General features: G+C 58.3%; 56 protein-coding genes and 1 riboswitch (2 of these 57 cut by a window edge). Of the genes, 27 read left to right on the plus strand and 29 right to left on the minus strand.

Going from position 1 to position 56,269, the window contains the following annotated elements:
* Both ACR0DK_RS13245 and lipB read left to right on the plus strand, forming a co-directional pair.
* Positions 1-389, plus strand: partial view of a DsbA family oxidoreductase gene (locus ACR0DK_RS13245; protein WP_480736516.1) — the 3' portion only. 271 nt of this gene lie to the left of the window's left edge; the window shows 389 of its 660 coding nt (coding positions 272-660); its start codon lies beyond the left edge, outside the window; the stop codon is at positions 387-389.
* A 39-nt stretch (positions 390-428) separates the two neighbouring features.
* Complete coding sequence (gene lipB, locus ACR0DK_RS13250) at positions 429-1,085, plus strand: lipoyl(octanoyl) transferase LipB (protein WP_480736518.1); 657 nt, start codon at positions 429-431, stop codon at positions 1,083-1,085.
* Positions 1,086-1,399: 314 nt separating this feature from the next.
* Here the strand turns inward: lipB and ACR0DK_RS13255 are convergent, their stop codons facing one another.
* Together ACR0DK_RS13255 and ACR0DK_RS13260 are read right to left on the minus strand one after the other, a co-directional pair.
* Positions 1,400-2,335 carry a cation diffusion facilitator family transporter gene (locus tag ACR0DK_RS13255; protein ID WP_170393456.1) on the minus strand — a complete coding sequence of 312 codons (936 nt, stop codon included), beginning with the start codon at positions 2,333-2,335 and terminating at the stop codon, positions 1,400-1,402.
* Positions 2,336-2,821: 486 nt separating this feature from the next.
* On the minus strand, positions 2,822-3,241 hold the full coding sequence (locus ACR0DK_RS13260) for an HIT family protein (protein WP_170610159.1): 420 nt from the start codon (positions 3,239-3,241) through the stop codon (positions 2,822-2,824).
* A 278-nt stretch (positions 3,242-3,519) separates the two neighbouring features.
* On the opposite strand from ACR0DK_RS13260, the gene ctaD reads away from it, so the two are divergent.
* The 4 genes from ctaD to ACR0DK_RS13280 all read left to right on the plus strand — a co-directional run bounded on the left by ctaD (position 3,520) and on the right by ACR0DK_RS13280 (position 7,584).
* The gene (ctaD, locus tag ACR0DK_RS13265) at positions 3,520-5,178 is read left to right on the plus strand and encodes a cytochrome c oxidase subunit I (RefSeq protein ID WP_170393460.1); all 1,659 of its coding nucleotides are present in this window, start codon (positions 3,520-3,522) and stop codon (positions 5,176-5,178) included.
* Between the two features lie 231 nt (positions 5,179-5,409).
* Positions 5,410-6,369, plus strand: coding sequence for a bestrophin family protein (locus tag ACR0DK_RS13270; protein WP_480736520.1), 960 nt, complete (start codon positions 5,410-5,412; stop codon positions 6,367-6,369).
* An 83-nt stretch (positions 6,370-6,452) separates the two neighbouring features.
* Positions 6,453-7,052 carry a 2-hydroxychromene-2-carboxylate isomerase gene (locus ACR0DK_RS13275; protein WP_170393465.1) on the plus strand — a complete coding sequence of 200 codons (600 nt, stop codon included), beginning with the start codon at positions 6,453-6,455 and terminating at the stop codon, positions 7,050-7,052.
* Between the two features lie 46 nt (positions 7,053-7,098).
* On the plus strand, positions 7,099-7,584 hold the full coding sequence (locus tag ACR0DK_RS13280; RefSeq protein ID WP_170465483.1) for a DUF2244 domain-containing protein: 486 nt from the start codon (positions 7,099-7,101) through the stop codon (positions 7,582-7,584).
* Here the strand turns inward: ACR0DK_RS13280 and ACR0DK_RS13285 are convergent, their stop codons facing one another.
* Positions 7,585-8,067 carry a GatB/YqeY domain-containing protein gene (locus ACR0DK_RS13285; protein WP_170393469.1) on the minus strand — a complete coding sequence of 161 codons (483 nt, stop codon included), beginning with the start codon at positions 8,065-8,067 and terminating at the stop codon, positions 7,585-7,587. It abuts the gene before it with no gap.
* A gap of 182 nt (positions 8,068-8,249) precedes the next feature.
* Between ACR0DK_RS13285 and carA the strand changes: the two genes are divergently transcribed.
* Together carA and ACR0DK_RS13295 are read left to right on the plus strand one after the other, a co-directional pair.
* On the plus strand, positions 8,250-9,416 hold the full coding sequence (gene carA, locus ACR0DK_RS13290; RefSeq protein WP_170510981.1) for a glutamine-hydrolyzing carbamoyl-phosphate synthase small subunit: 1,167 nt from the start codon (positions 8,250-8,252) through the stop codon (positions 9,414-9,416).
* Positions 9,417-9,478: 62 nt separating this feature from the next.
* The gene (locus tag ACR0DK_RS13295; protein WP_480590743.1) at positions 9,479-11,407 is read left to right on the plus strand and encodes a glycosyltransferase family 2 protein; all 1,929 of its coding nucleotides are present in this window, start codon (positions 9,479-9,481) and stop codon (positions 11,405-11,407) included.
* Here the strand turns inward: ACR0DK_RS13295 and ACR0DK_RS13300 are convergent.
* Entirely contained in the window at positions 11,364-12,011 is a 648-nt protein-coding gene (locus ACR0DK_RS13300) for a GntR family transcriptional regulator (RefSeq protein WP_170393473.1), read from the minus strand. The two genes, ACR0DK_RS13295 and ACR0DK_RS13300, sit on opposite strands and share 44 nt — an antisense overlap.
* A 100-nt stretch (positions 12,012-12,111) precedes the next feature.
* Here ACR0DK_RS13300 and ACR0DK_RS13305 point away from each other — a divergent pair, with 100 nt between their 5' ends.
* The 3 genes from ACR0DK_RS13305 (at position 12,112) to ACR0DK_RS13315 (ending at position 14,361) form a co-directional block, all read left to right on the plus strand.
* On the plus strand, positions 12,112-12,756 hold the full coding sequence (locus ACR0DK_RS13305) for a pyrimidine 5'-nucleotidase (RefSeq protein ID WP_170635565.1): 645 nt from the start codon (positions 12,112-12,114) through the stop codon (positions 12,754-12,756).
* An 87-nt stretch (positions 12,757-12,843) separates the two neighbouring features.
* Positions 12,844-13,092 carry a hypothetical protein gene (locus ACR0DK_RS13310; protein WP_170405023.1) on the plus strand — a complete coding sequence of 83 codons (249 nt, stop codon included), beginning with the start codon at positions 12,844-12,846 and terminating at the stop codon, positions 13,090-13,092.
* A 72-nt stretch (positions 13,093-13,164) separates the two neighbouring features.
* The gene (locus ACR0DK_RS13315; protein ID WP_480736525.1) at positions 13,165-14,361 is read left to right on the plus strand and encodes a UbiH/UbiF family hydroxylase; all 1,197 of its coding nucleotides are present in this window, start codon (positions 13,165-13,167) and stop codon (positions 14,359-14,361) included.
* Positions 14,362-14,392: 31 nt separating this feature from the next.
* On the opposite strand, the gene ACR0DK_RS13320 is transcribed toward ACR0DK_RS13315, so the two are convergent.
* Positions 14,393-15,520, minus strand: coding sequence for an aminotransferase class V-fold PLP-dependent enzyme (locus tag ACR0DK_RS13320; protein ID WP_480736526.1), 1,128 nt, complete (start codon positions 15,518-15,520; stop codon positions 14,393-14,395).
* A 232-nt stretch (positions 15,521-15,752) separates the two neighbouring features.
* Between ACR0DK_RS13320 and ACR0DK_RS13325 the strand changes: the two genes are divergently transcribed.
* Entirely contained in the window at positions 15,753-16,454 is a 702-nt protein-coding gene (locus ACR0DK_RS13325; RefSeq protein WP_170393483.1) for a GntR family transcriptional regulator, read from the plus strand.
* Here ACR0DK_RS13325 and ACR0DK_RS13330 read toward each other — a convergent pair.
* Positions 16,451-16,909 (minus strand): Lrp/AsnC family transcriptional regulator, encoded by a 459-nt coding sequence (locus ACR0DK_RS13330; protein WP_170393485.1) that lies wholly within the window; start codon positions 16,907-16,909, stop codon positions 16,451-16,453. The genes ACR0DK_RS13325 and ACR0DK_RS13330 overlap by 4 nt on opposite strands.
* Entirely contained in the window at positions 16,906-17,361 is a 456-nt protein-coding gene (locus ACR0DK_RS13335; protein WP_170393487.1) for an Lrp/AsnC family transcriptional regulator, read from the minus strand. Before ACR0DK_RS13335 ends, ACR0DK_RS13330 begins: the two co-directional genes overlap by 4 nt.
* A gap of 131 nt (positions 17,362-17,492) precedes the next feature.
* On the opposite strand from ACR0DK_RS13335, the gene ilvC reads away from it, so the two are divergent.
* Positions 17,493-18,515 (plus strand): ketol-acid reductoisomerase, encoded by a 1,023-nt coding sequence (ilvC, locus tag ACR0DK_RS13340; protein WP_170393489.1) that lies wholly within the window; start codon positions 17,493-17,495, stop codon positions 18,513-18,515.
* Positions 18,516-18,560: 45 nt separating this feature from the next.
* On the opposite strand, the gene ACR0DK_RS13345 is transcribed toward ilvC, so the two are convergent.
* A complete protein-coding gene (locus tag ACR0DK_RS13345; protein ID WP_480736530.1) occupies positions 18,561-19,016 on the minus strand; it encodes an SRPBCC family protein in 456 nt (151 codons plus the stop codon).
* Positions 19,013-19,321 carry an ArsR/SmtB family transcription factor gene (locus ACR0DK_RS13350; protein ID WP_480736532.1) on the minus strand — a complete coding sequence of 103 codons (309 nt, stop codon included), beginning with the start codon at positions 19,319-19,321 and terminating at the stop codon, positions 19,013-19,015. Before ACR0DK_RS13350 ends, ACR0DK_RS13345 begins: the two co-directional genes overlap by 4 nt.
* Positions 19,322-19,399: 78 nt before the next feature.
* On the opposite strand from ACR0DK_RS13350, the gene ACR0DK_RS13355 reads away from it, so the two are divergent.
* Positions 19,400-20,302 carry a DMT family transporter gene (locus ACR0DK_RS13355; RefSeq protein WP_223118217.1) on the plus strand — a complete coding sequence of 301 codons (903 nt, stop codon included), beginning with the start codon at positions 19,400-19,402 and terminating at the stop codon, positions 20,300-20,302.
* Here ACR0DK_RS13355 and glmM read toward each other — a convergent pair.
* The 9 genes from glmM to ACR0DK_RS13400 all read right to left on the minus strand — a co-directional run bounded on the left by glmM (position 20,299) and on the right by ACR0DK_RS13400 (position 32,531).
* On the minus strand, positions 20,299-21,642 hold the full coding sequence (gene glmM / locus ACR0DK_RS13360) for a phosphoglucosamine mutase (RefSeq protein ID WP_170393497.1): 1,344 nt from the start codon (positions 21,640-21,642) through the stop codon (positions 20,299-20,301). The two genes, ACR0DK_RS13355 and glmM, sit on opposite strands and share 4 nt — an antisense overlap.
* Positions 21,643-21,675: 33 nt before the next feature.
* On the minus strand, positions 21,676-22,674 hold the full coding sequence (folP, locus tag ACR0DK_RS13365) for a dihydropteroate synthase (protein ID WP_170405004.1): 999 nt from the start codon (positions 22,672-22,674) through the stop codon (positions 21,676-21,678).
* Positions 22,671-23,591, minus strand: coding sequence for a dihydroneopterin aldolase (locus tag ACR0DK_RS13370; protein WP_170393501.1), 921 nt, complete (start codon positions 23,589-23,591; stop codon positions 22,671-22,673). Before ACR0DK_RS13370 ends, folP begins: the two co-directional genes overlap by 4 nt.
* Positions 23,592-23,696: 105 nt before the next feature.
* On the minus strand, positions 23,697-25,070 hold the full coding sequence (locus ACR0DK_RS13375) for a multicopper oxidase family protein (protein WP_480736535.1): 1,374 nt from the start codon (positions 25,068-25,070) through the stop codon (positions 23,697-23,699).
* A gap of 73 nt (positions 25,071-25,143) precedes the next feature.
* Positions 25,144-25,782: a cell wall hydrolase gene (locus tag ACR0DK_RS13380; RefSeq protein WP_170393504.1), complete on the minus strand. Its 639-nt coding sequence runs from the start codon at positions 25,780-25,782 to the stop codon at positions 25,144-25,146.
* Between the two features lie 186 nt (positions 25,783-25,968).
* Positions 25,969-28,530 (minus strand): putative PEP-binding protein, encoded by a 2,562-nt coding sequence (locus ACR0DK_RS13385; protein WP_480736537.1) that lies wholly within the window; start codon positions 28,528-28,530, stop codon positions 25,969-25,971.
* Positions 28,531-28,566: 36 nt separating this feature from the next.
* Entirely contained in the window at positions 28,567-30,786 is a 2,220-nt protein-coding gene (gene glyS / locus ACR0DK_RS13390; protein WP_480736540.1) for a glycine--tRNA ligase subunit beta, read from the minus strand.
* Positions 30,787-30,795: 9 nt separating this feature from the next.
* The gene (gene gltS / locus ACR0DK_RS13395; protein ID WP_170596125.1) at positions 30,796-32,004 is read right to left on the minus strand and encodes a sodium/glutamate symporter; all 1,209 of its coding nucleotides are present in this window, start codon (positions 32,002-32,004) and stop codon (positions 30,796-30,798) included.
* Between the two features lie 5 nt (positions 32,005-32,009).
* Positions 32,010-32,531, minus strand: a complete 522-nt coding sequence (locus tag ACR0DK_RS13400; RefSeq protein WP_170465487.1) for a DUF6446 family protein — start codon at positions 32,529-32,531, stop codon at positions 32,010-32,012.
* A gap of 78 nt (positions 32,532-32,609) precedes the next feature.
* On the opposite strand from ACR0DK_RS13400, the gene ACR0DK_RS13405 reads away from it, so the two are divergent.
* Entirely contained in the window at positions 32,610-33,242 is a 633-nt protein-coding gene (locus ACR0DK_RS13405) for a MarC family protein (protein ID WP_170404988.1), read from the plus strand.
* A gap of 8 nt (positions 33,243-33,250) precedes the next feature.
* Here the strand turns inward: ACR0DK_RS13405 and ACR0DK_RS13410 are convergent, their stop codons facing one another.
* The gene (locus ACR0DK_RS13410; protein WP_170817619.1) at positions 33,251-34,180 is read right to left on the minus strand and encodes a glycine--tRNA ligase subunit alpha; all 930 of its coding nucleotides are present in this window, start codon (positions 34,178-34,180) and stop codon (positions 33,251-33,253) included.
* 205 nt (positions 34,181-34,385) lie between these two features.
* Between ACR0DK_RS13410 and ACR0DK_RS13415 the strand changes: the two genes are divergently transcribed.
* Positions 34,386-36,125, plus strand: a complete 1,740-nt coding sequence (locus tag ACR0DK_RS13415) for a serine protease (RefSeq protein ID WP_170662185.1) — start codon at positions 34,386-34,388, stop codon at positions 36,123-36,125.
* Between the two features lie 56 nt (positions 36,126-36,181).
* Here the strand turns inward: ACR0DK_RS13415 and ACR0DK_RS13420 are convergent, their stop codons facing one another.
* From ACR0DK_RS13420 to metZ, 5 genes are all read right to left on the minus strand, one after another.
* A complete protein-coding gene (locus ACR0DK_RS13420; protein ID WP_170510601.1) occupies positions 36,182-37,756 on the minus strand; it encodes a thiamine pyrophosphate-binding protein in 1,575 nt (524 codons plus the stop codon).
* Entirely contained in the window at positions 37,756-39,204 is a 1,449-nt protein-coding gene (locus tag ACR0DK_RS13425) for a TrkH family potassium uptake protein (protein ID WP_170393516.1), read from the minus strand. The genes ACR0DK_RS13420 and ACR0DK_RS13425 overlap by 1 nt, the downstream gene beginning before the upstream one ends.
* A 51-nt stretch (positions 39,205-39,255) precedes the next feature.
* Entirely contained in the window at positions 39,256-40,023 is a 768-nt protein-coding gene (locus tag ACR0DK_RS13430; RefSeq protein ID WP_480736543.1) for a hypothetical protein, read from the minus strand.
* Positions 40,024-40,304: 281 nt separating this feature from the next.
* On the minus strand, positions 40,305-41,408 hold the full coding sequence (gene folE2 / locus ACR0DK_RS13435; RefSeq protein WP_170421073.1) for a GTP cyclohydrolase FolE2: 1,104 nt from the start codon (positions 41,406-41,408) through the stop codon (positions 40,305-40,307).
* A 181-nt stretch (positions 41,409-41,589) separates the two neighbouring features.
* Positions 41,590-42,780: an O-succinylhomoserine sulfhydrylase gene (gene metZ, locus ACR0DK_RS13440; RefSeq protein WP_480736545.1), complete on the minus strand. Its 1,191-nt coding sequence runs from the start codon at positions 42,778-42,780 to the stop codon at positions 41,590-41,592.
* A gap of 62 nt (positions 42,781-42,842) precedes the next feature.
* A riboswitch (SAM riboswitch) is annotated at positions 42,843-42,920 on the minus strand.
* 130 nt (positions 42,921-43,050) lie between these two features.
* On the opposite strand from metZ, the gene ACR0DK_RS13445 reads away from it, so the two are divergent.
* The 4 genes from ACR0DK_RS13445 to ACR0DK_RS13460 all read left to right on the plus strand — a co-directional run bounded on the left by ACR0DK_RS13445 (position 43,051) and on the right by ACR0DK_RS13460 (position 45,678).
* On the plus strand, positions 43,051-43,740 hold the full coding sequence (locus tag ACR0DK_RS13445) for a glutathione S-transferase N-terminal domain-containing protein (RefSeq protein ID WP_170596014.1): 690 nt from the start codon (positions 43,051-43,053) through the stop codon (positions 43,738-43,740).
* A gap of 60 nt (positions 43,741-43,800) precedes the next feature.
* Positions 43,801-44,427 carry a GNAT family N-acetyltransferase gene (locus ACR0DK_RS13450; protein ID WP_480736547.1) on the plus strand — a complete coding sequence of 209 codons (627 nt, stop codon included), beginning with the start codon at positions 43,801-43,803 and terminating at the stop codon, positions 44,425-44,427.
* Between the two features lie 136 nt (positions 44,428-44,563).
* The gene (locus ACR0DK_RS13455) at positions 44,564-44,887 is read left to right on the plus strand and encodes a 2Fe-2S iron-sulfur cluster-binding protein (protein ID WP_170393530.1); all 324 of its coding nucleotides are present in this window, start codon (positions 44,564-44,566) and stop codon (positions 44,885-44,887) included.
* A gap of 92 nt (positions 44,888-44,979) precedes the next feature.
* Complete coding sequence (locus ACR0DK_RS13460) at positions 44,980-45,678, plus strand: FG-GAP repeat domain-containing protein (protein ID WP_480736549.1); 699 nt, start codon at positions 44,980-44,982, stop codon at positions 45,676-45,678.
* Between the two features lie 94 nt (positions 45,679-45,772).
* On the opposite strand, the gene purD is transcribed toward ACR0DK_RS13460, so the two are convergent.
* Positions 45,773-47,035 (minus strand): phosphoribosylamine--glycine ligase, encoded by a 1,263-nt coding sequence (purD, locus tag ACR0DK_RS13465; RefSeq protein ID WP_480736552.1) that lies wholly within the window; start codon positions 47,033-47,035, stop codon positions 45,773-45,775.
* Positions 47,036-47,109: 74 nt separating this feature from the next.
* Between purD and xseA the strand changes: the two genes are divergently transcribed.
* Together xseA and ACR0DK_RS13475 are read left to right on the plus strand one after the other, a co-directional pair.
* The gene (gene xseA / locus ACR0DK_RS13470; protein WP_170465496.1) at positions 47,110-48,594 is read left to right on the plus strand and encodes an exodeoxyribonuclease VII large subunit; all 1,485 of its coding nucleotides are present in this window, start codon (positions 47,110-47,112) and stop codon (positions 48,592-48,594) included.
* A gap of 3 nt (positions 48,595-48,597) precedes the next feature.
* Positions 48,598-49,260, plus strand: a complete 663-nt coding sequence (locus ACR0DK_RS13475; protein WP_170465498.1) for a glutathione S-transferase family protein — start codon at positions 48,598-48,600, stop codon at positions 49,258-49,260.
* Here ACR0DK_RS13475 and ACR0DK_RS13480 read toward each other — a convergent pair.
* Entirely contained in the window at positions 49,236-49,631 is a 396-nt protein-coding gene (locus ACR0DK_RS13480; protein ID WP_170393540.1) for a hypothetical protein, read from the minus strand. The genes ACR0DK_RS13475 and ACR0DK_RS13480 overlap by 25 nt on opposite strands.
* Positions 49,632-49,772: 141 nt before the next feature.
* Between ACR0DK_RS13480 and ACR0DK_RS13485 the strand changes: the two genes are divergently transcribed.
* From ACR0DK_RS13485 to ACR0DK_RS13505, 5 genes are all read left to right on the plus strand, one after another.
* Complete coding sequence (locus tag ACR0DK_RS13485; protein ID WP_480590768.1) at positions 49,773-50,411, plus strand: lysoplasmalogenase family protein; 639 nt, start codon at positions 49,773-49,775, stop codon at positions 50,409-50,411.
* A gap of 58 nt (positions 50,412-50,469) precedes the next feature.
* Positions 50,470-51,609, plus strand: coding sequence for a signal recognition particle-docking protein FtsY (gene ftsY / locus ACR0DK_RS13490; RefSeq protein WP_170645841.1), 1,140 nt, complete (start codon positions 50,470-50,472; stop codon positions 51,607-51,609).
* 88 nt (positions 51,610-51,697) lie between these two features.
* Positions 51,698-52,600: a DMT family transporter gene (locus ACR0DK_RS13495; protein WP_170393546.1), complete on the plus strand. Its 903-nt coding sequence runs from the start codon at positions 51,698-51,700 to the stop codon at positions 52,598-52,600.
* A 16-nt stretch (positions 52,601-52,616) separates the two neighbouring features.
* Entirely contained in the window at positions 52,617-53,222 is a 606-nt protein-coding gene (locus tag ACR0DK_RS13500; RefSeq protein ID WP_170393548.1) for an inner membrane-spanning protein YciB, read from the plus strand.
* A 109-nt stretch (positions 53,223-53,331) separates the two neighbouring features.
* Entirely contained in the window at positions 53,332-54,000 is a 669-nt protein-coding gene (locus ACR0DK_RS13505) for a Crp/Fnr family transcriptional regulator (protein ID WP_170393550.1), read from the plus strand.
* A gap of 229 nt (positions 54,001-54,229) precedes the next feature.
* Here the strand turns inward: ACR0DK_RS13505 and ACR0DK_RS13510 are convergent, their stop codons facing one another.
* From ACR0DK_RS13510 to hflC, 3 genes are all read right to left on the minus strand, one after another.
* Positions 54,230-55,672 carry a Do family serine endopeptidase gene (locus ACR0DK_RS13510; RefSeq protein ID WP_480736634.1) on the minus strand — a complete coding sequence of 481 codons (1,443 nt, stop codon included), beginning with the start codon at positions 55,670-55,672 and terminating at the stop codon, positions 54,230-54,232.
* A gap of 179 nt (positions 55,673-55,851) precedes the next feature.
* Positions 55,852-56,046 (minus strand): DUF2065 domain-containing protein, encoded by a 195-nt coding sequence (locus ACR0DK_RS13515; RefSeq protein ID WP_170393554.1) that lies wholly within the window; start codon positions 56,044-56,046, stop codon positions 55,852-55,854.
* A protein-coding gene (hflC, locus tag ACR0DK_RS13520) for a protease modulator HflC (RefSeq protein ID WP_170393556.1) crosses the window boundary here: on the minus strand, positions 56,046-56,269 show its 3' portion. The gene runs 673 nt beyond the window's last position; only the last 224 of its 897 coding nucleotides appear in the window; its start codon lies off the right edge, out of view; the stop codon is at positions 56,046-56,048. Before hflC ends, ACR0DK_RS13515 begins: the two co-directional genes overlap by 1 nt.

The raw sequence follows: 56,269 nt of genomic DNA on the forward strand, positions 1-56,269 counted from the left end.
GGTTCACTTTCAATTTCACTGATGACAGCAGAATCGTGAACACCTTTGCCGCGCATCAACTGCTTGACTGGGCGGAAACACAGGGGCGTCAGCATCCGCTGAAACTGACCCTGTTCGAAACCTATTTCACCAAGCAACAGGATGTCTCTGACGTCGAAGTGTTGATGGGCGCGGTCGAGACGGCCGGGCTCAACCCGGAGGCGGCGCGAACCGCACTTGAATCAGGTGCGCATGCCCAACCGGTGCGTGAAAAACAAGATTTCTGGACCAGCCGGGGTATCTCGGGCGTGCCTTCGATGGTGTTTGGAGGGAAATATCTGCTGACCGGCGCACAGGGCACGGACACTTATGAGCAGGTCCTGCAACGCTGCCTGGCCGAGGCCGCCTGACCCCTTCCCCCTGCCCCGCAGACGGTCTAAGGAACGAGCATGGAATGGAAGACTACCGACGGGCTGATCGACTACGACGAGGCCAATGCCTTCATGGAGGCGCGCGTTGCCGCGATTGCAGCGGGTGAAGCGGACGAATGCATTTGGCTGTTGGAACACCCGCCGCTTTATACCGCTGGGACTTCTGCCAAGCGAGAAGATCTGACCGATCCGGATCGCTTTCCGGTCTATGAAAGCAAGCGCGGTGGACAGTACACCTATCACGGCCCCGGTCAGCGCGTTGTTTACGTCATGCTTGATGTGGGCAAACGCGGTCATGATGTGCGCCGCTTTGTGCAGCAGCTTGAGGCATGGGTGATTGCGGCTCTGGCCGAGTTCAATGTCACCGGTGAGATCCGCGACGGCCGCGTGGGCGTCTGGGTGCAACGGCAAGACAAGCCGCTGACGATCACCGGCCAGCCAGCCGAGGACAAGATCGCGGCCATCGGCATTCGCCTGCGGAAATGGATCAGCTTTCACGGCATCTCAATCAATGTCGAGCCGGACCTGTCACATTTCACCGGTATCGTGCCCTGCGGAATTCAGGAACACGGGGTGACCTCACTGGTCGATCTTGGGTTGCCGGTGACCATGGATGACGTCGATGTTGCGCTAAAAAAGACCTTTGATGAGGTCTTCGCCACCGAAGGCGCCTAGTTTATAGGTGATTCCACGTATTCGGACAGATCTGGCCAGAATATGCAAAAGACAATGCTAGTATTTGGGGCACTCTGTTTCGAAAATCATTCAGAAAATTCCTTTGAATGGTCTCAATTCGCCTCAAATTCAGGGATTCTTCACATCCTCTCCTTACAAACGCCATCTGACCACATAGTATGTAATGACCGTTCATGAGTGAGTGGTGTGTTAACCGGTGATCTCAGGGCTGCCCTGCGAAATCCGTGAAAGTGTTTGGTTACGAGTCTGCCGTTCCGACCCCATATCGGAACGGCAATTCTCGTTTTAGGCCCCTAAATCTGTTGATGCCCAAATCGGGTTGATCCGACGCAAGCGTGCCCGCTGGCTTCGATTTCAAGCGTAACATGACCAAGCCCAAACTTGTTCTGCAGAACCTGCTTGACCATCACCCGGATATCCTCGGCACTATCTTGTGCGTCGGGTTTAATGACCAGATGCGCCGACAGCGCGGGCTCACGCTCCTGCATGCTCCACAGATGGATGTGGTGAACTCCTGCCACGCCCGATACGCCTTCAATGGCTGTGGCGACCTCTTCCGGATCCAATTCTGTTGGCGCGCCCAACATCAGAACGCGTATGGTTTCACCGATCTCGGATTTGACGTGCCAAAGGATGTAAAGTGAGATCATGATGGTGACCGCTGGGTCGACCCAAGTCCAGTTGAAGACAATTACAGCGGTACCTGCGACAATCACGGCGACGGACCCCAATGCATCGGCCACATTGTGCAGGAATGCCGCACGAATATTCATGCTGTCCTTGGACATGGAATAGGTCAGCATAGCGGTGACAAGGTCGACGACCAATGCGATCCCAGCGATCCAGACAACGATCCAGCCATTAACCGGCTCGGGCTCGACAAACCGCATTACGCCTTCGTACAGCAGATAGACCGACAGAACGATCAGTGTTGTGTAGTTAACCAGCGCCGCTACAACCTCGGCCCGGCCATACCCGAAACTCATACGCGCGTTCGCGGGTCGACGAGCGATCTTGCGGGCAAAGAATGCGATGACCAGCGCAATCGCATCTGACAGGTTGTGCAAGGCGTCCGCAATCAAGGCAAGCGACCCTGAAATAACCCCGCCCACAATCTGTGCCAGCGTCAAGAACATATTGACCGCGATGGCCCAGGCAACGCGCGCATCGCCGGCCTGCGGATCAACATGCGCGTGGCTGTGCCCTTTGTGGGAATGCTGATGAGCCATTTTAGTGTGTCCTATTTACTGAATCACCATGCTACATAATTCCTCTAGTGACTAGAGGTTCAAGGGGGTGTTTTCGAAAATGAATGCAATCGGGGCTCCCTCATTTCGCACTGGATTCAAAGCACCTACGATCCGGTTCTGGACTTCTACCGCCGTTCGAACCTACTGCGGGTAATCGGCGCCGCTATGACGAAACCGCGCTGCGGCGGTTGCAATGCGTACGCCATGGCCAAGATCTGGCCACCCGTTGGCCCAATTAGAGGCTTTGCTCACACTCGAAAGTGCAAATGGAAAAACTTGAACCGGGCTAATGAAATCGCCGGACAGCAGCCTGATGTTTTACGAGTCCGGATCGCACGCATGAAATGAATGGAACAAGACTGATCCGTATTCCTCAGGTCTGCGACGGGCAGCGCGATTACGCAAGTGTCGTGCTCCATGCGTTTGGTGATCACGACGCCTGCGACAGCTCGCTTCGAAGGTGGATCAGGTCAGTGCCGCGCGGATCTTGTCGGCGTGTTGAGCAATCAGGTCAAAATCGCCCATTTTTCCGGGCGGGCGTATCGAGACGCCCTCGTGGCGCGGCAATACATGCACATGAAGGTGAAATACCTCTTGCCCGCCTGCGGCCTCATTGAATTGCTGAACGGTGACGCCATCAGCGTCAAACGCTTCTTTCACAGCGTGAGCCATCTTCTGTACCGTCGCCATCACCGCTGCCAGTTGCTCGGGCGTTGCATCCAGCATGTTGCGACAGGAGGTTTTGGGGATCACCAACAAGTGCCCGTCCGCCCGGGGCATGATATCCATCAGCGCGACGGTGTCGTCGTCTTCATACACACGGTTTGACGGGATTTCTCCGCGCAGGATCTTGGCAAAGACATTTTCGGGATCATAAGCGGTCATTACAGGCCTCCGGTGTTGGACTTACCCGTTGTTCTGAGGCGCCGCTTGATGCGGGTCAAGCGGGTTTCCCCGTCACCACTTGTAATCGCGGACTGAATCCCCAAATCCCTCGCATCCGAGGTCAGATTATCGCGCAGCACAGTCTGCCCGCGACAATTAATCTTGATCCAGATCAAACTCGACCATTGAAGGTCGCCCCTTCGCAATCTAAAACCAGCAGGAATCCCGCGCGTTGGAGAGGTCCGACTGCGCGGTACAGTTGCAACAGGAGGCACCTAATGGCAGACGCAGCCATTCATGGTCACGAGCATGAAGATCAGCGCGGCTTTTTCACCCGCTGGTTCATGTCGACCAACCACAAGGACATCGGGATTCTCTACCTGGTCTTTTCGGCCCTTGCCGGTCTGATCTCGGTTCTGATGACTGTCTATATGCGGCTCGAACTGATGCACCCCGGTGTTCAGTATATGTGCCTCGAAGGTTTCATGGCCGATCCATGTACCCCCAACGGTCACCTCTGGAACGTAATGATCACCTATCACGGTGTTCTGATGATGTTCTTCGTGGTCATCCCTGCCCTGTTCGGCGGTTTTGGCAACTATTTCATGCCGTTGCAGATCGGCGCGCCGGACATGGCGTTCCCGCGGATGAACAACCTGTCCTTCTGGCTGTATGTCGCTGGCACCTCGCTGGGCGTCGCCTCGCTGCTCAGCCCCGGTGGTAATGACCAGCTTGGTTCAGGTGTTGGCTGGGTTCTGTATCCACCGCTGTCGACGACCGAAGGCGGCATGTCCATGGACCTTGCGATCTTCGCCGTGCACGTATCGGGCGCCTCCTCGATCCTCGGCGCGATCAACATGATCACCACCTTCCTGAATATGCGTGCCCCGGGCATGACACTGTTCAAGGTGCCTCTGTTCAGCTGGTCGATCTTCGTCACTTCGTGGCTGATTCTGCTGTCGCTGCCGGTTCTGGCAGGCGCGATCACCATGCTGCTGATGGACCGCAACTTCGGCTTCACCTTCTTTGATCCGGCCGGTGGCGGCGATCCGATCCTGTATCAGCACATCCTTTGGTTCTTTGGCCACCCGGAAGTGTACATTGTGATCCTGCCCGGCTTTGGCATCATCAGCCACGTGATCGCGACCTTCGCGCGTAAACCAATCTTCGGCTACCTGCCGATGGTATGGGCGATCATCGCGATTGGTGTTCTGGGCTTTGTCGTGTGGGCGCACCACATGTACACCGTTGGCATGTCGCTGCGTCAGCAAGCGTACTTCATGCTGGCCACGATGGTCATCGCGGTTCCGACCGGCGTTAAGGTCTTCTCGTGGATCGCGACCATGTGGGGCGGCTCGATCGAGTTCAAAACCCCGATGCTGTTCGCCTTCGGCTTCCTGTTCCTGTTCACCGTTGGTGGTGTGACCGGCGTTGTGCTGTCGCAGGCCGGCGTGGACCGTGCCTATCACGACACCTACTACGTCGTTGCGCACTTCCACTACGTGATGAGCTTGGGTGCCGTCTTCGCGATCTTCGCTGGCGTGTACTTCTACTTCTCGAAGATGACGGGCCGTCAGTATTCCGAGTTCTGGGGCAAGGTTCACTTCTGGCTGTTCTTCATCGGCGCCAACCTGACCTTCTTCCCGCAGCACTTCCTGGGCCGTCAGGGCATGCCACGCCGCTATATCGACTACCCTGAAGCGTTTGCTCAGTGGAACTTCGTTTCGTCGATTGGTGCGTTCATCTCGTTCGCCTCGTTCCTGCTGTTCTTCGGCATCGTGATCTACGCCCTGCTGCGTGGTGCGAAAGAGACACGCCCGAACCCGTGGAACGAATACGCGGATACGTTGGAATGGACCCTGCCCACGCCGCCGCCTGAACACACGTTCGAGCAGCTGCCCAAGCAGGAAGACTGGGATAAGGGCCACGCGCACTAATCCCGCCATATGAACCAAACTCAGCAAAGCCCCGCCCCGCGCGGGGCTTTGTGTTTTTTATGCCCCCAGTCCGCAACTTGCTGCACCCAACACGTAGACGCACCAAAGATCAGGCCGCTAGTATTTGCGAAAACAGCATAATCTAAGACGGGTGCGCGCCACATGATTCTCCATCACGGCATCACACTTCGGCAACTGGTCAAAGGCTCTGCCGGGTTCATTTGCATCGTCATGGCCTGGATACTCCTGCTTGAACTAGTGGATGAAGTTACTCCGCTTGAGTTGATCTCGAACTCCAGCCCACCGGTGACGATGCTGGGTTTGGCAGTGGCATTTTTTCTGGGTTTCAAGAACACCTCGGCCTATGGCCGCTGGGTCGAGGCCCGCAAGATCTGGGGGGACATCGTCAACGCCAGTCGCGATTGGGGCAACACGATCAGCAATCTGGTTCAGGCTGACGGCACGCCGCTTGCGCCCGAGATACGGCGTGAATTGCTGGAACGTCATATCGCTTGGCTCAACATGCTGGCATTTCAGCTGCGCCAGCCCGCAACGCATGGACGTGCCCGCCGCCCGTGGATGTTCGGACACAAACCGGTCGTGGACAAAATCGCGCTGCATCAGGAACCCGAATGCTGGCGCGATACCCAACTGGCGGCTGATTTGCCTCTGCTCGAAGGGAAATCCAACCGTGCCGCGTACCTGTTGTTTCTTCAGGGTAAGCGGCTTTCATCACTGGCGCAATCCGGCAAGATCGACCCCTATTGGCATGTGGCGCTGATGAACCGGCTAGCACGGTTTGCAGACGCGCAAGGCCAAAGCGAACGTATCAAGAATACCCCCTTCCCACGGCAGGTCGCCGAGGTCGGACGCATCTTCAGCTATATTTTTATCTTCATGTTACCGCTGGCGTTGAATGACCAACGCTCGATCACCGCTGGCATGGGCTACTCGGTAACAAAATCCGTTCTGCTTGACTGGGCAGTCTTTGCTCCGATCGGAGCGTTGGTTTGCTGGATTTTCTTCGTGACTGAACGGGTCAGCGCCTCGATGGAGGACCCGTTCGAAGGCGACGTAACCGATGTTCCGATCTCGTCCATCTGCCGCATGATCGAAATCGACCTGCGCCAGATGACTTCCTGTGGCACTGCCCCTCAGCCGACAGAACCCATCGATAAAGCGTTACTTTGACCATTTAAATTGGGCAAAGATCGAAAAAACCTCCGTTTTGCGGTATTCTGGTTGGCAAAGCCCCTTTTGACAGGAGCCTTGCTATGCCCGAGATCGACTTTTGGTATTCAATCGGCAGCACTTACAGTTTTCTGACCATCACGCGCCTGGATGGCTGGTGCGAAGAAAACGATGCGACGGTAACCTGGCGCCCCTTCAACGTGCGCACGGTGATGTCGGAACAGCAAAATATACCCTTCGCGGGCAAACCGGTGAAGTCGGCCTATATGTGGCGCGATATTGAGCGGCGCGCCGCGAAATATCACATCCACGCCAAACTTCCCGCCCCCTATCCAATTTCTGACCTGGCGCTGGCAAATCAGGTGGCTTTGCTGGGCATGCAGGACGGCTGGGGCGCGGGGTTCACGCAAAATCTTTATCGGATCTGGTTCGAGGACGGGATTGAGGCCGGTAGCGAAAGCGCCATTTCCGAAGCCCTGCTTCGGTGCCAACAAGATCCACGCCTGATGCTTGCCCGTGCCCGCAGCCCGGACGCTGTTGCAGCCTTGGAGGACGAGACAAACAAGGCCATCAAACTGGGGGTTTTCGGCGCACCCAGCTTTGTTGTCCGCGACGAAGTGTTCTGGGGCGATGACCGGCTTGACGATGCCCTGTCATGGGTCCGCGTCGGCCACGTTGTCTGACTGATTTTTGCTTCGACATTGCGCCGGTCTGAGCTAGGTTCTCGCCATGCCTTATCAATGGACAAAAAACTCGGACGCTGAACAGGAACTGCGGCTTTGGCCGCACAACTCCTTGCCACCACGTGGTGCAATGACCGTCATCTTGTCGGTTTTCCTGTTCGGACTGATCCCGCTGCTGGCGATGTTGGGTTCGATCGTCCTGTGGGGTCTGCTGCCGTTCCTGCTGCTGACGGTTCTGGGCCTCTGGTTGGCAATCCAGACAAACTATCGCGCGCGCAGCGTGTTCGAGGTTCTGACCTTAGGCCAGACGCAAGCCCACCTTGTGCACCACCACCCAGACAAGGGCGATCAGGAATGGACCTGCAATCGCTATTGGGCCCGCCCCGAAATGCACACCAGCGGTGGTCCGGTACCCCACTACGTAACGCTGATCGGCGATGGGCGCGAAGTTGAGATCGGCGCGTTCCTGTCCGAAGACGAGAGGATCGCGCTGTTTGATGATCTGAGTCAGAAACTGCGCAAATCGACGTGATTAAGCGCCGTTCGAGTTAGCGCAAAGATGATCTTTGACCATCGGTCCTACTTTGCCGAAATCCATCTGACCGGTATAGCGCGACTTCAACTCGCCCATCACCTTGCCCATATCGCGGATTGAGCCCGCCCCAGTAGACGTGATGGCGGTCTGAATGGCCTTGCTAACTTCGTCGTCGTCCAGCTGTTTGGGCAGGAATTCCTCAATCACCTCAACCTCGCGCAGTTCCCGCTCGGCCAAATCAAGGCGTCCACCCTCTTCGTAGGCGCGTGCGCTTTCCTTGCGCTGCTTGGTCATTTTACCCAGAATTTCAAGCACTTCGGCATCGCCGCAGCCTTTGGTCTCTTCATTGTCAGAGGCGCGCGAAGCAATATCACGATCCTTGATCGCCGCATTGATCAGGCGCAGTGTCGAAAGACGCTCGGCGGCTTTGTCTTTCATAGCTTGCTTCAGGGCAGAGTTCACCCGTGATCGCATATCCATATGGTCTGTCCATCCCCATGGCAAAGGAACCCTGACCATATCGAAACAAAAAGGTTGGTACAACAGTGGACATTAATTGTAACTCATTGATTTTTAACAATAGCCCAAAATTTGAACAGACTTGACCCTAGCGTATAACCCACTTAGTTATGCGCCCGTTTACCTTGCAGGAGAGTCGCGCCATGGCCCAGAACGCCCCGTCCAAGCCCACCGCATGTCTGGCGTTGGCCGATGGAACCCTGTTTTACGGTGTGGGCTTCGGCGCAACCGGTCAAACCGAGGCCGAGTTGTGTTTCAACACCGCCATGACGGGCTATCAAGAGATCATGACCGATCCTTCTTATGCGGGCCAGATCGTGACCTTCACTTTCCCGCATATCGGCAATGTCGGAGTGAATCCCGAAGATGACGAAACCGGCGACCCGGTGGCAGCCGGGATGGTGGTCAAATGGGACCCGACCGAGCCGTCGAATTGGCGCGCGACAGAAGAGCTAAAAAGCTGGTTAGCCCGCCGTGGTCGCATCGCAATCGGCGGCGTCGATACCCGCCGCCTGACCCGCGCGATCCGCCAGCAAGGCGCACCGCACGTGGCGCTAGCTCATGATCCCGAGGGAAACTTCGATATCGAAGCCCTGATTGCTGCAGCGCGTAGTTTTGCGGGTCTCGAAGGGATGGATCTGGCCAAAGAAGTCACCTGCGCCCAAAGCTATCGCTGGGATGAGATGCGTTGGGCTTGGCCCGATGGCTACCAGCGTCAGGAAGCTCCGATGCACAAGGTGGTCGCGATCGACTATGGTGCCAAGCGCAACATCTTGCGCTGCCTCGCCTCGGCGGGTTGCGACGTAACCGTATTGCCCGCCACCGCAACGGCTGCGGAGGTGCTGGCACACAAGCCGGACGGAGTGTTCCTGTCAAACGGACCCGGCGATCCGGCGGCTACCGGCGAATATGCTGTTCCGATGATAAAGGAAGTGCTGGATACAACAAATCTGCCCGTCTTTGGCATTTGCCTAGGCCATCAGATGCTGGCACTGGCGCTTGGCGGGCAGACGATCAAGATGAACCACGGCCACCATGGTGCCAATCATCCGGTCAAGGATATGGAAACCGGCAAGGTCGAGATCACCTCGATGAACCACGGCTTCGCCGTGGACGCGGAAACACTGCCCGATGGCGTAGTCGAAACGCATCGCTCTCTGTTTGACGGCTCGAACTGCGGCATCCGCATGACGGGTCGCCCGGTTTATTCGGTGCAGCATCATCCAGAAGCGTCACCCGGCCCGCAGGACAGTTTCTACCTGTTCGAACGCTTTGCCGCGGCGATGGCGGATCAAAAAGCACAAGCTTAAAGGCGAATTCAACAGCGTTAACCGTGTGTTAACTCTGACTAAGCAACCCTGCCGGATGTTACATGCGGCAGGGTTTCGTTATGGTCGAATTGAATCTCCAGCGTCAGACACTGGCGCAGCCTGTGCCCGGGCCGCATTCGCGCAAACCGCTCGGCACATGTCTCGTCGAACAAGGCATCATCACACCCGACCAGTTGGCGCGCGCCCTGCGGATGCAAGTATTCCAGAACGCGCCATTGGGGGAAATACTGGTCAGTGAAGGATGGGCCAGCCGTGCGCAGGTTCTCTCGGCGCTGTCTGACCAAACCGGCCTTCAGATCGCCGATCTTGCGCAGGTACCACCTGCCGCAGACCTCTGTTTGCTCGAACCGGTCGAGTTTTGGTTGGAGCACAATGTACTGCCCTGGATGCGTGTGGGGCCAATCCTGCTGATCGCTACAGCCAGGCCAGATACATTCGACGCAGTGGCAGACGCATTGAAACGCCACCGTTACACAATCATCCCGGTTCTGGCAGGACCCGAGCAGATCGATGCCGCCATCGCCCGTCAATATGCTCAACCGCTGGCACAAGCTGCAGAAACTCGCGTTGAGGCGCGGCAAAGCTGCAGGAATTGGTCGGCCCAGACGCGCCGTGGGCCGATCATTGGATTTATCCTGTTCGCGGCACTCTGTGTTTGTTTCCCGATAGTTGGCCTCGGCCTTCTTTTGGGCTTTGCACTGCTGACCCTAGGACTGTTCTTGTCTCTCAGGCTCTCGGGGCTCATTGCTTATCTGTGGCGAGAAAAATCTGAGCCAACAACAAAGACCTCTGAGTCACTTCGCCTACCCCGCGTCTCGATCCTTGTGCCGCTATATAAGGAACGCGAGATTGCCGATGACCTGATCGCCCGGCTGCGCCGCCTGACCTATCCCAAAGCGTTGCTGGATGTCATTTTGGTGCTGGAAGAGCGGGATGACGTAACCAATGAGGCGCTCAGGCAAATAGAACTGCCAACCTGGATGCGCGCCATTGTTGTGCCGGATCGGGGTGACCTGACCACCAAGCCCCGTGCGATGAACTATGCGCTGGATTTCTGCCGTGGAGAGATTTTGGGCGTTTGGGATGCCGAAGACGCGCCGCAATCCGATCAGATTGAAACCGTTGTCCGCCATTTCGCGAACGCCCCAAAGGAAGTGGTGTGCCTGCAAGGTATTCTAGACTACTATAATCCGCGCACCAATTGGCGGTCGCGCTGTTTTAGCATCGAATACAGCGGCTGGTTTCGCGTCGTCCTGAAAGGCATCGCGCGAATTGGTCTGGTCGTTCCGCTGGGCGGCACAACCTTCTTTTTTCGCCGTGACAAGCTGGTCGAACTGGGCGGTTGGGATGCCCATAATGTCACCGAAGATGCCGATCTGGGTGTCCGCCTAAGCCGTGCCGGATATCGGACCGAGATCGTCAGCACCACGACCTATGAAGAGGCGAACTTTCGCGCCTGGCCATGGGTCAAGCAGCGTTCGCGTTGGCTGAAGGGGTTCATGGTCACCTATCTGGTGCATATGCGCGCACCACGCCAATTGCTGCGCGATCTGGGGTTGCTGCGCTTTTTGGGCTTACAGGCCTTTTTTCTGGGAACACTGGGCCAATTCCTTCTGGCCCCGCTTTTGTGGGCGTTCTGGCCCATCTTTTTCGGGCTGCCCCACCTGTATCAACCAATCCTGACACCCGGTTTATTGACTGCCTGCGTGGTTCTGTTTCTCGTCGCCGAAGCCGCCAACCTATTGGTGGGTATCTGCGGTGTCATCGCAGGCAAACGCAGGTTCCTGCTACCCTGGGTGCCGACCATGGTGCTTTACTATCCGCTGGGCGTGTTGGCGGCCTACAAAGGCCTGTGGGAACTGGCGGTCAATCCGTTCTTCTGGGACAAGACCCAGCACGGCCATGCGGTCGAGGAACGTGAGGCCGCTATTTCTCGCGCCGGATCGCATCCTGTTTCAGCCGCGTCATGAAAGCGACCGAAATGTGATCCTGCAACGCCTTGGCCGCCGCGTCCTCGTCTCGCGCCGCAATCGCGTCCACGATGCCTTTGTGCTCGCTCTGCGCAATCTCGCCACGCCCTTCTGCGGCCAGCGATGTGGTCGCCATCAAGGCCATGGTCCGATGCACCAGATCAAGCTGCTGCACCAGATAGCGGTTATGCGAAGCCAGGTGAATCTGTTCGTGAAATCTCCGGTTGGCCCGCGACAGCGCAACAGGATCTCCGATCAACTCATTATCGGCCACCACCATGTCCCGCAGGACCCGAATTTCCTCTTCGGTTGCGTGTTTTGCGGCCAGACGTGCGGCCAGCCCTTCCAATTCACGCCGGACAACATAAAGCTCGGCCATCTGGTTGTGATCCAATGAGGCCACGATCAACGACCGCCCGTCCCGTTCCAGCAACGACTGCGTTTCCAGCCGCTGCAGCGCCTCGCGGATCGGAGTACGCGAAACGCCAAACCGCTCGGCCAGTTCGCTTTCCACCAGCCGATCACCAGGCTTGTAGACACCGACGTCTATCGCTTCGAGAATAAGGCTATAGGCGTCCGTATTGGACTGTTTGGATTGGGGCATCGGCTGAATTGTCTCCTCGTTCGGACCTGTCTAGCCGCCACACGCCCCCCCGATCAAGTGCGGCATTGAAAACCGCAGCCCATCGCCCTAAACCCAAAGCATGGTCAAACCTGCCTTTTCCCATGTCACCCAATGGGTGTTCGATCTAGACAACACGCTTTACCCGCCGCATATGCGCCTGTTCGATCAGATCGAAGTGCTGATGACGGATTACGTCGTGCAAGCTATCGGCGTCGACCGCCCCGAGGCCGACCGGTTGCGTTCACATTACTGGCGCGAATACGGCACGACACTCGCGGGCCTGATGGCAGAGCACGATCTGGACCCCGATCCCTATCTGTACGCCGTGCATCAGGTGGACATGAGCCATATGGAACCCGATGTTGCGCTGGCGGAACATATCCGCGCTTTGCCCGGGCGACGCATTGTCTATACCAATGGATCTGCACCTTATGCCGAGCGCGTTCTGGCGGCACGCGGTCTGAATGGGCTGTTCGACGCGATTTATGGCGTAGAACACGCAGGCTATCGCCCCAAGCCGCAAAAAGCCGCGTTCGAGGCGATCTTTGCGCAGGATGGAATCGATACCGCGAAAGCCGCCATGTTCGAAGATGATCCACGCAATCTGGCCGCCCCGCACGAGATGGGAATGCGTACCGTGCACGTCGCGCCTGACCCGCACGAGGCTGACCATATTCACCATCACACCGATGATCTGACCGGGTTTCTGGGTCGCCTGCGATAGGCTGTCACACTGCGACGATCTGTTCGTTTCGCAGTTGCAGAATTGACCCCATATGCAGCTCAGCGACGAACAGAATCGGAGACCCCAATGACCGCGCTTGAGATGCCACAGCGCCTGCCTCTTTGGCAGCGCCTTTTGTTCGCAATTCCCGTGTTTGGCTGGATGGCCCGGGACGCGGCCAATGCCGAAGCTGAAGACCTTTATTATACAGCCGCGGCGCTGGTCAGCATGTGGGGCTGTTCCATCCTTCTGTTCGGCCTGCCGGGTCTTTATATTCCTGCCCTGATGCTGGTACCGACGATGTTCCTTGTCCTGATTTTGATCTCTCGGGGATAAAGCACGAGACAGGATGTCACTTGGCGCCCACCGCGCAACAGCACTAGTGTCTGCGGCAACGGAGACATACTCATGACTGACAGCTGTGACATCCTGATTTCCGGCGGCGGAATCGCCGGATTGACCGCCGCCGCCGCCTTTGGCGCTGCCGGGTTCGACGTAGTCTGCGTCGATCCCACCCCTCCGATCACCGAGCGGGATGTGGACGGATCGGATCTGCGTACCACCGCTTTTTTGCAGCCTGCCCACGGTCTGTTGGAACAATGCGGGCTTTGGGCCAAACTGGATGCCCACGCAGCGCCCCTGCAGATCATGCGCATCGTGGATGCGGGCGGAGATGTGCCTGAACCGCGCGTCGTGCGTGATTTCAACGCCGCCGATATCTCGGACCAGCCATTCGGATGGAACCTGTCCAACTGGCTGCTGCGCCGCGAGATGGTGGCGCGACTGGCCGAACTGCCGAATGTCGATTTCCGCCCGGGCACCGGCACGGTCAGCCTGTTCACCCGCACCAATGAAGCGCGGGTCGGCCTGAGCGACGGAACCCGCATCCGCTGCAAACTGGTAATCGCCGCTGACGGGCGCAGTTCACCAATGCGCGAAGCTGCCGGGATCAATGTTCATACCACGCGCTACGGCCAAAAGGCCCTCGCCTTCGCCGTCACACATCCTATCCCGCACGACAATGTCTCGACCGAGATTCACCGCTCGGGCGGGCCGTTCACATTGGTCCCCCTGCCCGACTGGCAAGGCCAACCGTCTTCGGCGATTGTCTGGATGGAGCGTGGGCCACGTGCCGTTGAACTGCTAAACCTTGAATCCGACGCGTTCGAAGCCGCCATGACCGAACGCTCTTGCGGGCTGTTTGGACCGCTGAAATTGGCCTCACGCCGGACGATCTGGCCGATCATCAGCCAGTCGGCGGAACGGTTGTCGGGCGAACGCATCGCGCTGATGGCCGAGGCCGCGCATGTGGTGCCACCTATTGGTGCGCAGGGGCTGAACATGTCGTTGGGCGATCTGCGCTGCTTGCTGGAATTGACGCAAGCCCGGCCCGAGGGCTTAGGCGATGCGCAGATGCTGGATTCCTATCACAAGGCCCGCCATACCGAGATCGAACTGCGCGTCAAGGGCATCGACCTGCTGAACCGCGCCTCGATGATCGAAGCGCGTCCGCTGCGCGACGCACGAGCGATGGGGCTGAATGCGCTCTATTCCCTACCACCCGTGCGCAAGACGCTAATGCAAATGGGCCTCGGCGTCCGCTGAACCGTAGGGCGGGCTTCTGCCCGCCACGCTATTACAGCACCTGATCCAGAACCCGTTTCAGGCGCGCAATCGTGTCGTCAACATCATACAGCTTGTCCAAGCCAAACAGGCCGAGACGGAAGGTGCTGAACCCTTCGGGTTCGTCACATTGCAGCGGCACGCCTGCTGCGATCTGCATGCCCAGGGCCGCGAACTTCTTGCCGTTCTGCACTTCGGGGTCTGCTGTATAGCTGACCACCACACCGGGCGCGCCGAACCCTTCGGCAGCAACCGACATGACGCCCTTGTCCCTAAGATAGGCCCGGACGCCATCACCCAGCGCCCATTGCGCCGCGCGCAGCTTTTCGAAGCCGTACGCGCGCGTCTCGGCCATTGTGTCGCGGAAGGAAAGCAGAGAATCCGTGGGCATGGTGGCGTGATAGGCATGCCCGCCATTCTCGTAGGCCTGCATGATCTGGCGCCATTTCTTCAAATCTATCGCAAAGCTATCGGATGAGGTTTCTGCCAGCCGCGCCTCGGCGCGTTCGGATAGCATGACAAGACCGGCGCATGGCGTTGCGCTCCACCCCTTCTGCGGAGCCGAGATCAGCACATCCACTCCGGTGGCCTTCATATCGACCCAGGCACAGCCCGAGGCGATGCAGTCCAGCACCATCAACGCCCCTACCTCATGCGCAGCAGCGGCCATCGCTGTCACATAATCATCAGGCAGAATCACTCCGGCCGAGGTCTCAACATGCGGCGCGAAGACAATACCCGGTCGTTTCTCATGGATTGTCGCCACAACTTCATCAATCGGGGCCGGAGCAAAAGGTGACGGGCTGGAATTGCCGGTTTCGCGCGCTTTGAGAACGGTGGCCGACGATGTCAGATCACCTGACTCGATGATCTGGCTCCACCGATATGAAAACCACCCATTGCGTACGACAAGCACATCAGCACCCCGCGCAAACTGTCGCGCGACAGCTTCCATCCCATAGGTACCTCCGCCAGGAATGACCGCAACGCCTTCAGCATTGTAGACTTCACGCAGCATTGCCGAAATATCGCGCATGACTTGCTGAAAACTTGCAGACATATGGTTCAGAGAACGGTCGGTAAAAACCACCGAGAACTCCTCCAGCCCGCCCGGGTCAACAGTATTCAGTAGTGCCGGCATGACGCATCCTTTCTATTGGGTCCTTTTTGTTCTGCCTTGTCTTGCGCGCTCGGTAAAGCGTCAAACGCGGCCTGAAGTTGACCCAAAGTAACCCACAGCCAAAAATTTCATTTTGAGTTTTTACATGCCACAATTAGCAGAAATGACGCCAACCAGAGTCAGGTCCCCTTTACACCCTAGCGTGTTTCTGAACAGATACACACACTTTGAACAAGAACGGATAATTTTACTCGTGACTGCGCAAAAGCGGATTAGTTTTCAAGTCGTTCGAGACGAGGTAAAGCGGCGGATTGAATCCCGCATATGGCCTCAGGGCTCGCTTTTACCCACCGAGACCCAATTAGCGGAAGAGTTCAATTGTGCCCGCGCCACAGTGAACCGGGCGCTGAGGGAGCTCGCCGAACAGGGCTTTGTCGAGCGCAAGCGCAAAAGCGGAACGCGGGTCAAGAAAGAACCACGCAAACAAGCCAAGCTTGAAATTTCACTTGCGAGACAAGCGGTTGAGAACCAAAACTCAGCCTATCGCTATGCTCTGGTGGAACGGAACGTGGTCTACAGCCCCGGCTGGCTGACCTCGCAACTGAATGTCGAACCGGACGCGCGCGTTCTGCACGTGATCTGCATGCACTATGCAGACAACCGCCCCTTCCAGCTTGAAGAACGCTGGATCAATATCGAAGCCGTGCCCGAGGTCGAGCAAGCCGACCTCAACAAAAGTGGCCCACACGAATGGTTGTTGAATGCTGCCCCGTTCACCGAAGCTGAAATCGCCTTTTGCGCGATCTCGGCGGACAATCGTCTAGCTGATTTCATGGGCACGACCACTGGCACTTCGATGATTCAGCTGGAACGGACCACGTGGAAGGACGGGCAACCGATGACTTTCGCCCGCATGACCCATCATCCGGGGTTCCGCATCCGCACTAAATACTAACCGATCGGCCCGGGCAGGCGTTCTTCGCTCAGCAGTACATTGGCTTCGACCTCTCCGGCCCCTGGTAAGGTCATCACCCTTCGGCGCAGAACCCGTTCGAAGTCTGCCAGATCCCGCGCCACGACGCGCAAGCGATAATCATAAAGACCCAGCACATGCTCAACCGTCTGCACCTCGGGAATGGCGCTGACGGCACGTTCAAAATCTTCAAGGCTGACCTGCCCTTTTCGCGCAAGTTTCACGCCGAGAAAGACGGTCACTCCAAAACCCAGGGCCTCGGCATTCAGACGCAGCCGCCGCCCCTTGATCACGCCTGCTTCTTCCAGTCGACGAATACGCCGCCAGGTCGCGGGCTGCGATAAGCCAAAGCGGCGCCCCAGAGCTCCCGCGCTTTGGGTCGCGTCCTGCACCAGCGCGCGCAGAATTCTGCGGTCGATCTCATCCAGTTCGATCATACCGGCAACACCTCATCCCGTTTGACTCGGGCGATATGCATAAGGGCTTCGATATCGGCGATATGCGGTAGGGTCAGAATGCGATCGCGATAGACCTGTTGATAATGCGCCATATCTCGCGCCAACACCGATAGGCGCACATCCACCCGGCCAAGGAAGGTCTGGATCTCGATCACCTCGGCCACGTTCCGCGCCGCCGCCGTGAATTCGTCGAACGCCCGTGCCTGCGTCTTGTCCAGCGTTATCCGCAAAGAGACCTCGACCGCATAGCCCAAGGCGGCCCAGTCGATAACGGCTTCCTGCCCCTCGATCACTCCTGCCGCTTGCATCTTTTCGATCCGGCGCCAGCAGACGCCCGAAGTGATGCGGCATCGCTCAGCCAATTCTGCCGTTGTCAGGCTTGGCTCGGCCTGGAAGTGGCGTAGTATACGTCGATCAACATCATCAAGCATGATTTTTTCACATTTTGTTCACTAGAAGAATTATTCTTCATCTATTTGTCAAATACCCAATCCAAACCCTATCGCCAATAGCAATCACGCAAGATAGAAGCACATCAACCGAAACTGAAAGGACCGGCGAAATGCGCGTCTATTACGATCGCGATTGCGACATCAACCTGATCAAAGACAAAAAAGTGGCGATTCTGGGCTATGGCTCGCAAGGCCACGCCCACGCGCTGAACCTGCGCGACTCGGGCGCCAAGAACCTGGTCATCGCCCTGCGCGAAGGCTCCCCCTCGGCCAAGAAAGCCGAAGCAGAAGGCCTGCAGGTGATGGGCATCGCCGAAGCCGCAGCCTGGTGCGACGTTATTATGTTCACCATGCCTGACGAACTGCAAGCTGAGACGTACAAGAAATACGTGCACGACAACATCAAGCCAGGTGCGGCCATCGCGTTCGCCCACGGCCTGAACGTCCATTTTGGCCTGATCGAGCCGAAAGAAGGCGTCGACGTGATCATGATGGCCCCCAAAGGCCCCGGCCACACCGTGCGCGGCGAATACACCAAAGGCGGCGGCGTTCCTTGCCTCGTCGCGGTCGACAACGACGCGACCGGCAAAGCGCTGGAAATCGGCCTGTCCTACTGCTCGGCCATCGGTGGCGGCCGTTCGGGCATCATCGAAACCAACTTCCGCGAGGAATGCGAAACCGACCTGTTCGGTGAGCAGGCTGTTCTGTGCGGCGGTCTGGTTGAACTGATCCGCTGCGGCTTTGAAACGCTGGTTGAGGCCGGCTACGCGCCCGAGATGGCATATTTCGAGTGTCTGCACGAAGTGAAGCTGATCGTTGACCTGATCTATGAAGGCGGCATCGCCAACATGGATTATTCGATCTCGAACACGGCTGAATATGGCCAGTACGTCACCGGCCCGCGTATTTTAAAATACGACGAGACCAAAGCGCGTATGAAAGAGGTTCTGAACGACATCCAGCAGGGTAAATTCGTCCGTGACTTCATGCTGGAGAACGCTGTAGGCCAACCGACCATCAAAGCGTCGCGCCGTGCGAACGATGAGCACATGATCGAGGAAACCGGTGCAAAACTGCGCGCCATGATGCCCTGGATCTCGGCTGGCAAAATGGTCGACAAAGAAAAGAACTAAGTCTGACAATTGTCAGCGAAAGGGCGGCCCCGGTGGCCGCCCTTTTCATTTGGTGACAGCATTTGCGTAGCATTCGCCCAGAACATAATCCCAGCCACTGTCGTAACCGGTGCGTTTGTCCGACACCTCAGATGTCCAGACTTCCCAGCCCGAATGGGTCAGAGTGACCATGGTCTGCCCGGCTCCGTGGGCTGCGAACCGGACCTCAACCCGCGTGGGGCGGTCGGTGTTGGTGCCGGGGTGCCAACTGAAGGCCAGGCGAGCCCCCTGTTCGAAGATCAACACCTTGCCCCAATCAGCGCGGGTGCCATCGAACATGGTTTCATAAACCGCACCGCCGACATGAGGTTCGATCACAACTGCCAGCGCAGGCTTGCCTTGCGCCGCTGAGACAGCGTGCCCATCCAATGGCCACCAATTGGCGATGCGATTTACAAAAATGTCAAAGGCGCGCTCGGGCGTTGCGTTCACAACAATGGTCTTGATGATTGGTTCGATCATGCATCTCGTCCTTCGTTTACCTCGGCGGCGAAACTCTCCAACACGTCCGACCAGTATTGTTCGAGCCAGGCGCGCAGTTCTGCCAGCCCCTCGGGTCGGGCGGCATAGATGCGGCGCGTTCCCTCAGCCCTGCAAACGACAAGTCCGGCATCGGACAAGACCTTTAAATGTTGCGAGACCGCCGGGCGGCTTACGGGCAAATCCGCAGCCAGATCACCAACCGCCCTGGGGCGCTTGGCCACCGCCTCAAAAACCTGACGACGGGTCGAATCCCCTAAAGCCGAAAGCACTTCTTTGTAAGCCATAGCTTACGGTAAGTAATGACTTACCTAATGTCAATATCAGCGCGTGACACCGTCAGATTCGCGGGATAAGTGGATGGAATGGTTCAACAACCGACAAAACAGGATTGGAGCGGTGTTTTCACGCTGGGCCTCATCTGGGGCGGGACGTTTATGGTGGTTGCCATGGCGTTGGAAGGCTATGGACCGGTCACCGTGGCGACGTCGCGCACCACATTGGGTGCCGTTATGCTGCTGGTGCTGATGCGCCTTACCGGACGGCGTATTCCGAGTTTGACACCAGCCCTTTTGAGTTCGATTTTCTTCATCGGCATTCTGTCGACGGCGGTTCCCTTCATGCTGTTAAGCTGGGGGCAACAATTTGTCCCTTCGGCCTTTGCGGGTCTGTCCATGGCGGCGATTCCGCTGATGGTTCTGCCGCTGGCACATTTCTTTTCGGATGAGCCTATGAACCTACGGCGTCTGGTCGGCGTTTGCCTTGGCTTCTCTGGCGCGCTTGTGTTGATCGGGCCCGGTCTGGCGCAATTGGGTCAGGGTACGCAGCCACTGGCGCAAATGGCCTGCGTCACGGCAGCCTTGTGCTACGCCAGTTCGTCGATCCTGACCCGCCGCTGCCCGCCGATTGAACCGATGGCTCTGGCAGCCCTGACGCTGCTGGTTGGCGCAGTACTATTGATACCTATCATGCTGCTAACCGAGGGGCTTCCCACGTGGCAGGGAACGCGCCCCAGTCTGGCCCTGATCGTTCTGGGCCTTGTCCCCACGGCCTTCGCCACCCTGCTGCGAGTATCCATCACCCGCAGCGCCGGGTCGGTCTTTCTGACGCTGGTGAACTATCAGGTGCCCGTTTGGTCGATGGTGTTCGGGGCCTGGATTCTATCCGAAGCCCTGCCGCTGCGGTTCTATATCGCGCTTGCCATGATCCTAACCGGGCTGGCAATCAGCCAGTGGTTCACTCTGCAGAAAATGCTGCTGGGGCGTTAACCTGTCGCCGCCTCAACCTCGGATACGATCCCATCGACCACTTGGGTCAGCAGTGCGGCATCCTCGCATTCCGCCATCACCCGGATCAGAGGTTCCGTGCCCGATTTGCGGATCAGCAAACGCCCCTGCCCATTCAGACGCGCCTCGGCCTCGGAAATCGCGCTTTTGACGCTGGCCGCTTCCAGCGGGGCCTGCCCCGCGCTAAAGCGCACATTCTTCAGCAATTGCGGCACCGTCTCAAACTGGCGCGATAGGTCCGAGGCTTTCTTGCCGGATTGCACCATCTCTGCCAGAAAATGCAGCCCCGCCATCAGACCGTCGCCGGTTGTGGCATAATCGCTCATCACGATGTGACCTGACTGTTCGCCACCAAGATTGAAACCACCCTCGCGCATCCGTTCAACCACATAGCGGTCGCCAACGGCAGTCCTCTCCAGACGCAGCCCCTGCCCGGCCAGGTGCCGCTCCAACCCGAGGTTCGACATCACAGTGGCCACCAAGGCGCCGCCTTTCAACTGATCCGCGCGGGACCACGCGGTCGCCAACAGAGCCATCAACTGATCCCCATCGGCGACAGCGCCAGTTTCGTCGATCACAACGACGCGGTCGGCATCCCCATCCAGACAGATACCTACATCGGCGCCATGTGAAACCACGGTTTCGGCCGCAACACGAGGCTGGGTTGAGCCACATCCGAGGTTGATGTTCTTGCCGTTCGGCGCGATGCCGACCGGGATCACATCTGCTCCCAACTCCCAAAGAACTTCCGGCGCAGTACGATGCGCGGCACCGTTGGCGCAGTCGATCACGACCTTCAGCCCATCCAAGCGCAGATTGCGCGGCAGCGATGATTTCACACGCTCGCCATAACGGAACCGCGCATCGTCAACCCGACGCGCACGACCAATATTCTGCGCCTGTGCGGGACTTACGCCTTCTTCGATCAGCCGCTCGATCTCAATCTCGGCCTGATCGGAAAGCTTGAACCCGTCCGGCCCAAAGAACTTAATTCCGTTGTCGATCGCGGGATTGTGGCTAGCCGAAATCATCACGCCCAGATCAGCGCGCATCGAGCGCGTCATCAACCCTACCGCAGGCGTCGGCACCGGCCCCAGCAGAAGCACGTTCATACCGGTCGAGGTCAAACCTGCCGTCAGCGCATTTTCCAGCATATAGCCCGACAGCCGCGTATCCTTGCCAATGACAACGCGATGTACGCCTGAGGCATCGCGGCGGAAATAACGCCCCACAGCCGCGCCAATCCGCAAAGCCATTTCCGCCGTCATAGGGTGCGTGTTGGCGGTGCCCCGCACCCCGTCGGTTCCAAACAGCTTGCGCATAAGTCGGTCTCCTGAAAATTCCTTTTGCCCGGATTACCGGACGGCGGCCCATAGACGCAAGGCCTGAGCCGTCTCGGCCACGTCATGTACCCGTACAATCTGCACGCCCTGTGATATTCCCGCCAGAGCAACCGCGATTGACCCCGGCGCGCGGGCATCCTTGCGCGGCTCTTTGCCGATCTGACCAATAAATCCCTTGCGCGAAACGCCCAGAAGGATTGGACAGCCCAGCCCGTGAAACAGGCTGAGATTGCGCAGAAGGGTCAGGTTGTGGTCCAGATTCTTGCCAAACCCGATGCCCGGATCGATGACAATCAAATCGCGGCTAAGCCCCAGTCCTTCAAGATGCGCGATTTGCCCCTCAAGGAAATCGTAAACATCCAGCAGAACATTGTCATAGTGCGGGTCATCCTGCATCGTGGTCGGATCACCCTGCATATGCATCACACAAACCGGAGCCTCAATCTGCGCGCAAAATGGTGCAAGTTTAGGATCGAAGGTAAATCCCGACACATCGTTGATCAGTCCCGCACCTGCCAGATGAGCCGCCTTGGCAACACCGGCCTTGCGAGTATCGATCGAGATCAACACATCCGTCTCGCCCCGAATTGCCTCAATCAAAGGGCGTGTGCGGGCAATCTCTTCGTCTTCAGGTACAAAATCAGCGCCCGGGCGCGTGGATTCGCCGCCAATGTCCAGAATACTTGCACCATACGCTACCATGTCGGCGGCAGCGGTCCGAGCGGCCTCGACCGAGTTATACAGCCCCCCATCCGAGAAGCTATCCGGCGTGGCATTCAGAATGCCCATGATCTGCGTTCGTGCCATATCAAGCCCGGCAATCGCTGGACGCGCGCAGGTCAGACGATCCAGCTGTTCCTTTGGGATTTCAACGGCATCGACGATCTGGGTGCTTTGCCCGCGCTCAATCCGCTCGGCCTGTGAGAACCACAGCACCTGCCCTGCCAGTGGCACCGCCCCGTCGACGCGCGTGCTCCCATGCTGGACCAATGGGCGGTAATAGACGGTCACAGTTGCGCCTGCTCCACCGGAACTGCGCGCAATGGCGTTTTGGGGGCTTCGGGCAGGTCTCCGCCAATAACCAGCATCTCGCTGGCTTCAAAGGTTGCCGCGAACCAAGCAGCCAGCGCCACCGCGTCAGACGGCGCGGCTGAGGGGCCATCGACCGCATCCAGAACAATTTTGGAGGGTGCCCAAACACAAATCTGGCCGTTTTTCATCGCCCAATCCAGCTCGGTCCGGGTTGAAACGACCACGCAACGGTGATCGCGCGCAGCCAGAACCCAGGCGTTCTGTTCAATTGCCAACAGATCTATCCGGCGTTGGGTCATTGCGTGACCCGTCTGCGGCACATCCAGATCAGACGCCCCAACACACAGGATCAGCGGGCGCTGGCGATTCTCAAGCTGGTCGATCCAGCCGGTTAGATTACCTGATGAAATCGCTGCATTCGACAGAAAGACCAACCGTGGATGTGGCCGCTCTTCTTCGGTCACATCATGATGTACCGCATCCTTGCCGCGCACGATCTCGACGCCAAGCGCGCCAGGTCCACGATCCAGTTTTTCAATGCGAACAAAGGCTCTTACAGCCTGAGGCTCAAGCAGAATACGTTCCGCCACGCGATCTGCCAGTGTCTCGAGCAAATTTAGTCGCTCAGCAGCCAGCTCGAACGCAATCGCTTCGGTTACACGGTCGTAAGACAGAATACGATCCACGTCATCATCGATGGGGTCTGTCAGCGGACGCACCTCGACCACGATGTTAAAGCAGATCCGTTGCGTGGTACCGCGTTCGGCCTGAAACGCCCCGATCTCGACCTCAACGATGTGATCGCGCAGCGAAATGCGGTCCAGCGCACCGCGCGCGGCGGTAGCCTCGGACCGTTCGGACGGGTGCGCAAAGGCAAGACGGATTTCAGAGCTCATGCGGCGGACCTTTTCGGGCTCGGTGGACTGATGATCAGCCCACTTTAGGCGTTTCGCGGGCGTATAGCATCGCAGCAAACGCCTTTCCAGCTACGGAATGCGGCGTTACGTGACCCGGAACCAGCTCATCATACCCGATGCCGCATGGCCAAGCATGTGACAATGCAACAGCCAGTTGCCCGGATTGTCAGCTACCAACGCTACCTGCCGCACCTGCCCTCGCTCGACTAGAACAGTGTCGCGCCACGGCCCTAGTGTACCGTCCTGCAGGATAATGCGAAAATGGTGTCCATGCAGATGCATCGCATGTGGAAACGCCGTTTCATTTGCGAATTCAATCCGATGAACTGATCCCAATCGCGCATCCAGAAACGGATCATCTGGCCGCTCTGCATATCCGTTCAAAGCCCAGAATCGTCCAAGCTGAGCCAACTCGCGCCCCGACAGCTCGGAATTGCCCAATTTGGCGCTCTCCAGCCAGCGCATTGCACCCCCCTGCATCGTCATACGATGCAGAGGTGTATTCTGCAGTTCAATTTCGGGCATTCGGTTTGCTGGCAACGGTCTAACTTTTGCATCAGCAATACGCGATGCTACTCCGAACACATCAAATTTGACGAGTCCGTAAGCGCCATCCCGTTCTACACTCACAATACTTGCCGTCTGGCCGGATTCCGCTGAGACATCAACGATCAAGTCAACCCGCTGCGCAGGCGCCAAAGGAAAACTGCTCTCAACTCGCAATGGAACCTCAAGCGGCATACCGTCAAGCGCAACGATCCAGCCAGCAAGCCCGTCGAGCGCTACGTCGAATACCCGGGCATTCGCGGCATTGATCACCCGCAATCGCAATCGCTCAGACGCCTGCACCGGATAAGAAGGGTCAAACTCTCCGTTCACCGTTACAATGTTGCCCAGCCGACCCGCATGGCTCAGATCATGACCATTGTCGAAATCGCTCGATATCTTTGCGCTCTCGGTGTCAAGGCGCCAATCGTCCAGCATTAAGGTCAGGTCCTGATCAACATCGGGTCCGCTGGCTTCTTCGACGATCAAAGGGCCATAAAGCCCACGCGCGACCTGCTCCATCGATTGGTTGTGCGCATGATACCAATAGGTTCCCGCATCCGGCACCACGAAATCATATTCAAAGTTGGAATCTGGCTGCACAACTTCCTGCGTCAGGCCGGGCACTCCATCCATCGCATTGTCGATCCGGATGCCATGCCAGTGAACGGTCGTTGGTTGCGGCAGCATGTTTACAAGCTTGCGGCGTACCCGAGCCCCCTGCGGAACACGGATTTCCGCGCCCGGAACACCGCCGCCATAACTCCAGACCGGAGTTTCCGGATATCCCTGGGGCGCGATCTGCTGGAGGGAAGTCTGTGCCACCAGTTCGGTGGCAGATGCCATCGCCACGCGTGGTATCATCGACAAGGCCAGGGTCGATTGCAGAAACTGTCGGCGTGTTATGGTCATTGCGAGCCTCCTGGCTCGCAACATAGTTGGTAAAACGCCTGTTGCCAGCACCCTTCCAGCGCTGGTGCGTCAATCAGTTGCTGGCCGTGCGATAATTGTGCTTGTAGAAGATATGCACGCCAATACGCGCCGTTTCTTTATAGACGCGGGACCAGGACGGGCGCACTGCCTTGGTGTGATAGTGCGTGGCACCTGCGGTCATCTCTTCAGCTACACCATCGATTGCGGCACGGGCGACTTTCGAAACGCGATCATAAGCGCGTTTTTCGTTGATAATCTCTTTCTGCCCGTCACAGGTGTAGGTGAACTGGCACTGATATTTCTTGCCCGTTCCTTGCTTTATCACACCGCACAGTGAATCCGGAAAGCGACCGCTTTCAACACGGTTCAGGATAACCTCGGCCACTGCAAATTGACCGCGTACGCTTTCACCGCGAGCCTCGAAATACAGCGCTTCGGCAAGACAACGGAAATTTTCATCTCCGGTCGCCTTTGGCTGCTGGTCCAGCCAGGCTTTGGTGTAGGAGATTTCGACTTTTTCCGGCGCCTTACGCGGCTTAAACAGTTTCAGGTAATCGCGGAAGCTTTGTGCTGGCAACTCGTTACGTGTGACCAACTCAACAGATTTTGTATCGCCTTGCCTATCGGCAAAGGACAAACTCGGTAGCAAGGCTGCGGCCCCCACGGCAACAGCCACTATGTAGCGTCTCATCAGATAACCTCGCACAGGCACAAACGCGCCATACCCTCCCCCGGCGGGCGCGTCGAGGCTAATACCCCAGACGAAGCGAGACGTCCAGTTCTGAAAAAAATGCAAGAGAAAAACCGCTCACGCCGCCAATTATTATCGACAGCGGAACGTTTCTTACGCCACTATTTCTAGGTAGGAGACAGTTAGTCAACCCCCAAGTTTGGACGAAATCGCCAGTTGAGCGGCAGACAGCCGAGCGACAGGAACCCGGAAAGGGGAACAGGACACATAGTCGAATCCAAGTGACCGGCAGATTGCGATTGATTCGGGGTTACCACCATGTTCGCCACAGACAGAAAGCGTAACGTCTGGTTGGGCTTGACGCCCGCGCTCGGCCCCCAGCTTCAGCAATTCACCTACCCCATCTGCATCCAGAACGTGAAATGGATCTTCGCCAAACACTCCTTGGCGGACATATGCCGACATGAAGCGCCCAGCGTCATCGCGCGACAATCCGTAGGTCATCTGGGTCAGGTCGTTTGTTCCAAAGCTTAGGAAAGCGGAATGTGGCGCAATCTCATTCGCGCGCAGACAGGCCCGAGGCGTTTCCACCATCACTCCCAATCGATAGTCGAACTCCTGCCCCTGCTCCGAGGCAACCTCGGCCGCTACAGTATCGATGCGTGTTTTGACCAGTTCAACCTCGCGCTTGGCCGAGACCAGCGGGATCATGACCTCGGGTACGACAGGGGCACCTTCTTTGCTGGCCTCAACCGTCGCCTCGAAGATCGCGCGTGCCTGCATGTCGTAGATTTCCGGCACGGTGACACCCAGACGAACCCCGCGCAATCCCAGCATCGGGTTGTATTCGCTCATCGCCTCGACCCGACGTTCGACATCCGAGATTGGCAAATCCAGCGCCTCAGCCAGCTCGCGCTGACCAGTGCGCGTAGTGGGCAGAAACTCGTGCAAGGGCGGATCGAACAGGCGGATGCAGACCGGCTGCCCCTCCATAATCCGGAACAACTGCACAAAATCCTGCCGTTGCATCGGCAGCAACCGTTCCAACACAGCAGCGCGTCCAGATGGGGTCTGCGCAAAGATCATTTCGCGCATAACGGTCAGGCGGCCAGGATCGAAGAACATGTGTTCCGTTCGGCACAACCCGATCCCTTCTGCTTTGAAGTTTCGCGCAGTTTGCGCGTCAGCGGGTGTATCGGCGTTGGCGCGGATAGCGATGTCCCTCTCGGCATCGGCCCAGCTCATCAGGGTCTGAAAGCAATCATCCAGCGCCGCTTCAAGCATCTCGGGTTGTCCGGCCAGAACCTGACCCGAAGTCCCATCGATGGTCAGAATATCGCCTGTCTTGAACACACGCCCATCTGGTGCGCTTAGCAGCTTTTTCTTGGTCTGGAATCGCATCTCGGACGCGCCGACGATACACGGCAAACCCAGACCACGGCCAATCACCGCCGCATGGCTGGTGATCCCGCCCTTTTCGGTCAAAACAGCTACTGCGGCATGCATTCCGCGCACATCTTCGGGCGAGGTTTCTCGGCGCACAAGAATACAGGGCTCCCCCCGCGCGGCGCTGGCCTGCGCTTCGGCAGCCGTAAAGACAATTCGACCGGTCGCTGCACCGGGGCTGGCCGCGATGGCTGTGGTCAGCACATCGCGCTCGGCCTCGGGGTGGACTTGCCGGTGCAGAAGTTCGTTCAGCGAATGCGGGTCGATCCGCATCACAGCCTCTTGCGGCGGAATGATCCCGTCTTCGGCCAGGCGCACCGCGATCCGCATCCCGGCCCGCGACCCGCGCGGAACCCGCACGCCGTCCAGAATATGCACCTTGCCGTTCTGCACCACGAATTCGACCTGCATCTCTTCGCGCAGCTTCTCACGCATAAGCGCGGCGTGGGCCTTGAGGTCGGCAAACGCCTCGGGAGCTACATCTTCCAGCGCCTGCCCCCGTTCATCCTTTTCCAGATACAGCGCAGCGACACCTTCCCCCAGCGCGTCGCGCCCTTGACTCTGGCTGAGATAGCGGCCCGTGATCTGCGGCATGCCCGTCGCAGGGTCAATCAGTTGCAAAACGCCCGAACCGCACTCGCCCTGGCCGACACCCGGGATCATCTCTTGGATCACCAGCCCCAAACCTGCATCCGCCGGCGCGCCCTTGGCCTGCCGCAGCAGCCGGGCCGACGTGCCATCCCAGGCACGCGCCATCGAGCGCAGAACACCAATCAGTTGCTCTCCTCGATCTTGCGGAAAGGCCTCGTCGGTTTCATCTTCATACGCCCGTAGGGACAAGCTCAACCCTTCGCGCCCATCCGCATCGATGGTATCGAATACGTCAGGGTCCAGACGGGCAATATGGAGCGCATAGCTCTGCACAAACCGCAGATATAGCGCCGCCGCTGCATCCGCCCCCATTTCCGCAGACCGATCCAGATATCGGGCATCGTTCATGCCGATATTCAGCACCGCCCCCGGTCCACCCCAGTCAGGATCTTCCGAACTGGGCCGTACACACAGCAATGACTCGGCGTCGAACTGTTCCAGAATGGCCGTGATGTCCGGAATGTCGCCCTGGGCAATTCGCTGCACCGCGTCAAAAGAAAGGGCCACGGTCCGCGGCACCGGCATGTCCAGCCGGACCAGTCGTTGCAGGCACTTTGCCCGGCCACCATGGGTATTGGCGGCAACGGGCGCTTTTGGAGTGATAAGCGTGGTATGCGGATTATTCTGCACTGCGGCACCTTTTGGTTTCACCGCAGCATAAGCCCCTGCGCCCTTGGCGCAAGGGCGTTATCCCTCGATACGGGTCAGATCAGCAACGCTAGAGCAGACCTTACGGATCTGGCTCAGCAGGTTCAGACGGTTGCGGCGCAGAATGTCATTATCGGTATTGACCTGCACGTCCTCAAAGAACGCATCCACCGGCCCGCGCAGTTCCGCCATTGCCGCCATCGCTGTCGGGAAATCCTCGGCCTTCAGAGCAGGATCGATCTTGGCCTCTGCCGCGTCAAGCGCTGCAAACAGTGCCTTTTCGCTGTCAGTTTCAGCAAACTTCACATCCGCGCCGTAAGAGTATTCGACTCCATCCTTCTCTTCCGCCTGAGACAGGATGTTGTTCGCACGCTTGAACCCCTGCACGAGGTTCTCTCCATCCTCGGTCGCAATCACCGCATTCAGAGCGCGGGCGCGTTTGACCAGCAGGTTGAGGTCGTCATTCCCCTCCATCGCGATACAAGCGTCGATGACATCATGGCGGATGCCCTCGTCTCGGAGGAAGACTTTGAGGCGGTCGTGGAAGAAAGAAAGAAGATCGTCAGACGCGTCAGGAACCTTTTTCTCAAGCTCAAGAAATGCTGCTGCGGGCGATCCTTCAAGCTTTTCTTTGACAGTCTGGAATGAAGCACCAAAGACACCATGTTTTGCGATTTCTTCCAGGAGATCGCGGACATTCGCTTCGGGCAAAGCCTCATTGATAGCGCGTTCTGATCGAACCAGTTGACTATCGAAAAAACGGTCCAACCGAAGACGCAGATCATTATTCACGATTAGTCGAATTACCCCTAACGCCGCACGACGCAAAGCAAACGGATCTTTCGAACCCGTGGGTTTCTCATCTATCGCCCAGAACCCGGTCAGCGTGTCCAACTTGTCGGCTAGCGCCACTGTCACAGACAACGGTGCGGTCGGAACATCATCCGACGGCCCCAACGGCGAGTAATGCTCCTGAGCCACAGCAGCCACGGCAGCGTCCTCGCCCGCCGCATCGATGTAATATCGCCCCATAAGCCCTTGAAGTTCAGGGAACTCATAGACCATTTCGGAGTTCAGATCAGCCTTGGCCAAACGCGCGGCTTTCTCGGCCTGATCCGCATCCGCCCCGACCACCGGGGCCAGTTCTCGGGCCAGCGCGGCAATGCGGTCGATGCGTTCCGCCTGAGTGCCCAGCTTGTTGTGGAAAGTCACATTCTCCAACGCGCGGGTCCATTGGGCGATGTCCGACTTGGCAACGCGCAGGTCGTTCTCCCAGAAGAATTTCGCATCGGCCAGACGGGCCGACAAAACCTTCTGGTTCCCCGCCAAAATGGTCGCGCCGTTATCGGCGGTCTCGCGATTGGCGACGGTAATGAAGCGCTCGATCCGCCCCGTCTTGGGGTTCTTCACAGAAAAGAACTTCTGATGCTCTTTCATCGAGGTCTGCAGTACCTCGGGCGGCAGCTCAAGAAACTCCTCGTCGATCTGCCCCATCAGCACAACGGGCCATTCGACCAGACCGGCAACTTCTGCCAGCAGACCCTTGTCGTCGACGACTTCCAGACCTGCGGCGAAGGCCATGTTCTGGGCATCGTTCCAGATATGTTCGGCGCGCTCTTCGGGCGACAGCACCACGAAGGCGCGTTTCAGCTTGGCGGCATAATCCTCGAACGAGTTCACCGTAAACCGGTTCGGGGCCATGAAACGATGGCCCTCAGTCGTATCACCGGACGTGATCCCTTCGATCGCAAGCGGCACGACCTGCGCGCCTGCTTCATCGGTCAGGATGCAAAGGATCGAGTGCAAGGGCCGTACCCACCGCATCGATCCAGCCCCCCAGCGCATGGATTTGGGCCAGGGGAAGTTTCGAATGGTAGCTTCTAAGACCTCGGCGATGATTTCAGCTGCTGGACGACCCGCCTTTTCAATGGTGGCGAAATACACTGCGCCTTTGGGCGTGTCGCGCTCTTCCAACTGGTCTCGGGTCAGTCCCGCGCCGCGTAGAAAGCCTTCGATGGCTTTGTCAGGCGCGCCGACCTTTGGGCCTTTGCGTTCTTCGTGGATTGTCGGGCTTTCCGCCAGCAGGCCTTCAACCGCCAGCGTCAGGCGACGCGGCGTCGTCAGTGCAGCGGCAGAGGCATAGGTCAGACCGCCTTCGACCAGACCATCGGTGATCCGCTTTTTCAGGTCTTCACCGGCGCGGGTCTGCATGCGCGCGGGGATTTCCTCGGAAAACAGTTCGATCAGCAGGTCGGGCATTTTCGGTCCTTAGAAATTGACAATCGTCTGAATGACGATGGCATTGGCGATGTCCACAAAGAATGCGGATACAAGGGGCAGTACGATAAAGGCAATAGGCGACGGGCCATATCGCTTGGTTACGGCGGTCATATTTGCGATAGCTGTGGGGGTAGCACCCAGAGCGAACCCCCCGAACCCGGCGGCCAGAACGGCGGCGCGGTAATTCGATCCCATCAACGGAAACAGAACCCAGATCACGAACACCACGGCAAACAGGGTCTGGGCGGTCATGATCACCGCAATCGCAAGGCCCAGTTCGGCGATGGTCCACAGTTGCAGGCTCATCAGCGACATCGCCAGAAATGCACCAAGCGCGAATTCCGAGATCAGCGCCAGCGAGGGCGTGCGTGAGACCGGCTTGGCATTCGGCGCGAACATGGCGCGGAGATTGGCAATCACGATCCCCATGATAAGGCAGGGCACAAACAACGGCAGTTTCAGCCCTGCGGCGCTGATTGCTTCGCTCAGGATCGCGCCTGAAATGATCGCGAGGTTGAGATACAGCAGCACCCGCATGATTGTCAGATGATCAATCTCGGATTTCTGGTCGACCTCATTGGGCAGGCCCACCGTATGCTCTTCCCCGGGGCGTTCGGGGCTGAGATTGCGCCCCTCGATCAGCAGCCGCGCAATCGGCCCCCCGACCAGAGCGGCCAGCACGAGACCCAATGTGGCCACGGCCACCCCCAACTCGGTTGCGCCACTCAAACCGGTGGCGCCCGCAACTTCGGGGGCCCAGGCGATCGCGGTTCCGTGCCCCCCGATCAGCGCAGCAGACCCGAACAGCACCCCGGCTTGCGCCGGATAACCGAACATCGCGGCCCCCGCAGCGCCGATCACGTTTTGCGCAACGATGGTCAGAAGCGTCAAAATCAGAAGCAAAAGCAAAGGCTTGCCGCCCGCAATCAAATCGGACAGACGGGCATTTAGACCAATCCCGGCAAAGAACAGAACCAATAGAAAGTCTCGTGCGGTCAAGCCAAAGGATAGCTCAATGCCGAAACCAAGATACAGCGCCAATACCACGAGCGAGGCCAGAAGGCCCCCGGTTACCGGCTCGGGGATGTTGAAGCTGCGCAATTGTGCGACACGGGCGTTGATCTCTGCCCCCAGCAGATAGACCGCAAAGCCCAGCGTTGCTGTCAGGAACTCCGGTATCTCAACGACCATCCCCATCTGCATCAGCCCTCGGGCCTGGGTGGGCACTCCTCGCCCACAACCGTGCCGTCATAGGCCTTTTCACCGCAATTGTTCAGCGCATGCCAGACGTAGCCTTTACCATCCTGTGTAATGGCAACGATCCGGTCGACACCATAATGGATGTTCTTGGTGCCCAAGAAAGCCTGTGCTTGACCCGATTTCAATACGTCGGCCAGCGCAACTGCGTCGTAGCAGTCAAACCACCCTGGCGCGGTCAATGGCTCGGGGTTCTCGACAGGGGTAAAATCCACCATTTGATCCGGCCTCAACTCGGTTTCGAAACAGGCCCGATACCGGATCGGAGAACTGTCGGCGTCAATGGCCTTAAACCCAGTATAGGCGATGGCTTCGGGCGCTTCCGCCCCTTGCGCCAGCAGGACCACATCCTGGCCCGGGCGCGGTTCTACCTCATAATAGAACCCATAAACCTGCAGGTAATACATGCCAGCACCGGCCAGAACTCCAGAAATCAGAAGGATTAGCGCAACCAATTTTCCAGTCATCGTTTACGCCACCTCTTTCAAGTTCATAGAAAATAAGACAGGTTCCCAAGCAGTACGGTCAGAAACGAGGCTACTCGCATGGAAACCACTCTTGCCGTCGGATTCTTTGGCGCGCTTTTTGCAATCATGAATCCGATTACCAACTTGCCTGTGTTCCTGAGTGTTACGCAAGACCTGCCCATTTCGGATCAACGCAAAGTGGCTGTGAAGACTGCGCTTTATTGCACGATCCTCGGTGGCGCCTTCGCTGCGATCGGCAGTCAAGCGCTTGGGCTCTTTGGCATCAGCGTCGATGACCTGCGCGTCGCCGGTGGCCTCGTTGTACTGATGATCGGCCTGAACATGCTGAACGGGAACGAGAGCAGCTCGCATCACGGAACCGACGGAGAAAAGAAATCCTATCCCGCGCCCGAGACCGTTGCGTTCTATCCCTTGGCTTTTCCCATTCTGGTCGGCCCCGGAACAATCACAACACTGATCCTTTATGCGCACCACATCAAAACCCCGGTCGAAGCCGTTGTCTATGCAGGTGTATTTCTGTTCGTGGTGGCCTTGCTTTTGATCACGTTCTGGAACGCATCGGCGTTGGCTAAGCGGCTGTCGGACAATGCCCGAGTGATAATGAGCCGCTTCATGGGCATGATCCTTGCGGCTATCGCAATCAGCATGATCGCAGACGGCCTGAAGGCGTTGTTGCCCGGACTGGCCTAGGCGCTGCATCAAGCTTCGAACCCGGCAGCCTCGGTCTGCACGAACGCATCGGCGCATTGCTTGGCCAATGCGCGAACGCGGCCGATATAGGCCTGTCTTTCGGTAACCGAAATCACCCCGCGGGCGTCCAGCAAGTTGAAGATGTGGCTGGCCTTGATGCACTGATCATATGCGGGATGCGCCATGATGATGCGCTTGCCCGTCTTCGGGTCGTCATGTTCCTGCGCCAGAATGGTCGCGCATTCGGTTTCAGCCTCTTCGAAATGACGCAGCAGGACCTCGGTATTGGCAATATCGAAGTTCCAGCGGGCGTATTCCTCTTCGGTCTGCTTGAAGATGTCGCCATAGGTCAGCGGGCTGGGCGACTGAGGATCGTTGAAGGGCATGTCCATCACATGGTCGATGCCCAGCACATACATGGCCAGACGTTCCAAACCATAGGTCAGCTCACCCGAAACCGGCGCACAGTCATGGCCGCCGACCTGTTGGAAATAGGTGAACTGGCTGACTTCCATGCCGTCACACCAGACCTCCCATCCCAGACCCCACGCACCCAGAGTGGGGCTTTCCCAGTCATCCTCGACAAAACGGATGTCGTGCAGGTCCATGTCGATGCCGATGGCCTCGAGGCTGCCCAGATACAGTTCCTGCAAATCAGGCGGACTGGGTTTGATCAGCACCTGGTATTGATAGTAATGCTGCAACCGGTTCGGGTTTTCGCCATAACGTCCGTCTGTCGGGCGACGCGAGGGCTGAACGTAGGCCGCGGCCCAGGCCTTGGACCCCAACGCGCGCAGGGTGGTTGCCGGATGGAACGTACCCGCGCCGACCTCCATGTCATAGGGCTGTAGGATCGCACAACCTTTCGACGCCCAATAGGTCTGAAGCCTTAGGATAATCTCTTGAAATGAACGTGGTGCGCTTTTGGGTTCGGTCATGACAATTCCCTTGGACGCCCAAGCGCCCGGTTCCGGTGGGTTCGGCCCTTCCTATGCAAGGCATCCAAGGGCGTCAACGGGCCAAACGGCCACTCTGTCGCTGAGCGGCCACACACAGAATTCCCCGTATTCCGGGCATGGCAATCGGACCGCGATTCCGCGTAATCTGCGCCAAAGTGAAAACACTGCAGAACACGGGCAGACAATGACACGCGTATTTACGGTTATTACATTCTTTATCCTCTTCGGCCTGCGCGCCGCTTTTGCCCAGCAAGATGCGGGCGTCTTTGTTCAGATCGAGGCACAGCCGTCGCTGCGCGAGGCGCAAGAACGGGCGCAGGTCTATGCGAACGCACTGCCCGATGTGAACGGGTTTCGGCTGAATTCCGGCTGGTATGCCATTGTTATCGGGCCCTATTTACGCGACGACGCCGAACAGGTGCTGCGCGTTTACCGGGCCGAGCGTCAGATCCCATCGGACAGTTTCATCGCATTCTCCAGCGCGCTGGGGCAACAGTTCTGGCCCATCGGTGCCAACATCCTGAACCGCGGCGTCGTCACCGCCCCGATCCAGCCCGAGCCGCAGCCAGAGCAGCCCTTGGCCGGTCTTACCCTGCAGGACGCAGATGAAACCCGTTCGCAGGCTCTGCAAGGCGAACGCCTTTTGACCGCGCAAGAGCGCAGAGACCTGCAAACCGCGTTGCAGGCAGCCGGGTTCTACAATTCAACAATTGACGGAGCCTTTGGTCAGGGCACCCGCCGCTCGATGGGCGATTGGCAACGTTCCAACGGGTTCGACGCGACTGGCGTTCTGACCACGCTGCAGCGCAAAACCCTGATGGATGACTACAACGCTCCACTGATCAGCGTCGGGATGGCACGCTATTCCGACCCGCAAGCCGGGATCGAACTGGATATGCCAATGGGCGTCTTGGGCTTCGAACGTTACGAGGCACCCTTTGCCCATTTCAACCCCACTTCTGATCTGGACGCCAAGGCGCTGCTGATCTCGCAGGAAGGCTCTGCCGCAACCCTGCGGGCGCTCTATCAAGTGATGCAGTCGCTTGAAATCGTTCCTCTGGACGGTGAGCGCAGCCTGCGCGGCAACAGCTTCACGATTGAAGGGCGCGGAAATGGTATGACCTCGTTCACGCAAGCAGCTCTGAAAGACGGCAAGATCAAAGGTTTCACGCTGGTCTGGCCTGCCGGGGATGAGGCTCGCCGCGCTCGAGTTTTGGCCGCGATGCGCGCAAGCTTTGCCACGACCGATGCCGTACTGGATGCCGGTGCCGGAGCGGATGCTGACCAGCGCATCGATTTGATGTCAGGACTGCAAATCCGCAAACCGCGGCTATCGCGATCGGGCTTCTTCGCCGACACTGATGGTACGGTTCTGACGGTCACCGAGGCCGCTGAAAGCTGCACCCGCATCACGCTGGACGGTGACCAAGAGGTTCAGCTGGCTTGGCAGGATGCCGACCTTGGTGTCGCTGTGCTGCGTCCTAGCAAGACCCTAGCCCCGATCAGTGTCGCCGAGTTCCGCGCGGGCGTTCCGCGTATTCAGTCTCAGGTGGCTGTTTCGGGCTTTTCTTACGAAGGCGCGTTGGGTGCCCCTACTCTGACCTTTGGCGAAATCGCTGATATCCGCGGCCTGAATGGAGAAGATGGCGTCAAACGCCTTGCACTGTCCGCCCAGCCCGGCGACGCGGGAGGACCTGTTTTTGACGATAGCGGCAGCGTTGTTGGCATGTTGCTACCTGCCCCTTCCGATGGGCGTACCCTGCCCGACTCGGTCAGCCTTGCGGCGAATGTGGCACGTCTGACCGAAGTTCTAACCAAGGCGGGCATCTCAGGTCAGCCCGCGCAAGGCTCAGCCCAGATTTCACCCAACGAACTGAGCCGCAGAGCCAACGGAATGACCGTTCTGGTGCACTGCTGGGACTGAACAATCAGGTTCAGGGAAAAGGCGCTGCACGAAGGTGCACGCCTTTTTTCATAGGTTTACAGGATATCCGGTGTGACCCGTATCAATGTGGGAACCTCGGCCTGAAAGGCGGCGCGCACTGCGGCCTGCATCTCATCCAGCGTCTTCGGTGCAGCTGACAGCGCCCCGAACGCCTCGGCCAGTTTGCAGAAATCCGGGTTTCGCGCGATCACCGCATTGGGCGCGATCTGTCCGCGCACCATGCTCTCTTCAATCTCTTTGAGTTTACCATTGTCCCACAGAATGATGGGTAGCGGCAGGCCGAGTTCGACAGCAACCCCAAGCTCTTGCATTGTGTAGTGAAAACCATAGTCACCCGCGATGACCGCTGTGGGTTTGCCCCGCCGTGCTACTGCACCACCGATCCCGGCTGGCAGGGCGTAACCCAGCGTGCCAAATCCAGTCGGGTGGTGCCAATGATAAGGAAAGCCCATGTCCCAGACTTCTTTCGCGACATACGCGAATTGGGTCATGTCCGAATAAATCATCGTATCCAAGGGCATGGCCGCCCTGAGTGCATCGACCACAGGGACAATGCCCGGGCGCTCGGCATCTACCTCGGCCCGCCAGCGCGCGCGCGCCTCGCGCACCTCGTCCGCAGACCAACCAGCGGCTGGTTTTACCTGATCGGACACTGCCCAGAGCGCATGCGCAAAACTCTCACCATCTGCCTGCAGTTTGACAGCTGCACGATGGTGGTCTGACAGCACTTGCGGGTCCAGATCAACACGCACCATAGTTGCGTTGTGGCCCAGATCATGGCGCCACAGATCAACCTCGCCCAGTTCAGCACCGACAACAACGACAAGATCAGCCGAGGCAATTACTTTGGCGCTGCCCGGTCGTGGCAGCATCGATCCGAAATCCAGCGGATAATCGGACCCGGCCAGCCCGCGACCGGCATACGTCGTGAAGCACGCCGCCCCCAACTGGGTCAGGATCTGTCGCCAAAGGTTAGACCGGCACCCGCCGCCTAATATGAACAAAGGCCGCTGCGCGATATTCAGCAGCGACAGAACCGGTGCCACATCCGGTGGAACAGTCTGGTTGCGCAAGGCAGTTTGGTTTGGAAAAGGTGCAGGCGCTGCCTCGGCCTCCAATTGCGCGATGGGTACCTGAATGTGTTTCGGTCGCGGGCGCGACAGCTCAAACTCTTCGAAGGCGCGCTCGATCAGACCATAGGCAGCCTTGGCATCGTTCGCCTGACAGGACCAGTCTGTAACTGTCTCGGCCGCAGCGCGTTGATCCTTCATCTGATGCAATTGGCCACGCAGTGCTTGTGTCTCTTCGAGGCAAGAAGACAACACCAGCATCGGCACCGAATCCGAATAAGCCTGCCCCATCGGCGTCATGATGTTGCACAGGCCCGGTCCGGTGATCACATAGGCCACCCCCGGCTTGCCAGACGCGCGGGCATATCCATCGGCCATGAAACCGGCCCCCTGCTCGTGCCGGGCCAGAACATGCGTGATCCCGGCCTCTTCGATACCGCGATACATTTCCTGATTATGCACGCCCGGTATGCCAAAGATCACGTCAACGCCACGATCCTTAAGCATGTGCGAGATCTGCGCCCCAAGGGGTCGTTTCATTAGCCTCTCCAGAATTGAACGGTAAAGATTGCGTAGACAGCTAGCAGTTCAAGGCGTCCGACCAGCATCCCGATCGTCAGCAGCCACTTGGCGCCGTCATTCAGCCCCGCAAAGTTGCCTGCTGGCCCGATCTGTTCCCCCAGTCCCGGCCCCACATTAGCCAGTGCCGTCGCGGCCCCCGATACCGAGGTGATAAAGTCCAACCCAGTCAGGGCCAGCGCCCACGACAGAACCCCCATCGATAGTGCAAAGAACATGAAGAAACTCATGACCGAGGTCAGCACATCGCGACTGATCGGTCGTCCATCATAGCGCGGCACGAACACACCATGCGGCGAACGAATTCGGCTGAGCTGGGTTTTAATCGACGCAAACAGCAATTGATAGCGGAACACCTTGATCGAACACGCGGTGGACCCCGCGCAACCGCCAATCAATCCGATCAGGAAGAACAACATGACCGGAAAACTGCCCCAGCCCATATAGTCGACACTCGCGTACCCGGTGCCCGAAATGATCGATGTGATGTTGAACAGCGACTCGCGGAACGCCTGCTCCCAATGGTGCGGAAAGACCGAAGTCAGGAAGATCGACATAATCACAACCAGAACCACGATGGTTGCCAGAAACGCGCGAATCTGGCTGTCTTTCCACAACGAGCTTGTGTGACCATTGGCCAATTGCACATACCGCACAAATGGCAGCGCCGCGAGGATCATGAAGATGGCAGCGGCATATTCCAGAGGTCCCGAAAACCGGGCGAAAGAACTGTCATAGTTTGAAAACCCGCCCGTAGCGATTGTGGTCATGGCATGCACGACGGCGTCAAAAAAGCTCATGCCGAAACCGGCATAGACCAATGCGCAGACCACCGTCAGAAAAACGTAGATCAAGGAAATCTGCCCGGCGATCTCTTGCGCGCGGGGCAGAATTTTCCCCATGGTTTCAAACCCTTCCGAGCGGAAGATCTGCATCCCACCAACGCGCAGCTCAGGTAGGAACACCATCGCCACGACGATGATTCCGATGCCCCCCAACCATTGCAAAACGCCCCGCCAAAGCAACAAGCCCTGTGGCAGTTCGTCTAGCCCCGAGATCACGGTTGAACCTGTGGTGGTCAGCCCCGACATCGCCTCGAAATAGGCATCGACGAAACGCAGTTCAGTTTCGCCGAACAGAAACGGAATTGCGCCAAAAACCGGCAACGCCACCCAGACACCCGAGGTCAGCAAAAAGGTCTGACGGATGGTCAGACCTTCGCCCACCCCGTTGGAACAACTCATCGCAAGAACACTGCCGGTCAGCAGTGTGATGACCGCGCTTTCAAAGAAAACATGCCACTCGCCCCGCCCCTCGATCATGTCGACAAGCATAGGCAGTAGCATGGTCGCCCCTAGAATGGCGACCAGCAGGCCAATCACATATCCGACCGGGCGAAGATCCATCATGACGGGCAGCGTTGGCGCGCCAGCCCGACGGTGTCAAGCAGATGATCCGTGTTAACTGTCGGATTTTATCTCGACGCCCGGCATCGCGGGTGGCTTCGACGGGGCGCGTGCACGACGCGGTGCCGGTTTGGCCTGCTCAGCCGACGCAGCTGCGGGTTTCTTCGTCGCAGGTTTTGCAGCGGCAGGTTTCGGAGCCGCTGTGGCCAGAGGCGCAGCTTTTGCCGGGGCGGGCTTGGCTGGGGCGGGCTTGGCCACCGCAGGTGCCTTGGTCGCCGCTTTTGCCGTGTTTGCCGATGCTTTTGGCGCTGCGGCTGCCGGTTGTGCCTTGGCTTGTGCGGAAGATTTAAACTCCGCAACCGGCTTGGCCGCCGTTGATACTGGCTTGGCCGCTTTCGAGGCGGATTTCGCAGATACTTTGGCCTTCGCCGGTGCTGCTTTCACACCCGGTTTGGCTACCGGGGCCGCCTTGGGTGCAGGGGCCGCAACCTTAGGAGCCGCCGCTTTCGGCGCAGGTGCCACCGCAGGCTTAGCCGCCGCCTTCGGCTTTGGTGCTGCTTTGGGTTTCGGCGCCTCTTTAGGCTTTACTGCAACCTTGGCTTTTGCAGCCGGTCTGGCTGGCTTTCGCGTTGCTGGTGTCGCCACTTCGCGGGCAACCGGTGCGGGTGCCTCGGCTGTCTTCAATCCGTGCAGAGGTGTCATCGGCAGATCAAAAGCCGCGCGGGTCATGATCTGCATGATCTCCATCTGACTGGCCATTGCGTAACCGGCCATCCGGATAGCGGCTGCCTGAAACTCAAGCGGTTGAGTAATCGGATTCATTGCATGTCTCTCCTGATAAAACCGAGGCAGCGGGTAGATGAGTAAAGGACCCCGCCCGCCCCAATCGTCCGGGCGGATTTGCAGGTTGGCGGTCCAAGGCGTTGCACGTCCCGGTTTCCTTTCGGGCTGCGCGACCCGGTTTTTACGGATGCGCAGCAGCTGCACTCGGGGACAATCTAGCGCAATTCAGGGTGCAGATGCAGCAATTCCTGCTGCATTGCGGCAAAAAAGCGCCCATGCAGGATTTTTGACTGTTTTTCCAGCAGCTTCCGCAGGGTCAATCAGCCCACATGAAACAGCGTCGTGAACAAACGCGGGTCCAGGCTCGCGGATTCGAAGGTTGGACCTTCGGTCAGAATCGAGACCGCATCATGGCTGTGCAGGCTTTCCTGATGGCTGGCGATCACACGGAAATCGCCGACATGATGATCGGCCTGCAGCTCGGCGCAGAACAGACGCGCGGCATCTTCCACGAATATGGGATTGGCCGCGTTCAGTTCGGCAAAGGCCTGTTCATCTTCGCGCTTGACCATCACCTGAGTTTCGGTTGGCACCGCGCGGCGGCACAGCGCGATCAGATCTTCGAACCACAGGCAATCGGCGTTGCAATCGATAACCACCGAAATCCGCGCCACCGAGCGCTGGGAATGCGGCGTCGCCAGCTGCCCGCGGGTTGCGCGCGCGTGTTCGCTCAGTTCCAATGAACAGGGGCATGTGGACGAATAGACATAGTCCAGATGCATAATCTTCAGACGTTCTCCGCCTTGATCAACCAGTTCCAGCGCGATGTCGTAATACTGGTATCCGGACAAGCCCGAACGCAGGCTCTCAATCCGATCGGGATAGGAAAACCGCATCTGTATGCGCGCATCCAAACTATCCAGATCAGTCAGATAGTCGTTCAGCGCTGCCTCCATCACCTCAAAACTAAAGGTGCGCTCGGCATGCTTGTAGAAGGACCGCATGATCCGAGACATGTTGATGCCCTTCTTCTCGGCCTCAAGGCTGACAGACCCGGTGACCGAGGTCTCAAGTGTCAGCTCGGCACCGCTTTTGCGATGGAACCGGATCGGCAGACGGAAATTCGAGATGCCGACATGCTGGATCTGCTGCATCGAACCCCGGATCAGGCTGGACGGACCGTTTTGCAGATCCGGCAATGTGGCCTTGTAGGCTGCATCCGCCTCGAACTCGTGGGGATATTCGCGCGACAGGGCTGGATAGTTTGACGGCAACAGCCCCGGGACAAGCTGCGCAATGGCCGGGTCCAGTTGACTGATCTCGGCCGCCGAGGCTGATTTCGCCCATTCGCGCAGCACCTTGAGCGCTGCTGCGGCCTGATCGTGATCGGGTGTCTCGTTGATGTCGCGCGGATGAATGTTCATTGGCACGGATCCCTTGCTAGGCCGACGGTTATATACCACCGAGGTTTAATTACCAGTCCTGAACGATACGCGCGGAATAGCAGTCCGGATCGAAATTCGAGGCAAGAAATCGTCATTTTACAACCAAATGCGCCGGATCAGGCGGATCACATCCGCCTGATGATGCATTCCCGGCGCAACACTAGCACTGAGATACGTCTAGCGCGCGCTGGATATCCGCAAGCAAATCACCGGCATCCTCAAGCCCAACCGAAAGTCGTATCAGGCCCGGCGTGATACCCAACTCATCGCGTTGTTCGTCGCTCAGACGCTGGTGCGTTGTGGTGGCCGGGTGCGTTGCGATCGACTTGGCATCGCCTAAATTATTCGAGATCACAGGGATCGTCAGCGCATTCAGGAAAGCAAACGCCGCCGCTTTGCCGCCCTTGATGTCCAGCGATAGAACCGTGCCGCCCTTGCCGCCCAGCTGCTCTTGCACCAACGCGTTTTGCGCATGGGTTCTCAGCCCGGGATACAGAGTCCGCTCCAGTGCAGAATGCCCTTCTAAAGCTTCTGCGATCGTTTGCGCGCTATCGGCTTGCGCGTTTACGCGCAGGGCCATGGTTTCAAGACCTTTGACCATGATCCAAGCGCTGAACGGGCTAAGCGCACCGCCGGTGTGCTTCATGTAAGGCTCGACCGTGCCACGGATGAATTCCTTGGTGCCGATGATCACGCCGCCCAGCGCCCGGCCCTGCCCGTCGATATGCTTGGTCGCCGAATAGACCACCACGTCGGCTCCCTGTTCGATCGCGCGCGAGAACACGGGTGTCGAGAACACGTTGTCCACGATTACAACCGCACCCACCGCATGGGCCAGCTTCGACACGGACGTGATGTCGATCACTTCAAGCGTCGGGTTCGACATGGATTCAAAAAACACTGCCTTGGTGTCAGGCCGGATCGCGGCCTCCCACGCGTCCAGATCGGTGCCGTCTACAAAGGTCACCTCAACGCCATAACGCGTCAGGATGTTTTCGAGGATATACAGACAGGACCCAAAAAGCGCCTTGGCTGAAACCACATGGTCGCCCGCCTGCAGCATCGAAGTCAGCGCACCGTTCACAGCGGCCATACCTGAAGCGGTGGCAAACGCATCCTCGCCGCCTTCCAAAGCTGCGATACGCTGCTCGAACATCGACACGGTGGGGTTGCCGTAGCGGGCATAGATGAACTCATCCGGGCCGCTTTCGATAAACCGGGCCTCGGCCTGCTCGGCGTTATCGTAGACAAACCCCTGCGTCAGAAAGATCGACTCAGAAACCTCATTGTACTGACTGCGACGGATGCCGCCATGGACGGCTTGGGTGCGTTTGTTCCAGCTCTCGCTCATCTCATTCCTTTCAGCCCCGCATTGGAGGCAAACAAAAAACCCCAGACGCGGCCAAGCGAAAGGGGTCTTTCATCCTGACCTTTTAGCGGTGTTGTTTAACGTGGCCCGCAATCCGGTAACAAATCGCCACATGAATGAAGATGCGTTTACGCCCCGCCCCGGAACACGTCAAGCCCGACTGATCACCGGTCACGCTTTCGTAACACGGCCGGGCGCGCTCTTGCCGTTTGTGCAGAAAGCTTCATGATCGCCCAAACTCAAGGAGGCCCCATGATTGAACTCTATTTCTGGCCCACGCCCAACGGCTGGAAAGTGTCCATCGCTCTGGAAGAGATGGAGCTGCCCTGCAAAACCCACCTGATCAACATCGGCAAGGGCGACCAGTTCGATCCCGAGTTTCTAAAGATCTCGCCTAACAACCGTATGCCCGCCATCGTCGACCCGGACGGCCCTGACGGCGCGCCTGTTTCGGTCTTCGAAAGCGGCGCGATCCTGATGTACCTCGCCCGCAAGACCGGGCGGTTCTACGGCAATACCGAACGTGACAGGATCGCAGTCGAGGAATGGCTGATGTGGCAAATGGGCGGCGTAGGCCCGATGGCCGGCCAAGCGCATCACTTCCTTAAATACGCCCCACATCTGGACCCGCCACAAGACCATCCCTATCCGAAAGACCGCTATCGCAGTGAGGTCGGGCGTCTCTACGGCGTACTCGACCGCAGGCTGGCCGAAAACGAATACGTCGCCGGCGATTTCTACTCCATCGCCGACATGTCGATCTGGGGCTGGGCCAGCCTATGGGAAGGCCAGCAACAGGTGCTTGAGGACAAACCGCATTTCACCCGTTGGCTGGACATGATGAGCGCTCGTCCTGCGGTTATAGCAGGCCGCGCGTTGCACGCAGACCTGCGGGGAGATCATCGGGACCAGAAATCACAGGGCGTTTTGTTTAAACGGTAAGCAGGGGGTATGTTTGGATCGCAAGTCATATTTTCTGGATGCTAGAATCAGGAGTGACTTTTGACTGCGATAGTACAATCGGCTTCTAAATCTGTTCCGCCCGAGACTCTCGCCGATCTTCTTTGGAGCACAGATCCAAAACTAAACGGCTACATGTTTGGTAAAATGGATGTCTTGCACAAGATCATCGGAACGGAATGGCCTGCGCAACAGGGTTTGTATTCATACAAACATGCCTTTACGGCCATGCAACACGACAAGGTTGCGGGTCTCCTTATTGGGCATACAGACGAAGAGTATTCTGCGAATTTCGATTTTTCCGTGGATAATCAGGCTAATGCTCTTGGCGAAGATGAAGCGCTTCATCTAAAATCTGCCTTGCATTGGATGGATCGGTTGTTTCCTGCCCCGCGTCAAAACTCCTACTACATTCTCGAATTCGCCGTGAGTCCAGATATGCATGGCACTGGTATTGCCGGCCAACTCTTTGAAGTAGCAACAAAACGAGCTTTGGCGGGCGAGTGCAATCAGATATGCCTTGACGTAGCCGCCAACAATGAAGCCGTTAGTTTTTATGAGCATATTGGATTTAACGTCGAAATTGAAACGCGCGTGCCCGTATTGGACAACGAATATGGAATAGGTGTGCACCTGCACATGGTCCACGAGATCGATCAAAGCCTCTGACATCGGCTCAGGCTCAATTACAATATTGTTGATAAGAACATTCATGCGCGACCGTTCAAGTCGCAATTCCCTCTAGAAACACTTAACTCGCTTCACTAAGGAAGAATTCGACAACCGAAAAAGGAAGACGCACGCAATGGCAAAGATCACCTATGTCGAGCATGGCGGTACCGAACATACAGTCGAGGTCGCCAACGGACTGACAGTCATGGAAGGGGCCCGTGACAACAACATTCCCGGCATCGAGGCCGATTGCGGCGGTGCCTGCGCCTGCTCGACCTGCCACGTCTATATTCATCCTGACTGGGTCGAGAGAATCCCCGCCAAGGACGACATGGAAGAAGACATGCTTGACTTCGCCTATGAACCCGACCCGGCCCGCTCGCGCCTGACCTGCCAGATCAAGGTCACCGACGCGCTGGATGGTCTGGTCGTGCAGATGCCCGAAAAGCAGATCTGATGCACTCTGATGCGCCGCGTCAGCCCAACCGCCTTTGGCACCGTCGGGCGCGCGGCGCTGTTCTGATGGTTTGCATTTGGCTAACGGGGAATATGCCCGCAGCCAGCGGCGAAACCAAAGTATCTGCGCGCTTCACGGAACCAACAACACGCTACGCCCATGGGGTGCTTGGCGACGCCATCGAATACGGTGCTTTGGAAATCGGCGTCGGAACAAGTATTTCCTCGGCGGCGCGGCGAAAAGTCGATAGCTCCAAACGCTCGACCGTTACAATACGTCTGCCTGAAGACCGCGTATTCGAAGATCTTGCCCCACGCCTGGCCGATATCGATCAGGACGGGTTGCCCGAAATCATCGTTGTAGAGGCCCAGCAGCATACGGGTGCTCAACTGGCGATCTATGACATAAATGGTCAAAAAATCGCCGCCACCCCCCATATCGGCACGCGCAACCGCTGGCTCGCCCCCATCGGTGCCGCCGATCTGGACGGCGATGGACATGTCGAGATCGCCTATGTCGACCGCCCACACCTTGCGAAAACTCTGCGCATCTGGCGTTACAAAGACGGTGAACTCATTGAAATCGCGACAATCCCTGGCCTTACCAATCACAGGATCGGAGAAGATTTTATTTCAGGCGGTCTGCGCCAATGTGAAACGCACCCTGAGCTGATCCTCGCCAGCGCCGACTGGTCGCGGATCATAGGCGTCTCGTACAGCAAAGGCTGGCGACAAAAAGACCTCGGACCACTCAACAGTCTCAAAGATCTGGCCAACGCACTAAAGTGCTGATCCGATCTTCATCTGGCCATAAATACCTCGGGGAGCGCGAGGGGCTGGCCCCTCGCCCCGAAATCATCAAGCCGGGCGCAGCCCGACTACTGAGTTAAAGCGCGCGCCAGCCGATGTCGCGACGGAAGAACCCTTCAGGCCAATCAACACCTTCAACCATGTCATACGCCCGGTCGCGTGCGTCTTTCAGCGTTTCCCCACGCGCAGTCACATTCAGAACGCGGCCACCCGCGGCCTGAACCTTGCCTTCAGCCGCTTTTGTCCCCGCGTGGAATACCATGTTGCTACTATCCTCGGCCAGATCGCCCAGGCCGTTGATCACAGTGCCTTTTTCATAAGAACCAGGATACCCCTTTGCCGCCATCACGACCGTGATGGCGTGATCGTCGGCCCAGTTCACCCGCGTCTCAGCCAAGCGACCCTCGGCCGCCGCGTGCATCAGGTCCATGGCCTGAGCGCCAAGGCGCATCATCAGTACCTGACATTCGGGATCTCCGAACCGCACGTTGTACTCCACCAACCTGGGCTGACCATCCTTGATCATCAAACCGGCGTAGAGCACACCCTGAAACGGTGTCCCGCGCCGCTTCATCTCGGCCACCGTCGGGCGCACGATCTGATCCATCGCAAGGGCCTCGATCTCGGCGCTCAGCACCGGGGCCGGAGAATAGGCGCCCATACCCCCTGTGTTCAGCCCGGTATCGCCCTCGCCGACGCGCTTGTGATCCTGCGCTGTGCCGATCGACAGGATATCCTCTCCGTCACAGAGCACGAACAGAGACGCCTCCTCGCCCTCCATGAACTCCTCGATCACCACTTCGGCCCCCGCGCCACCAAAGGCTCCGCCGAACATGTCGTCAATCGCGTCCAGGGCGGTTTGCTCGTCCATCGCAACGATCACGCCCTTCCCGGCAGCCAGCCCATCGGCCTTGACCACAATCGGGGCCTCCTGCGCACGGATGTATTCCTTGGCGGGCTCAGCCTCGGTGAACCGGGCATAAGCCGCCGTCGGCGCGCCGGATGCGTCACAGATTTCCTTGGTGAAACTTTTTGAGGCCTCCAGCCGCGCCGCTTCTGCCGAGGGCCCAAAAACCAGCACACCCGCTTCGCGCAGCCGGTCAGCAACCCCTGCAGCCAAAGGCGCTTCGGGGCCAACGATCACGAAATCAATCGCGTTTTCCTCGGCAAAGTTGACCACAGCACCGCCATTCTCAATGTCCAACGCCGCGCACTCTGCGATCTGCGCGATCCCGGCATTCCCCGGCGCCACAATCAGGCGATCACATTTGGGGTTTTGCATCACCGCCCAAGCCAGACTGTGCTCGCGTCCACCGCTGCCGAGAATGAGGATATTCATGAAACGCTCCGATCTGCTTGGCCTTGCCTGCGCGGCGTTCTAAGCTGCGCAGAGATTTGACACAAGGCGCTGAAATGTCCGACCTGCTAGATGACCCGATTCCGGGTCAGAACACCCCCGAATACACTGTCTCGGACATCTCAGGCGAGGTGAAGCGCACGCTCGAGGGCACCTTTGGCCGAATCCGTGTGCGTGGAGAAGTGGGCCGCGTGTTCAAGGCCCGTTCGGGTCATCTGTATTACGACATAAAGGACGACCGGAACGTGCTGGCCTGCACAACTTGGAAAGGGCAGATTTCTGGTCTTTCAGTTGTTCCCGAAGAAGGCCTCGAGGTTGTCGTCACCGGGCGCCTGACAGCTTTTGGAGCCCAGTCGAAATACAACCTGAATGTCGATGAAGTCGCCGTCGCCGGGCAAGGCGCGCTGATGGCATTGCTGGAAAAGCGCAAAAAGCAGCTCGAATCCGAAGGCTTGTTTGCGGCTGAACGCAAGAAACCCCTGCCCTACTTGCCGCAGATCATCGGCGTTGTCACTTCGCCCTCCGGTGCGGTGATCCGAGACATCTTGCATCGGCTGCGTGATCGGTTCCCGCGCAAAGTACTGATCTGGCCCGTCGCGGTTCAGGGGGCAAACTGTGCCCCCGAAGTGACCCGCGCCATCGAAGGCTTCAATCAACTCACACCGGGCGGGGCCCTCCCGCGACCCGACCTGATTATCGTCGCGCGCGGCGGTGGGTCCATAGAAGACCTCTGGGGCTTCAACGAAGAAAGCGTCGCGCGCGCGACTGCAGCCTCAGAAATCCCGCTGATCTCGGCCGTCGGGCACGAGACGGACACCACCCTGATCGACTATGTCTCGGACCGCCGCGCGCCTACGCCAACCGCCGCTGCCGAACTTGCCGTGCCTGTGCGTATGGAATTGCTGGCTTGGACCAACGAACAAGGGGCCCGCCTGTCGCGCGCGGCAACGGACGCCGTGCAGCGCCGCAGCCAACGGCTGCGCGATCTGTCGCGCGCGCTGCCGCGCCCAGACACACTGCTGGAAAGCCCGCGCCAAAGACTAGACCAGATCTCGGAACGCCTGCCTAACGCGCTGATCCGGGGTGTTCAGAACCGCCGCGTCAAACTGCTGGACAGTGCGGCCCGCCTGCGCCCCTCGACCCTGCGCAGCTTTGTCGAAACCCGCCGCGACCGCTGGCGCAACCTGTCTTCGCGCCTGTCAATGCGCCCGATCCAGCGCGAGCTGGAAACACGGCGCGATACCCTCAACCGACTGACCGATCGCCTGAACGCCGCGCAATCCACACGGCTGGACCGCCTCCGCCAGCAGATGGACGCCACCGACCGCCTACGTGAAACGCTGAGCTACAAAGCGACGCTCGGGCGTGGCTACGCCGTCGTGCGCGCCGAAGGTGAAGTCATCACAACTAAATCTCAGGCCTCGGGTCACACTGTGCTTGAGATCGAGTTCGCCGATGGTCGCCTAAAGACCGGAGCATCAGACAAAGCCCCCTCCAAGAAACCCAAACAAGCGCCGCCCGATCAGGGTTCGCTGTTCTGATCGATGCTGACGATCTGGGGCCGTAATACATCCTCGAACGTTCAGGCCCTAATGTGGTGCGTGGGTGAGCTTGGCCTAGAATACCAGCGTCACGATCTTGGCCATCGCTTCGGCGGGCTGGACACTGCAGCGTTTCGGGCACTGAACCCAAACAAAACCATCCCCGTCCTGCAAGATGGCGACAACCCACCGCTTTGGGAAACCGGCGCCATCCTGCGATATCTGGCCACCCAATATGGCGATCAGGCATTCTGGCCTTCAGATCCTACCCGGCGCGCCACGATCGACAAATGGGCCGAATGGGCGAAACTCAACGTGGCGATGGCGTTTACCGTTCCGGTGTTCTGGCAAATTGTGCGAACACCCGTTGAACAGCAGGATCAAACAGCGATCCGTCGGGCTGTCAGCGATTTGGAAATCAAACTGGCAATCGCAGACAAGGAGCTGGACCAAAACACGTTCCTTGCGGGTGAGCATTTTACACTGGCGGATATACAGTTCGGCCACGTTCTTTACCGCTACTACGATATCGACATCGTCCGCGCACCGTTACCGCATTTGCGTCGATACTATGAACGGCTAACCGAAAGGCCCGCGTTTCAACATCACGTCATGCTGGACTATCAAGACCTGCGACCATTTCAGACCCCGACATCCGGTCCGTAGCACAACATCTCTTCGCCAATATCCTCGGCCTCGTACAGCTCGGTCGCGGTCGGGTCGCCCTCAAATTGCGCGATCAAACCGCCCCCGGATTGCCAGAACACCCAGCATTGCGGCGCCAGTTGATCCTCATAGATGAAACAGATCTGATCTTCCTGCTCGTACCAAACTCCGTTCATGCAATTGCCATCCAGAAATGACCAGATGACTCGGCGGTCTGGCAGATACCGTTCGACCCCGTAGGCCTGCCCATCGAATCCGTAATACAAGGTTTTTCCACGTGTATACGCATCGAATTCAGACCCCGTCAGAGGTGACTGTGCCGCAACGGGCTGTGAGGCAAGGGTCAGCAGAATCAAGCAAATTCGGATCATGACCACACTGTGTCAGAAGCAGCCCACAAGTGCCATTCAACCTTTCCACATCGCGGCGATCGGCAAGATAACTCCACGTCACGCCTTGATGCACCGCCGAGATCATGGCGATGATTGACTCAAAAACATCGGGGACGCACCATGACAACACTTCTTTTCTGGATTGCGGCGGCCTGCGCGCTGGCCTACCTGCCACTTACCGCGCGCCCGGCCGGCACCCTGCGTAGCATGCTGAAAACAGCATCGGTCGTGCTGCTGGCAGGCGTCGCCATACTGGCAAGCGCGCCATGGCTCCTGATCCTCGCCCTTACCTTCTGCGCGATAGGTGATGCCCTTCTGTCACGCGAAACCGACAGCACATTCATGGCAGGCATCGGTGCATTTGCTGCGGGGCATTTGGCCTATATCGCCTTGTTTATGACGAGCCCCAGCAGCAGCCCTGAACAGATCTTCGACCACCCCGCGATCTTCTGGTCCCTTATCATCCTGGGCATCGTTATGGCCACGCTGCTCACCCCCCGCGCCGGAGACCTCAAAATCCCCGTCCTCGCTTATATTCCAATCATCCTGGGCATGGGCATCACCGTTCTTGCCCTTCCCGAAACTGGAGCCTTACGCTGGGCCCTTCCCGCCGCGATGGCCTTCATCGCCTCGGATCTGGCGCTTGCGACTGAAAAGTTCCTGCTACCTGCCAATCACCCGACCCTGAAGCTTACGCCCTATCTGGTCTGGCCGCTTTACTGGGCTGCCCAAGCCGGGTTTCTGATCGCCTTCACCTGACCCTTTGCAACTGCCGCCAATCCGCATTAGGTGAGGGGAACACCTGCGGAGACCAAAAATGGCGTTTTTCTCAAAGCTCAAGGACAAGCTGTTCAAATCCTCATCGCGCCTCGAAGAGGGGCTGGATGCGATTGTCGAGGATGGCGGCGAGGAAACCCCAAATCCTGATCCGGTGATCCCCGAACCAGAACCCGAACCGCAACCGGTTCCCGAAGTTCCAGAACCCACGCCCGCGCCGCAACCGGTCGAGCCCCCTGCTCCGATCCCAACTGATCCTACACCGGCCCCTCCACCCCCAGAGGTTCCAGAATCCAAGGGTTTGATGGGTCGCCTGTTCGGCCGAAATGAATCCAAGACCGTTGTCCGCCGCACGCTGGACGACGACATGCTGGAACAGCTCGAAGAGCTTCTGATCGCCTCGGACATGGGCGTCGACACCGCCCTGCGCGTTACGTCCAACATGGCCGAGGGGCGCTTTGGTCGCAAACTCTCGACCCAGGAAATCAAGCAGCTTCTGGCGCAGGAAGTCGCCCGCGTAATGGACCCCGTGGCCAAACCCATGCCAATCTACCCCAAGCGCCCACAAGTGGTGCTGGTCGTGGGCGTGAACGGCTCAGGCAAAACCACGACCATCGGCAAGCTCGCCAGCCAGTTCAAAGCCGCGGGCAAAAAGGTCGTCATCGCCGCCGGAGATACCTTCCGCGCAGCCGCCGTCGAGCAGTTGCAGGTCTGGGGAGACCGCGCAGGCGTCCCGGTGCTGACCGCGCCCGAAGGCTCAGACCCCGCTTCGCTGGCCTTCGATGCCCTGACAAAAGCGCAGAACGAAGGCGCTGACCTTCTGATGATCGACACAGCGGGCCGCCTTCAGAACCGCGCCGACCTGATGGAGGAACTGGCCAAGATCGTCCGCGTCATCCGCAAGGTCGACGACACCGCCCCGCACAACACCCTGCTGGTACTGGACGCCACCACCGGCCAGAACGCCCTTAGCCAGGTGGAAACCTTCCGCAATCTGGCAGATGTCTCGGGCCTCGTAATGACCAAACTGGACGGCACAGCCAAAGGCGGCGTACTGGTCGCCCTCGCCGACAAGTTCGGCCTGCCGATCCACGCCATCGGTGTCGGCGAACAAATCGACGACCTCGCTCCGTTCGACCCCGAAGAATTCGCCGCCGCCCTCACCGGGTTGCAAAGCTGATCCGCCCCTTCATCTGGCCGAAAATACCTTCGGGGGGCGTGGGGGGCAGACAGCCCCCCACTCTCTCCGCCCAAGCGAAAGCCCCGATTTGAGCGACTGGCTGATCTCCCTCGAAGGCACCGAAGCAGGCCACCAACTCGCCCTCGCGCTCGCGCTGATGGCGGCCTTCCTGCATGCGGTTTTCGGTGCACTGCAAAAAGGCCGCCACGACCCGTGGATGTCGCGCGGGGCGATCGATGCCTGCTACTGCCTTATGGCGATGCCATTCGCCTTCTTCATCGTGCCATGGCCCGAACCTTACATGTGGCCGATCTTTGGCGTCGTCTGGCTGATCCATATCGGCTATAAAGTGCTGCAGGCGATGGCCTACACCAAAGGCTCCTATACCGTTGTCTATCCGGTCGTGCGCGGTACTGGCCCGCTCTTCACCGTGATCGGAGCCTATCTTTTGTTCGGTGAAACCTTCTCGGCCATCCAATGGCTTGGAGTCGCGACGCTTCTTGCGGGTATCTTCGGCCTTGCCGCCTATAACCTGCGCTACCTTGAGACTAATCGAGATACGCTGCAAATCGCGCTTGTGCTGGCGGTCGTCACGGGCCTCTTCGTGGCGCTCTATACGACCTATGATGCCTACGGTATCCGCGCTACGGCCGATCCGTTCACCTTCCTAGCGTGGTTCTTCATGATCGACGGGGCCGCGATGCCGATCTATGCTGCGCTCAGATACCGCGCAATGATCCACCGCCCTGCGCTTGGACCTCTGATGCTTCGCGGGTTCGCGGGCGGCATCATCGCGCCGATGTCCTTCGGTGCCATCATGCTCGCCACGCGACTGGACAAGGTCGGAGAGGCGGCGGTCCTGCGCGAAACCTCCACCGTTTTCGCAGCACTCATCGGCTGGCTGGTGCTGAAAGAAACTGTCGGCCCCAGACGCATTGCGTTGATGGCATTGATTGCACTCGGCGCAGTAATAGTTGAAATGGGCGGGTAAGCAGCAGGTTGGAATCATGGCAGAGAAAAAAGACATCAACCCATTCCTCAAACAGGTACTGGAACTTGGCCCCCCACTGGCCTTCTTCTTCATCTACCTGCGCCTGCGTGATGACAATTTCGTGATCGGCGGCACCGAGTATTCTGGGTTCATCGTCGCCACCATCCTGTTCGTGCCGCTGATGCTGGCTGCCATGGGCATCCTCTGGTACCTGACGGGCAAACTCAGCCGGATGCAGATTTTCACCGCATTCATGGTGATTTTCTTCGGCGGCCTCACCGCGTGGTTCAATGACGAGCGGTTTTTCAAGATGAAAACAACGCTGGTCTATGGCTTCTTTTCCGCCATCCTCGGGATCGGGCTTTTGCAGGGGAAATCCTACCTGGCATATGTTCTGGACGAGATGCTACCCATGCAGCACGAGGGCTGGATGATCCTCACCCGGCGTCTGTGTGCCTGTTTCGCAGTACTGGCCGCAGCCAATGAATTGGTCTGGCGCACGATGTCAACGGACCTATGGGTCAAGATCGAAACCTTCGGCTTTCCCATTGCCTTGATGGCGTTTCTGATGATGCAGTTCAACCTGCTGCAAAGCTATATGGATGATCCCGACAAGCAATAACTGTTCTTACCCAAGCGTAACAAGCTAACAAAATTTCTTGGCTTAAGCTTGAAGCTGTGAAAAGTTGGGTCACCACCCGCACCACTCAACCCCGGAGATCAGCGCCCGAATGATGGCATTTCCCAACAGTGGATTCCTGTCCGAAGCCTCTGAAGAGCTGCGCACCATGCTGGCAGCCCAGGCCACCGAAGTCACATTGGATCGGGGCGATGTCCTGTTCGAGCAGGACGATGAAGGCGATGCGCTTTATGCCATTCTTTCCGGTGCGCTCGAAGTGTCATTTCTTGCGTCGAGCGGGCGCAAGCTGTCTCTCAGCATGATGCGCCCAGGTGAGGTGTTCGGGGAAATCGCGTTGTTCGACAGCGGTCCCCGCACCGCAACCGTAACAGCAGCTGAGCCCTCCAAAGTCCTGCGCGTTCGCCAGAAAGACATGATGGCGCAGATTCGGGAACATCCTGACCTTGCGGTGGATCTGATCCGCTTGGCCGGTCTTCGCATGCGTTATATGGGCGCTCAATTGAACGAGCAGGTATTCCTGCCGATGCCGATCCGACTGGCGCGCAAGCTTTTGCACCTGGCAGGACAACAGGACAGCCCAACGGCACGTATCACGCTTTCGCAGAGCGAATTGGCCGAATTTGTCGGTGCGACGCGTGAGGCAGTGTCAAAGACCATTTCGACATGGAAACGCGACAATGTCGTCGAAGCTTCGCGCGGCGGGCTGCAGATCCACGACTTTGACGCGCTGCGGCAACTGGCCGAATCCGATTTAATCTAAATTTTCGGCACAGATGTGATCCGCTTCACATACGCAGCTTTAAGATTGCCCTAAGGTCAATCCCGTTACCGTAGGAGGTCGGTTTTATCATCCCCGATATCTGTCCACCGACCTCTCCCTGTACAGAGCCATATGCCTTCCCCGGCATATGGCTTTTTTCTTAACGAAGTATGAAAAAGGCCGGGAAAATATCCCGACCTTCTAATTTCGGATCTGTTCGCTGAGTTTATTATTCTAGGCTCAGCGCTACGAACCGGGGTTCCCCGCCCCGCCGCACCAGCAGCAGCAGAGATTTGCGTCCTGCTTCACGCGCCTCATCCATCCGCGTCTCCAGATCAGTGATCGAAGTCACCCTCTGCTGCCCCGCCTCAGTGATAAGATCACCGGCGCGCAGACCCTTTTCAAAGGCTTCCGAGGATTCATCAACATTGGTCACCAACAATCCTTCGGCATCGGCATCCAGACCCAATTCCTCGCGCTGGCTATCCCCCAGCGGAGCGATGGTCAGGCCAAGAATATCCTTGTCTTCCTCCGTCGGCGTTTCGGCTTCCGGCTCTTCGCCGTTCTCGGCACGTTCGGCGTCTTCGCGGCGGCCCAGCGTCACCAGCACAGTCTGGGTGCCTCCATCACGGTGCACGACCACACGCACAGATTTGCCAACGGTGGTCTCTCCCACCTGCCGCACAAGACCGCGTGTATCCTCGACCTCGACACCATCAAAGCTGATGATCACGTCTCCTGCCAGCAGGCCCGCTTCTTTTGCCGGGCCGTCCGGTACATCGCTGATCAACGCACCTCCGGGTTTGTCCAGCCCCATCGCCTCGGCCATATCCTCGGTCACGTCCTGAATGCGCACGCCCAGCCAACCGCGGCGGGTCTCCCCGAACTCACGCAGTTGATCAACGACCTTGATCACCACGTTCGAAGCCATCGAGAAACCAATCCCGATCGAGCCGCCATTGGGCGACAGGATCGCCGTATTTACGCCGATCACCTCGCCATTCATGTTGAACAGCGGCCCACCCGAGTTGCCCCGGTTGATCGCAGCATCTGTCTGGATGTAGTCATCATATGACCCGCTCAGCGCCCGATTCCGGGCCGAGATAATCCCTGCTGACACCGAAAAGCCCTGCCCCAGCGGGTTCCCCATCGCGATCACCCAATCGCCCACGCGGGCAATGTCGCTGTCACCGAACTGCACGTATTTCAGCGGCCCTTCCGCCTCGACTTTCAGCAGCGCGATGTCGGTCTTTTCGTCCCGGCCGATTACCTTGGCAACCAAATCTTTCGCGGGCTGGCCATCACCGGGAAAAAACTCGACCAATATCTCATCGGCTTCGGCAATCACGTGATTGTTGGTGACGATATAGCCGTCTTCCGAGATCACGAAGCCCGAGCCCAGCGCATTGCTGCGACGTGGACGATTTTCATTGTCCCCGCCATTGCGATCCTGAAACTCTCGGAAAAAGTCTTCGAATGGTGAGCCCTCAGGCACGATCCCTTGCGGGCCAGTCTGGCCTTCGATCAGCGTCGACGTGGTGATATTGACCACCGCAGGGCTAATCTGTTCAGCCAGCGGCGCCAGGCTATCACCCCGCGCCTGCGCGGACACGGATTGAGCCAAAACCAGCAGCACCCCCACTAACGTCAGCCACATCAGCCGCATCTTCATAACAAAATCGTCCCGTCGGACGGACACACTGCGCGCCTTAGCCTGCACTTGGGGTCTCCTTGTTGACTAATTCTCTATTGGCATCACCCGGATGCCCTTCTTTGCAACCAATGTAGTCAGTTTGTCCCGGCCCGCAACTCGGGATCGCGGGGAAATCACCGGTGCGTGAAACCATCGCATCAAAAACCGACCTGATATGCGCCCCACAGCAGCACCAGCCCACTGACCACACAAAGCAGCCCGACCAGCCGCCGCGCCTGTTCCGGCAACGCGCGCAGCGCCTCAAGCATGCGTTCTATAAGCGAAGGGGCCAGCGCATAGGCCAGCCCCTCGACAATCAGTACCAGCCCGAAGGCCAGAAGGATCATGCCCATCACTCAGCGGCCGCAGCTGCCGGAGCCCGACGCCCGGTCGGAGAAGCAAGGTAGTTGAAGAACTCCGAGTCCGGGCTCAGGATCAACGAGCTGTTGCTGCCTTGCAGGGCATTCTCATAGGCGGTCAGCGAACGGTAGAATTCAAAGAACTCCGGATCGGCACCATAGGCTTCGGCGAAGATCGCGTTGCGTTCGGCATCTGCCTCACCGCGAATGATCTCGG

It is taken from the genome of Ruegeria sp. CE6 (genome assembly GCF_056537485.1).

Excerpts from the sequence above, each read along its gene's own strand:
- lipB (WP_480736518.1), top strand. The coding sequence starts at position 429 with ATGGAATGGAAGACTACCGACGGGCTGATCGACTACGACGAGGCCAAT.
- ACR0DK_RS13255 (WP_170393456.1), bottom strand. The coding sequence starts at position 2,335 with ATGGCTCATCAGCATTCCCACAAAGGGCACAGCCACGCGCATGTTGAT.
- ACR0DK_RS13260 (WP_170610159.1), bottom strand. The coding sequence starts at position 3,241 with ATGACCGCTTATGATCCCGAAAATGTCTTTGCCAAGATCCTGCGCGGA.
- ctaD (WP_170393460.1), top strand. The coding sequence starts at position 3,520 with ATGGCAGACGCAGCCATTCATGGTCACGAGCATGAAGATCAGCGCGGC.
- ACR0DK_RS13270 (WP_480736520.1), top strand. The coding sequence starts at position 5,410 with ATGGCCTGGATACTCCTGCTTGAACTAGTGGATGAAGTTACTCCGCTT.
- ACR0DK_RS13275 (WP_170393465.1), top strand. The coding sequence starts at position 6,453 with ATGCCCGAGATCGACTTTTGGTATTCAATCGGCAGCACTTACAGTTTT.
- ACR0DK_RS13280 (WP_170465483.1), top strand. The coding sequence starts at position 7,099 with ATGCCTTATCAATGGACAAAAAACTCGGACGCTGAACAGGAACTGCGG.
- ACR0DK_RS13285 (WP_170393469.1), bottom strand. The coding sequence starts at position 8,067 with ATGGATATGCGATCACGGGTGAACTCTGCCCTGAAGCAAGCTATGAAA.
- carA (WP_170510981.1), top strand. The coding sequence starts at position 8,250 with ATGGCCCAGAACGCCCCGTCCAAGCCCACCGCATGTCTGGCGTTGGCC.
- ACR0DK_RS13295 (WP_480590743.1), top strand. The coding sequence starts at position 9,479 with ATGCGGCAGGGTTTCGTTATGGTCGAATTGAATCTCCAGCGTCAGACA.
- ACR0DK_RS13300 (WP_170393473.1), bottom strand. The coding sequence starts at position 12,011 with ATGCCCCAATCCAAACAGTCCAATACGGACGCCTATAGCCTTATTCTC.
- ACR0DK_RS13305 (WP_170635565.1), top strand. The coding sequence starts at position 12,112 with ATGGTCAAACCTGCCTTTTCCCATGTCACCCAATGGGTGTTCGATCTA.
- ACR0DK_RS13310 (WP_170405023.1), top strand. The coding sequence starts at position 12,844 with ATGACCGCGCTTGAGATGCCACAGCGCCTGCCTCTTTGGCAGCGCCTT.
- ACR0DK_RS13315 (WP_480736525.1), top strand. The coding sequence starts at position 13,165 with ATGACTGACAGCTGTGACATCCTGATTTCCGGCGGCGGAATCGCCGGA.
- ACR0DK_RS13320 (WP_480736526.1), bottom strand. The coding sequence starts at position 15,520 with ATGCCGGCACTACTGAATACTGTTGACCCGGGCGGGCTGGAGGAGTTC.
- ACR0DK_RS13330 (WP_170393485.1), bottom strand. The coding sequence starts at position 16,909 with ATGATCGAACTGGATGAGATCGACCGCAGAATTCTGCGCGCGCTGGTG.
- ACR0DK_RS13335 (WP_170393487.1), bottom strand. The coding sequence starts at position 17,361 with ATGCTTGATGATGTTGATCGACGTATACTACGCCACTTCCAGGCCGAG.
- ilvC (WP_170393489.1), top strand. The coding sequence starts at position 17,493 with ATGCGCGTCTATTACGATCGCGATTGCGACATCAACCTGATCAAAGAC.
- ACR0DK_RS13345 (WP_480736530.1), bottom strand. The coding sequence starts at position 19,016 with ATGATCGAACCAATCATCAAGACCATTGTTGTGAACGCAACGCCCGAG.
- ACR0DK_RS13350 (WP_480736532.1), bottom strand. The coding sequence starts at position 19,321 with ATGGCTTACAAAGAAGTGCTTTCGGCTTTAGGGGATTCGACCCGTCGT.
- ACR0DK_RS13355 (WP_223118217.1), top strand. The coding sequence starts at position 19,400 with ATGGTTCAACAACCGACAAAACAGGATTGGAGCGGTGTTTTCACGCTG.
- glmM (WP_170393497.1), bottom strand. The coding sequence starts at position 21,642 with ATGCGCAAGCTGTTTGGAACCGACGGGGTGCGGGGCACCGCCAACACG.
- ACR0DK_RS13370 (WP_170393501.1), bottom strand. The coding sequence starts at position 23,591 with ATGAGCTCTGAAATCCGTCTTGCCTTTGCGCACCCGTCCGAACGGTCC.
- ACR0DK_RS13375 (WP_480736535.1), bottom strand. The coding sequence starts at position 25,070 with ATGACCATAACACGCCGACAGTTTCTGCAATCGACCCTGGCCTTGTCG.
- ACR0DK_RS13380 (WP_170393504.1), bottom strand. The coding sequence starts at position 25,782 with ATGAGACGCTACATAGTGGCTGTTGCCGTGGGGGCCGCAGCCTTGCTA.
- glyS (WP_480736540.1), bottom strand. The coding sequence starts at position 30,786 with ATGCCCGACCTGCTGATCGAACTGTTTTCCGAGGAAATCCCCGCGCGC.
- gltS (WP_170596125.1), bottom strand. The coding sequence starts at position 32,004 with ATGGGGATGGTCGTTGAGATACCGGAGTTCCTGACAGCAACGCTGGGC.
- ACR0DK_RS13400 (WP_170465487.1), bottom strand. The coding sequence starts at position 32,531 with ATGACTGGAAAATTGGTTGCGCTAATCCTTCTGATTTCTGGAGTTCTG.
- ACR0DK_RS13405 (WP_170404988.1), top strand. The coding sequence starts at position 32,610 with ATGGAAACCACTCTTGCCGTCGGATTCTTTGGCGCGCTTTTTGCAATC.
- ACR0DK_RS13410 (WP_170817619.1), bottom strand. The coding sequence starts at position 34,180 with ATGACCGAACCCAAAAGCGCACCACGTTCATTTCAAGAGATTATCCTA.
- ACR0DK_RS13415 (WP_170662185.1), top strand. The coding sequence starts at position 34,386 with ATGACACGCGTATTTACGGTTATTACATTCTTTATCCTCTTCGGCCTG.
- ACR0DK_RS13420 (WP_170510601.1), bottom strand. The coding sequence starts at position 37,756 with ATGAAACGACCCCTTGGGGCGCAGATCTCGCACATGCTTAAGGATCGT.
- ACR0DK_RS13425 (WP_170393516.1), bottom strand. The coding sequence starts at position 39,204 with ATGATGGATCTTCGCCCGGTCGGATATGTGATTGGCCTGCTGGTCGCC.
- ACR0DK_RS13430 (WP_480736543.1), bottom strand. The coding sequence starts at position 40,023 with ATGAATCCGATTACTCAACCGCTTGAGTTTCAGGCAGCCGCTATCCGG.
- folE2 (WP_170421073.1), bottom strand. The coding sequence starts at position 41,408 with ATGAACATTCATCCGCGCGACATCAACGAGACACCCGATCACGATCAG.
- metZ (WP_480736545.1), bottom strand. The coding sequence starts at position 42,780 with ATGAGCGAGAGCTGGAACAAACGCACCCAAGCCGTCCATGGCGGCATC.
- ACR0DK_RS13445 (WP_170596014.1), top strand. The coding sequence starts at position 43,051 with ATGATTGAACTCTATTTCTGGCCCACGCCCAACGGCTGGAAAGTGTCC.
- ACR0DK_RS13455 (WP_170393530.1), top strand. The coding sequence starts at position 44,564 with ATGGCAAAGATCACCTATGTCGAGCATGGCGGTACCGAACATACAGTC.
- ACR0DK_RS13460 (WP_480736549.1), top strand. The coding sequence starts at position 44,980 with ATGCCCGCAGCCAGCGGCGAAACCAAAGTATCTGCGCGCTTCACGGAA.
- purD (WP_480736552.1), bottom strand. The coding sequence starts at position 47,035 with ATGAATATCCTCATTCTCGGCAGCGGTGGACGCGAGCACAGTCTGGCT.
- xseA (WP_170465496.1), top strand. The coding sequence starts at position 47,110 with ATGTCCGACCTGCTAGATGACCCGATTCCGGGTCAGAACACCCCCGAA.
- ACR0DK_RS13475 (WP_170465498.1), top strand. The coding sequence starts at position 48,598 with ATGCTGACGATCTGGGGCCGTAATACATCCTCGAACGTTCAGGCCCTA.
- ACR0DK_RS13480 (WP_170393540.1), bottom strand. The coding sequence starts at position 49,631 with ATGATCCGAATTTGCTTGATTCTGCTGACCCTTGCCTCACAGCCCGTT.
- ACR0DK_RS13485 (WP_480590768.1), top strand. The coding sequence starts at position 49,773 with ATGACAACACTTCTTTTCTGGATTGCGGCGGCCTGCGCGCTGGCCTAC.
- ftsY (WP_170645841.1), top strand. The coding sequence starts at position 50,470 with ATGGCGTTTTTCTCAAAGCTCAAGGACAAGCTGTTCAAATCCTCATCG.
- ACR0DK_RS13500 (WP_170393548.1), top strand. The coding sequence starts at position 52,617 with ATGGCAGAGAAAAAAGACATCAACCCATTCCTCAAACAGGTACTGGAA.
- ACR0DK_RS13505 (WP_170393550.1), top strand. The coding sequence starts at position 53,332 with ATGATGGCATTTCCCAACAGTGGATTCCTGTCCGAAGCCTCTGAAGAG.
- ACR0DK_RS13510 (WP_480736634.1), bottom strand. The coding sequence starts at position 55,672 with ATGAAGATGCGGCTGATGTGGCTGACGTTAGTGGGGGTGCTGCTGGTT.
- ACR0DK_RS13515 (WP_170393554.1), bottom strand. The coding sequence starts at position 56,046 with ATGGGCATGATCCTTCTGGCCTTCGGGCTGGTACTGATTGTCGAGGGG.